At 75.4% G+C, this 50,821-nt stretch carries 44 protein-coding genes; 21 read left to right on the top strand and 23 right to left on the bottom strand.

The features are described from left to right. On the top strand, nt 1-243 hold a 243-nt coding region (locus tag ACFOWE_RS25860; protein WP_377292209.1), incomplete at its 5' end, for a hypothetical protein. Between the two features lie 118 nt (nt 244-361). Beyond that, on the top strand, nt 362-1,792 hold the full coding sequence (gene gndA / locus ACFOWE_RS25855; RefSeq protein ID WP_377292207.1) for an NADP-dependent phosphogluconate dehydrogenase: 1,431 nt from the start codon (nt 362-364) through the stop codon (nt 1,790-1,792). A gap of 127 nt (nt 1,793-1,919) precedes the next feature. On the opposite strand, the gene ACFOWE_RS25850 is transcribed toward gndA, so the two are convergent. Together ACFOWE_RS25850 and ACFOWE_RS25845 are read right to left on the bottom strand one after the other, a co-directional pair. Continuing rightward, complete coding sequence (locus ACFOWE_RS25850) at nt 1,920-2,972, bottom strand: CU044_5270 family protein (RefSeq protein ID WP_377292205.1); 1,053 nt, start codon at nt 2,970-2,972, stop codon at nt 1,920-1,922. Continuing rightward, nucleotides 2,965-3,582, bottom strand: coding sequence for an RNA polymerase sigma factor (locus tag ACFOWE_RS25845; RefSeq protein ID WP_377292225.1), 618 nt, complete (start codon nt 3,580-3,582; stop codon nt 2,965-2,967). Before ACFOWE_RS25845 ends, ACFOWE_RS25850 begins: the two co-directional genes overlap by 8 nt. Before the next feature lie 173 nt (nt 3,583-3,755). Here ACFOWE_RS25845 and ACFOWE_RS25840 point away from each other — a divergent pair, with 173 nt between their 5' ends. Together ACFOWE_RS25840 and ACFOWE_RS25835 are read left to right on the top strand one after the other, a co-directional pair. Then, a complete protein-coding gene (locus tag ACFOWE_RS25840) occupies nt 3,756-4,382 on the top strand; it encodes a uridine kinase (RefSeq protein WP_377292203.1) in 627 nt (208 codons plus the stop codon). Nucleotides 4,383-4,401: 19 nt separating this feature from the next. Further along, nucleotides 4,402-5,361: a D-2-hydroxyacid dehydrogenase family protein gene (locus tag ACFOWE_RS25835; RefSeq protein WP_377292201.1), complete on the top strand. Its 960-nt coding sequence runs from the start codon at nt 4,402-4,404 to the stop codon at nt 5,359-5,361. 156 nt (nt 5,362-5,517) lie between these two features. Here the strand turns inward: ACFOWE_RS25835 and ACFOWE_RS25830 are convergent, their stop codons facing one another. The 6 genes from ACFOWE_RS25830 to ACFOWE_RS25805 all read right to left on the bottom strand — a co-directional run bounded on the left by ACFOWE_RS25830 (nt 5,518) and on the right by ACFOWE_RS25805 (nt 11,174). Next, the gene (locus ACFOWE_RS25830; protein WP_377292199.1) at nt 5,518-6,561 is read right to left on the bottom strand and encodes a TerC family protein; all 1,044 of its coding nucleotides are present in this window, start codon (nt 6,559-6,561) and stop codon (nt 5,518-5,520) included. 121 nt (nt 6,562-6,682) lie between these two features. Next, on the bottom strand, nt 6,683-7,642 hold the full coding sequence (locus tag ACFOWE_RS25825; protein ID WP_377292197.1) for a phosphotransferase family protein: 960 nt from the start codon (nt 7,640-7,642) through the stop codon (nt 6,683-6,685). A 101-nt stretch (nt 7,643-7,743) separates the two neighbouring features. Continuing rightward, nucleotides 7,744-8,130, bottom strand: a complete 387-nt coding sequence (locus ACFOWE_RS25820) for a VOC family protein (protein ID WP_377292195.1) — start codon at nt 8,128-8,130, stop codon at nt 7,744-7,746. A 132-nt stretch (nt 8,131-8,262) separates the two neighbouring features. Next, complete coding sequence (locus ACFOWE_RS25815; protein WP_377292193.1) at nt 8,263-9,066, bottom strand: endonuclease/exonuclease/phosphatase family protein; 804 nt, start codon at nt 9,064-9,066, stop codon at nt 8,263-8,265. Nucleotides 9,067-9,228: 162 nt separating this feature from the next. After that, nucleotides 9,229-10,503 carry an MFS transporter gene (locus ACFOWE_RS25810; RefSeq protein ID WP_377292191.1) on the bottom strand — a complete coding sequence of 425 codons (1,275 nt, stop codon included), beginning with the start codon at nt 10,501-10,503 and terminating at the stop codon, nt 9,229-9,231. Nucleotides 10,504-10,715: 212 nt separating this feature from the next. Beyond that, a complete protein-coding gene (locus ACFOWE_RS25805; protein ID WP_377292189.1) occupies nt 10,716-11,174 on the bottom strand; it encodes an NYN domain-containing protein in 459 nt (152 codons plus the stop codon). A gap of 104 nt (nt 11,175-11,278) precedes the next feature. Here ACFOWE_RS25805 and ACFOWE_RS25800 point away from each other — a divergent pair, with 104 nt between their 5' ends. The 4 genes from ACFOWE_RS25800 (at nt 11,279) to ACFOWE_RS25785 (ending at nt 16,170) form a co-directional block, all read left to right on the top strand. Then, nucleotides 11,279-12,073 carry a hypothetical protein gene (locus tag ACFOWE_RS25800; RefSeq protein ID WP_377292187.1) on the top strand — a complete coding sequence of 265 codons (795 nt, stop codon included), beginning with the start codon at nt 11,279-11,281 and terminating at the stop codon, nt 12,071-12,073. Then, nucleotides 12,073-13,215 (top strand): hypothetical protein, encoded by a 1,143-nt coding sequence (locus ACFOWE_RS25795; RefSeq protein WP_377292185.1) that lies wholly within the window; start codon nt 12,073-12,075, stop codon nt 13,213-13,215. The genes ACFOWE_RS25800 and ACFOWE_RS25795 overlap by 1 nt, the downstream gene beginning before the upstream one ends. 121 nt (nt 13,216-13,336) lie before the next feature. Beyond that, entirely contained in the window at nt 13,337-14,806 is a 1,470-nt protein-coding gene (locus tag ACFOWE_RS25790; RefSeq protein WP_377292183.1) for a hypothetical protein, read from the top strand. Further along, nucleotides 14,803-16,170 (top strand): AAA family ATPase, encoded by a 1,368-nt coding sequence (locus tag ACFOWE_RS25785; RefSeq protein WP_377292181.1) that lies wholly within the window; start codon nt 14,803-14,805, stop codon nt 16,168-16,170. Before ACFOWE_RS25790 ends, ACFOWE_RS25785 begins: the two co-directional genes overlap by 4 nt. Before the next feature lie 149 nt (nt 16,171-16,319). Here ACFOWE_RS25785 and ACFOWE_RS25780 read toward each other — a convergent pair whose 3' ends face one another. Beyond that, nucleotides 16,320-17,225 carry a helix-turn-helix transcriptional regulator gene (locus tag ACFOWE_RS25780; protein ID WP_377292179.1) on the bottom strand — a complete coding sequence of 302 codons (906 nt, stop codon included), beginning with the start codon at nt 17,223-17,225 and terminating at the stop codon, nt 16,320-16,322. A 101-nt stretch (nt 17,226-17,326) separates the two neighbouring features. Between ACFOWE_RS25780 and ACFOWE_RS25775 the strand changes: the two genes are divergently transcribed. After that, nucleotides 17,327-18,724 (top strand): MFS transporter, encoded by a 1,398-nt coding sequence (locus ACFOWE_RS25775; RefSeq protein WP_377292177.1) that lies wholly within the window; start codon nt 17,327-17,329, stop codon nt 18,722-18,724. Nucleotides 18,725-18,868: 144 nt separating this feature from the next. Here ACFOWE_RS25775 and ACFOWE_RS25770 read toward each other — a convergent pair whose 3' ends face one another. Beyond that, nucleotides 18,869-19,933 carry a GNAT family N-acetyltransferase gene (locus ACFOWE_RS25770; RefSeq protein ID WP_377292175.1) on the bottom strand — a complete coding sequence of 355 codons (1,065 nt, stop codon included), beginning with the start codon at nt 19,931-19,933 and terminating at the stop codon, nt 18,869-18,871. A 242-nt stretch (nt 19,934-20,175) separates the two neighbouring features. Between ACFOWE_RS25770 and ACFOWE_RS25765 the strand changes: the two genes are divergently transcribed. The 4 genes from ACFOWE_RS25765 to ACFOWE_RS25750 all read left to right on the top strand — a co-directional run bounded on the left by ACFOWE_RS25765 (nt 20,176) and on the right by ACFOWE_RS25750 (nt 31,837). Beyond that, nucleotides 20,176-25,260 carry an amino acid adenylation domain-containing protein gene (locus ACFOWE_RS25765; protein ID WP_377292173.1) on the top strand — a complete coding sequence of 1,695 codons (5,085 nt, stop codon included), beginning with the start codon at nt 20,176-20,178 and terminating at the stop codon, nt 25,258-25,260. Next, nucleotides 25,257-30,605, top strand: a complete 5,349-nt coding sequence (locus tag ACFOWE_RS25760; RefSeq protein WP_377292171.1) for a non-ribosomal peptide synthetase/MFS transporter — start codon at nt 25,257-25,259, stop codon at nt 30,603-30,605. Before ACFOWE_RS25765 ends, ACFOWE_RS25760 begins: the two co-directional genes overlap by 4 nt. A 166-nt stretch (nt 30,606-30,771) precedes the next feature. Then, nucleotides 30,772-31,317, top strand: coding sequence for a type 1 glutamine amidotransferase domain-containing protein (locus tag ACFOWE_RS25755; RefSeq protein ID WP_377292169.1), 546 nt, complete (start codon nt 30,772-30,774; stop codon nt 31,315-31,317). 70 nt (nt 31,318-31,387) lie between these two features. Continuing rightward, the gene (locus ACFOWE_RS25750) at nt 31,388-31,837 is read left to right on the top strand and encodes an ATP-binding protein (protein ID WP_377292167.1); all 450 of its coding nucleotides are present in this window, start codon (nt 31,388-31,390) and stop codon (nt 31,835-31,837) included. On the opposite strand, the gene ACFOWE_RS25745 is transcribed toward ACFOWE_RS25750, so the two are convergent. The 4 genes from ACFOWE_RS25745 to ACFOWE_RS25730 form a co-directional block, all read right to left on the bottom strand. Continuing rightward, on the bottom strand, nt 31,802-33,238 hold the full coding sequence (locus ACFOWE_RS25745; RefSeq protein WP_377292165.1) for a WS/DGAT/MGAT family O-acyltransferase: 1,437 nt from the start codon (nt 33,236-33,238) through the stop codon (nt 31,802-31,804). The two genes, ACFOWE_RS25750 and ACFOWE_RS25745, sit on opposite strands and share 36 nt — an antisense overlap. Before the next feature lie 3 nt (nt 33,239-33,241). Further along, nucleotides 33,242-33,400, bottom strand: a complete 159-nt coding sequence (locus tag ACFOWE_RS25740) for a hypothetical protein (RefSeq protein WP_377292163.1) — start codon at nt 33,398-33,400, stop codon at nt 33,242-33,244. 99 nt (nt 33,401-33,499) lie between these two features. Further along, a complete protein-coding gene (locus tag ACFOWE_RS25735; protein ID WP_377292161.1) occupies nt 33,500-33,754 on the bottom strand; it encodes a hypothetical protein in 255 nt (84 codons plus the stop codon). A 149-nt stretch (nt 33,755-33,903) separates the two neighbouring features. Beyond that, nucleotides 33,904-34,443 carry a DinB family protein gene (locus ACFOWE_RS25730; RefSeq protein ID WP_377292159.1) on the bottom strand — a complete coding sequence of 180 codons (540 nt, stop codon included), beginning with the start codon at nt 34,441-34,443 and terminating at the stop codon, nt 33,904-33,906. 106 nt (nt 34,444-34,549) lie between these two features. Here ACFOWE_RS25730 and ACFOWE_RS25725 point away from each other — a divergent pair, with 106 nt between their 5' ends. After that, complete coding sequence (locus tag ACFOWE_RS25725; protein WP_377292157.1) at nt 34,550-35,209, top strand: hypothetical protein; 660 nt, start codon at nt 34,550-34,552, stop codon at nt 35,207-35,209. Between the two features lie 203 nt (nt 35,210-35,412). Here the strand turns inward: ACFOWE_RS25725 and ACFOWE_RS25720 are convergent, their stop codons facing one another. After that, nucleotides 35,413-36,318: a helix-turn-helix domain-containing protein gene (locus ACFOWE_RS25720; protein ID WP_377292155.1), complete on the bottom strand. Its 906-nt coding sequence runs from the start codon at nt 36,316-36,318 to the stop codon at nt 35,413-35,415. 116 nt (nt 36,319-36,434) lie between these two features. Next, nucleotides 36,435-36,671 carry a DUF397 domain-containing protein gene (locus tag ACFOWE_RS25715; RefSeq protein WP_377292153.1) on the bottom strand — a complete coding sequence of 79 codons (237 nt, stop codon included), beginning with the start codon at nt 36,669-36,671 and terminating at the stop codon, nt 36,435-36,437. A 156-nt stretch (nt 36,672-36,827) separates the two neighbouring features. Between ACFOWE_RS25715 and ACFOWE_RS25710 the strand changes: the two genes are divergently transcribed. Next, nucleotides 36,828-37,400: an ATP-binding protein gene (locus ACFOWE_RS25710; protein ID WP_377292151.1), complete on the top strand. Its 573-nt coding sequence runs from the start codon at nt 36,828-36,830 to the stop codon at nt 37,398-37,400. A gap of 196 nt (nt 37,401-37,596) precedes the next feature. Here ACFOWE_RS25710 and ACFOWE_RS25705 read toward each other — a convergent pair whose 3' ends face one another. Continuing rightward, nucleotides 37,597-38,232, bottom strand: a complete 636-nt coding sequence (locus ACFOWE_RS25705; RefSeq protein ID WP_377292149.1) for a hypothetical protein — start codon at nt 38,230-38,232, stop codon at nt 37,597-37,599. 17 nt (nt 38,233-38,249) lie between these two features. On the opposite strand from ACFOWE_RS25705, the gene ACFOWE_RS25700 reads away from it, so the two are divergent. Beyond that, on the top strand, nt 38,250-38,474 hold the full coding sequence (locus ACFOWE_RS25700) for a hypothetical protein (RefSeq protein ID WP_377292147.1): 225 nt from the start codon (nt 38,250-38,252) through the stop codon (nt 38,472-38,474). A gap of 6 nt (nt 38,475-38,480) precedes the next feature. Here the strand turns inward: ACFOWE_RS25700 and ACFOWE_RS25695 are convergent, their stop codons facing one another. Together ACFOWE_RS25695 and ACFOWE_RS25690 are read right to left on the bottom strand one after the other, a co-directional pair. Continuing rightward, nucleotides 38,481-39,440: a diacylglycerol/lipid kinase family protein gene (locus ACFOWE_RS25695; RefSeq protein ID WP_377292145.1), complete on the bottom strand. Its 960-nt coding sequence runs from the start codon at nt 39,438-39,440 to the stop codon at nt 38,481-38,483. 247 nt (nt 39,441-39,687) lie between these two features. Further along, the gene (locus ACFOWE_RS25690) at nt 39,688-40,578 is read right to left on the bottom strand and encodes a TIGR03620 family F420-dependent LLM class oxidoreductase (RefSeq protein ID WP_377292143.1); all 891 of its coding nucleotides are present in this window, start codon (nt 40,576-40,578) and stop codon (nt 39,688-39,690) included. A 112-nt stretch (nt 40,579-40,690) separates the two neighbouring features. Here ACFOWE_RS25690 and ACFOWE_RS25685 point away from each other — a divergent pair, with 112 nt between their 5' ends. Both ACFOWE_RS25685 and pgm read left to right on the top strand, forming a co-directional pair. Further along, nucleotides 40,691-41,008, top strand: coding sequence for an ArsR/SmtB family transcription factor (locus ACFOWE_RS25685; RefSeq protein ID WP_377292141.1), 318 nt, complete (start codon nt 40,691-40,693; stop codon nt 41,006-41,008). 157 nt (nt 41,009-41,165) lie between these two features. Next, a complete protein-coding gene (gene pgm, locus ACFOWE_RS25680; protein WP_377292139.1) occupies nt 41,166-42,803 on the top strand; it encodes a phosphoglucomutase (alpha-D-glucose-1,6-bisphosphate-dependent) in 1,638 nt (545 codons plus the stop codon). A 249-nt stretch (nt 42,804-43,052) separates the two neighbouring features. Here the strand turns inward: pgm and ACFOWE_RS25675 are convergent, their stop codons facing one another. Then, entirely contained in the window at nt 43,053-43,775 is a 723-nt protein-coding gene (locus ACFOWE_RS25675; RefSeq protein WP_377292137.1) for an NADPH-dependent FMN reductase, read from the bottom strand. A gap of 279 nt (nt 43,776-44,054) precedes the next feature. Between ACFOWE_RS25675 and pip the strand changes: the two genes are divergently transcribed. Continuing rightward, nucleotides 44,055-45,044 carry a prolyl aminopeptidase gene (pip, locus tag ACFOWE_RS25670; RefSeq protein WP_377292135.1) on the top strand — a complete coding sequence of 330 codons (990 nt, stop codon included), beginning with the start codon at nt 44,055-44,057 and terminating at the stop codon, nt 45,042-45,044. A gap of 53 nt (nt 45,045-45,097) precedes the next feature. Beyond that, nucleotides 45,098-46,039: an N-acetylglucosamine kinase gene (locus tag ACFOWE_RS25665; protein ID WP_377292133.1), complete on the top strand. Its 942-nt coding sequence runs from the start codon at nt 45,098-45,100 to the stop codon at nt 46,037-46,039. A gap of 60 nt (nt 46,040-46,099) precedes the next feature. On the opposite strand, the gene ACFOWE_RS25660 is transcribed toward ACFOWE_RS25665, so the two are convergent. Then, complete coding sequence (locus ACFOWE_RS25660) at nt 46,100-46,822, bottom strand: SDR family NAD(P)-dependent oxidoreductase (RefSeq protein WP_377292131.1); 723 nt, start codon at nt 46,820-46,822, stop codon at nt 46,100-46,102. Between the two features lie 270 nt (nt 46,823-47,092). Further along, nucleotides 47,093-48,196, bottom strand: a complete 1,104-nt coding sequence (locus ACFOWE_RS25655; protein ID WP_377292129.1) for an ArsR/SmtB family transcription factor — start codon at nt 48,194-48,196, stop codon at nt 47,093-47,095. A 66-nt stretch (nt 48,197-48,262) separates the two neighbouring features. On the opposite strand from ACFOWE_RS25655, the gene ACFOWE_RS25650 reads away from it, so the two are divergent. Continuing rightward, nucleotides 48,263-49,483, top strand: coding sequence for an MFS transporter (locus ACFOWE_RS25650; RefSeq protein WP_377292127.1), 1,221 nt, complete (start codon nt 48,263-48,265; stop codon nt 49,481-49,483). Nucleotides 49,484-49,793: 310 nt separating this feature from the next. On the opposite strand, the gene ACFOWE_RS25645 is transcribed toward ACFOWE_RS25650, so the two are convergent. Then, a partial coding sequence (locus ACFOWE_RS25645) for a flavin-containing monooxygenase (RefSeq protein ID WP_377292125.1) occupies nt 49,794-50,821 on the bottom strand: 1,028 nt, incomplete at its 5' end.

Raw genomic sequence — 50,821 nt, 5'->3', positions numbered from 1 at the left:
CCGTACGGGCCGGCTGCGGGCACGGCGGGCGGGAGGCAGGCGCACGGTCACCTGACCTCTCCCGGCCTGAAGGACTTCGCGCACACCCGTCCGCCCTCGGCGCGCCCCGGACCGGGCGGCCCTCCGGCGCCGCTCGCCCCGGACGGCGGTTCCAACGGAAGGGTGTTCGCCGCCGTCGCCGCGGCGTTCGTGATCCTGCTGCTGGCCGGCGCCGGCCTGATGTACCTGGAGAGCTTCTCCTGACGCCGCGGCGGCCGGCACGCGGGCCCCGATGCCCGTCCGGGCGCGACCGGCCGGAGAGTTTTCCGGGCGGGGAGCGGGAACGTATCGGGATCGTGGCTGCGTAAGGAGGTGCCGGACGATGACCCTGGCACGGATCGGTGTGACCGGCCTCGCCGTGATGGGGGCGAACCTCGCCAGGAACCTGGCCCGGCACGGGCACGTGGTGGCCGTGCACAACAGGTCGGGCTCCCGGACCAGGGCGCTGATCGAGGAGCACGGGCACGAGGGGGCGTTCGTCGCGTGCGAGACGCCGGAGGAGTTCGTGGCCGCGCTGGAGCGGCCCCGGCGCGTCCTGGTCATGGTCAAGGCGGGCGCGCCGACCGACGCGGTGATCGAGCGGTTCGCGCCCCTGCTGGAGCCGGGCGACATGCTCGTCGACGGCGGAAACGCGCACTTCCTCGACACCCGCCGCCGCGAGGCGGCGCTGCGAGAGCGCGGCGTCCACTTCGTCGGCTGCGGGGTGTCCGGCGGCGAGGAGGGCGCGCTGCTCGGGCCCAGCATCATGCCGGGCGGGTCCGCCGAGTCCTACGCCGCGCTCGGGCCGCTGCTGGAGGACATCGCCGCGAAGGTCGACGGGGTGCCGTGCTGCACGCACATCGGGCCCGACGGGGCCGGGCACTTCGTGAAGATGGTGCACAACGGCATCGAGTACGCCGACATGCAGCTCATCGCCGAGGCCTACGACCTGCTCCGGCAGGGCCTGGGCATGTCCCCCGCCGAGCTGGCCGGCGTCTTCGCCGAGTGGAACCGGGGCGAGCTCTCGTCCTACCTGATCGAGATCACCGCCGAGGTGCTCCGGCAGGTCGACGCGGCGACCGGGCGGCCGTTCGTGGACGTCGTGGCGGACCGGGCCGAGCAGAAGGGCACCGGCCGCTGGACCGTGCAGATCGCGCTGGACCTGGGGGTGCCGGTGAGCGGCATCGCCGAGGCGGTCTTCGCCCGCTCGGTCTCGGGCGACGCCGGGCTGCGCGAGGCGGCGCGCGGCCTGCCGGGCCCGCCCGCGCCGGTGGCCGGGCCCGCGGGCGAGGGCTTCGTCGAGGACGTGCGGCGGGCGCTGTACGCCTCGAAGATCGTCGCCTACGCGCAGGGCTTCGACCAGATCCGCGCGGGGAGCGCCGAGTACGGCTGGGCGGTGGACCCGGGCGCGCTGGCCACCATCTGGCGGGGCGGCTGCATCATCCGGGCCGTCTTCCTCGACCGCATCCGCGAGGCCTACGCCGCCGCGGAGCAGCCGGCGACCCTGCTGGTCGCGCCGTACTTCGCCGAGGCGCTGGCGCTGGCGCAGCGGTCGTGGCGGCGGGTGGTGGCCGCCGCGGCCGAGCTGGGCGTCCCGGCGCCGGGGTTCTCCAGCGCGCTGGCGTACTACGACGCGCTGCGGGCCGAGCGGCTCCCGGCGGCCCTGATCCAGGGGCAGCGGGACTTCTTCGGCGCGCACACCTACCGCCGGGTCGACCGCGAGGGCGTCTTCCACACGCTCTGGTCCGGCGACCGCACCGAGGTCGAGGGCTGATCCGGAGACCGGGCGCGAGCCGCCGACCGCCCCGGGACCGGAAAGCGATCCGGGCCCGGGGCCGGTACGGCCCACCGGTGCGGCCCACCGGTGCGGGGAGCGTGTCCCGGCTCCCGCCGGGCGCCCGTCAGGACCGCTGCCCGGGCCGGTCCACGATCGCCGAGGCCAGCTCGGCCGTGGCGAAGACGCTGCCCGCGGGGAACGCCACCTCCCCGCCGATCACCTTGTCGCGCAGCCACACCATGCGGTCCCCCAGGTAGCGGAAGGTGTCCGGCTGCAGGATGAGATACCTGCGCATCTCCTGGTGCTGCGAGGGCGTGTGGACGAGGCCCAGCCCCACCCGGCCCGCGGCGTCGCGCACGCCGGTCTCCACCGTGACCCCGGGGATCCTCGCCAGCGCGCGGTAGATCGCCGCCTCCAGCTCCGGCGGCATGACGGCCCCCTGCTTCAGGTAGAGGGAGAGCACCCGGAAGGCCCGGACGTCGGGGTGCTCGGCCCCCCGCGAGCCCTCGCCCGCCGGCAGGTCGATCCAGTGCCGGTCCCCCCGCACGTGCGCCAGCAGTCCGTCGGGGTCCGTCGGCAGCCTGCGGAGCTTCTCGGCGTACCTCTCCGGCGAGAGGTCGTCGTCGCCCGGGTCCGGGGGCACGTCCCTGACCCGGAAGCCGCCCTCCCAGTCGTGTCCGGCGGTCTGGCGGCCGTCGTAGCGGATCCACTCCTCGTGCTCCCGCCGCTCGCCGTCCCCGGGCTGCACGGTGACGTATCTGCGGTACTGCCACTGGTCCGGCCGGGGGGCGGCGCCCACCGGCCGGGACTCGGCGACCAGCGCCGCCTGCTCCAGCACCACGGCCGTGTCCGCGTACCGCTCGGCCGCCGTGGGCGCTGCGGACGCGGTGGACGCGGTGGACGCGGTGGACGCGCCCCCCTCCCCTGCGGGCGAGCCGGTCTGCCCGAGCTGCACGGCCGCCAGCGCGACGACGGCCGCCGCGCAGGCCGACCCGGCCAGCAGGGTCCCCCGGTGGGCGCCGGACCACAGGCGCCCCGGCGACGCGGGCCGCGCCCGCCGGACGGGGCCGGCGCCGCCCGCGGCCGCCAGGAGGCGCTCACGGGCCGGCCGGAGCCGGCCGGCGTCCCCTTCCGGTGCCTCCGCGCGCATCTCACGCAGCACGTTCAGCTCATCCATGGCGCGTCTCCTCCTCGGTGACCGTCGGGTCGGCGCCGCCGAGCGCGGCGCGGGTCTTCTTCCTGGCCCGGTGGAGCCGCGAGCGGACCGTGCCGACGGGGATGCCCATGGCGTCGGCCACCTCGTCGTAGCTGAGGTCCGCCCACGCCACCAGGAGCAGCACCTCCCGGTCGCCCGCCGACAGCCCCGCCAGCGCTCCCGCCAGCTCCCGCTGGACGGCCGAGGCGGTGACCCGGGCGTCCACCCGGTCGGCGTAGCTCTCGGCCACCTCGTCGGCCCCGGTCCTGGCCAGCGCCCGGTAGGCCCGGATCTCCACCCGGCGGTGCTTCCCGATGAGGTTCGCCGCGATGCCGTACAGCCAGGGGCGGGCGTCCGGCCGGGCCTGGTCGTAGCGGTCGCGGCGCCGGAACGCCGCCAGGAACGTGTCGGCGACGACGTCGTCGGCCAGGGAGTCGCCCAGCCGCCGGGTCACGTACCGGTGGAGCGCCGGCGCGTGCCGGTCGAACAGGAGCGCGAAGGCGTCCGGCTCGTGCAGGGAACGCCGGATCACCTCGGCGTCGTCGGCCCCGCCGGCGTCGGGGGCCGCCCCGGTGCGGTCTGCGTGCGCGATCAATCCGGCTCCGATCGTCCGGCCCCGGATCGCCGGGGTCCGCGTTGCGTTCACCCTCTCTCACCCGATGCGCCGCGTAGGGTTCACGCTCCCCCGATCCTCCGGCTCGGGCTCCGGGCGGTACGGGTCCGCCGCCGTGCGGACCGGGGCCCGCCGTTCGGCAGGATGGCAGGGTGCGTGTACGACCCATCTCCCTGCCATCCCTGGTCGAGCGGCTCGCCGACCGGATCGCCGCGGCGCCCCGGGACTCCTGGGTGCGGGTCGCGGTCGACGGCGCGCCCGCCGCCCGGCCCGGCGACCTCGCCGACGCGCTGGCCGGTCCGCTCCGCCTGCGCGGGCGCGAGGTCATGCGCGTGTCCGCGTGGGACTTCCTGCGCCCGGCCTCGCTCCGCTTCGAGCACGGCAAGACCGACCCGGACGCCTTCTACGAGGACTGGCTGGACGCCGGCGGGCTGACCCGCGAGGTGCTGGCGCCGCTGGACCCGGGCGGCTCCGGCCGGGTCCTGCCGTCGCTGTGGAACACCGTGACGGACCGGGCGACGCGCGCGCCGTACGTCACGCTGCCGCCGGGGGCGGTGCTGCTGGTGGACGGGGCGCTGCTGCTGGGGCGGTGGCTCCCGTTCGACCTGACCGTGCACCTGCGGCTCTCCCCCGGCGCGCTGGCCCGCCGCACCGGGCCGGAGACGGCCTGGACCCTGCCCGCCTACGAGCGCTACGAGCTCGAGGCCGAGCCGGCCGAGACCGCCGACGTCGTCGTCCGGATGGACGACCCGAGGCACCCGGCGATCGTGATCGGGTAGGCCGGTAGGGTCTGGTGCCATGCTGCGCTGCGCCGTACTCGACGACTACCAGAACACCGCCCTGGCCATGGCCGACTGGGCACGGCTCGCACCCCGGGTGGAGGTCAGGAGCGTCTCCGGGCGGCTGGAGGGGCACGGCGCGGTGGCCGGGGCGGTCGGCGACTGCGAGATCCTGGTGATCATGCGGGAGCGCACGCCGTTCCCGCGCGCCCTGTTCGAGCGGCTGCCGAAGCTCCGGCTGCTGGTCACCTCCGGCATGCGCAACGCCTCCGTCGACCTGGTGGCCGCCGCCGACCACGGCGTCACCGTCTGCGGCACCGCCAGTTCCTCCACGCCGCCGGCCGAGCTGACCTGGGCGCTCGTCCTCGGCCTGGCCCGGGGGATCGTCCCGGAGAGCGGCGCGCTGCGTGCCGGCGGCCCCTGGCAGAGCACGGTCGGCGCGGACCTGCACGGCGCGACCCTCGGCCTGCTCGGCCTCGGCAAGATCGGCGCGCAGGTGGCCCGGGTCGGCCGGGCGTTCGGCATGGACGTGCTCGCCTGGAGCCGGAACCTCACCGCCGAGCGGGCCGAGTCCCTCGGCGTCCGGCGGGCGGCCTCCCTGGACGGGCTCTGCGCCGCAAGCGACTTCCTCTCCGTGCACGTGGTGCTGAGCGAGCGCACCCGGGGGCTCGTCGGCGCGGCGCAGCTGGCGCTGATGAAGCCCTCGGCCTATCTGGTCAACACCGCCCGGGCCGCGATCGTCGACCAGGACGCGCTGGTGGCGGCGCTCCGGGAGGGGCGGATCGCCGGGGCGGGCCTGGACGTCTTCGACATCGAGCCGCTCCCGGCGGACCACCCCTTCCGGACGCTGCCGAACGTGCTGGCCACCCCGCACCTGGGCTACGTGACGCGGGGCAACTACCTGCGGTACTTCGGTGAGGCCGTGGAGGACATCGAGGCGTTCCTGGCGGGCGCCCCGGTCCGCGTGCTGGCCCCGTAGGCTCCGGCACGCCGGTCCGGGATCCTCCGGCCCGGACCGCGGCCGCGGGGACCCGGGGTCTCCTGACTCCGCGGCCCCACGGTCCCCGGGTCGCATGTGCCTGGGCCTCGTGCGCCTGGGCCTCGTGCGCCCGGCCGGTCCGGTGGGGCGCCGGTGTCACGCCGGGGACGGGCCGCCGGGCGGCGTGCCGTTCCCGGGCTGCCCGCTCTCCCCCTCGCGGTGCTCCGGGTAGACCCGGCCGGCGTGCGCGCGGTCCTGCGGGTGGCGGCGGACCCGGATCATGCTGGCGACGACGGTGACCAGCAGGATGCCGAGGATGACGGCGAGCGAGAGAGGCGTCGGGACCTCGGGGAACTCGGGGGAGACCTCCCGGTGCAGGAAGACCAGGATGAGCTTGACGCCGATGAAGGCGAGGATGACCGAGAGCCCGATCGACAGGTAGACCAGCCGCTCCAGCAGGCCCTCGATGAGGAAGTACAGGGCGCGCAGACCCAGCAGGGCGAAGGCGTTGGCGGAGAAGACGATCAGCGGGTGCTGGGTGATCCCGAAGATCGCCGGGATCGAGTCGAGCGCGAAGAGCAGGTCCGTGCTGCCGATGGCGACGAAGACGAGGAACAGCGGCGTGATCACGCGCCTGCCGTCCTCCACGGCCATCAGCCGCCCGCCGTGGAAGTCGTCGGTGACCGGGAACCTCCGCCGGGTCCAGCGCAGCACCGGGTTGTCCCGGGGGTCGGGGTCCTCGTTGCGGTGCCGGGCCAGCTGCACCGCCGTCCAGAGCAGGAGCAGGCCGAACAGCAGGAACGTCGGAGAGAAGAACGAGATGGCCGCCGCGCCGATGGTGATGAGGACGGCCCGCATCACGAGGGCGGCCGCGATGCCGAACAGCAGTGCCTTCTGCTGGTGCTCGGGGGGCACCGAGAACTGGCTCATGATGACGACGAAGACGAAGAGGTTGTCCACCGAGAGGCTCTTCTCGACGACCCACCCGGCGAAGTACTCGGTCCCCAGGTCGGAGCCCCCGATCCACCAGAGCCCGAGTCCGAAGGCGATCGCCACCCCGATGTAGAAGGCCGACCAGGCCGCCGCCTCCCGCAGTCCCACGGCGTGCGGGCGCCGGGCGGCGACCAGGAAGTCCAGCACCAGCAGGGCGACCACGATCGCCACCACGACGGCCCAGGCCCCCAGCGAGTCAATGCTCATCTCCACACCGCCCTCATCCGCTTCCCCCTCCGCACCACGGCGCAGACGCTCTCACTACCCCTGTTCATGCCCGGTTACCCGGTCGAGGGGTGGCCGAGGGGGTGGCCGGCGGACGGCGCCGTCAGGCCCAGGCCGTGCGGGCGCGCAGCCACTCCAGCGCGGTACGGCCCTGCGCCGCCTGGAAGGCGCGCAGGGTGGGCAGTCCGGGCGGATCGGGCTGGCGGGACTGGCGGACGAGGTAGCCGGTCAGCGCGGCCAGGACCGCGGTCACCGCCTCCGGGTCGGCGTCCCGGCCGACCGGGTGGGCGGCGAAGACCTCCTCGCAGGGCGGGCCGCCCTGCATGCGCACGCTCGGCAGCATGCCCAGCAGGTCGAACCAGGGGGCGCCGGTGAACGCCCACGGCCAGTCGACGACCATCACCTCGTCGTCGGCGGTGAGCAGCAGGTTGTCGGCCCGGATGTCGCCGTGGACCAGGCTGCCGCCCTCGGCCGCCGCCGCCCAGCCCGCCTCCAGGTCCGCCAGGGCGTCCAGGTGCCGGGCCGCCCACGGGTCCAGCCCGCCCAGGTCGTCCCAGCCGGCGTCGCGGGCCGCGGCCAGCCGCCGCCAGCCCTGGAACTGCTCGCCGAACCTCTCCCCGGCCGTCGGGGCGGCCACCGGGGACGGGGTCAGTCCGGCGGCCAGCCGGTCCAGCGCGTCCAGCACCAGGGTGAGCTCGTCGGCCCGCCAGGGGTCGGCGGGCGCGCGGCCGTCCACGTCCTCGAAGACCAGCGCCACCCAGCCGCCGGAGTCGAACGAGGCCAGCAGCCGGGGCGCGGGCACGTCCGCGGGGAGCGCGGCGGCGATACGGGCCTCGGCCCGGTAGATGTCCGGGGAGTGCGGGTTCGGCTCCGGCCCGACGGCCTTGGCGAACGCGCGCCGCCCGTCGGCCAGCGTCAGCCGCGCGGCGGCCCCCGGGGAGAATCCGCCGGGCTGCGTCACGGCCTCGGTCACCGGCGCGCCCAGGTGGCTCTCGACGGCCTTCCGGATCTGCTCGGGTACGTTCTGCCAGGGCAGCCGCACACCGGTCGCAGGAACGTTCATCACCCCATCGTTCCGGTGGATCGTTTCCACCGCGAGTCCTTTTCCGACCCTCTTTCCGGCCTCCCTGCTCCTCCTCCGGCCGCGCGGCCGGGTCCGTGCGGTCAGCGCCGGTCGCGGCGGAGCGGGTGGTCCGGCGGGACCTCGACGAGCACGACGCGCACCCCGTCCGGGTCCTCGATCCACATCTCGACCAGCCCCCACGGCTCCTGCCGCGGAGGGCGGAGCACCGGCACGCCCGCCTCCCGCAGCCGGTCGTGCTCGGCGGCGAGGTCGCGCACCTGGAGCCAGATCGACATCCCCCGTCCGACCGGCTCCTCCGCTCGGCCGGAGACCTCGAGGAGGCCGTTGCCGAGGAAGAAGACCAGGCCGGGATCGTCCGGGGGGCCGAACTCCCGGTGGACGGCCAGCCCCAGGACGTCGCGGTAGAACCGGCGGCTGCGCCCGGGGTCGCGCGGGCGCAGCAGGATCCGGCTGCTCAGTATCTCCATGCCCCCTTCCCTACCCGGCGCGCCCCGGGCGGTGGACCACCACCCGGTCCTCCGGGCACCGGACGGTGGACCATCGGCCGGTGCCCGGAGGCCGGGCGCGGCGCCGGCGGCCCGCTCCCGCGCCGCTCCGGGTCAGGAGCGGCCCCGCCGGTCCAGGCGGGCGACGACCGCGTGGTGGTCGGAGGCCGTACCGGTCTCGACCACGTCGGCCCAGTCCAGGCGGGAGGCCAGCGGGGGCGAGAGCAGGATGTAGTCGGTGCGCGTGTCGACCAGCACGCCGCCGCCTCCGCGGGGCGCGGTGGCCCAGCGCGACGAGCGCGGCCGGGCCCGCAGGGCGTCCACCCAGCCGGCCTCCTCCAGCCGGTCCATCACCGCGAACCGCGGCGGGTCGCCGTACTTGTCGATCCCGGCCGCGGCCAGGCGCTCGGCCAGGTCGTCCGGGTAGGGGTCGTGGCGGGAGAGCCCGTTGAGGTCGCCGACCAGCAGGCAGTCGCGCGTCTCCAGCAGGCGGGGCGGGAGCAGGCGGAGCAGCTCGTCCACCTCGGCCAGCCTCGCCTCCTCGCCGGCGGCGACGAGGTGGGTGCCGAGCAGGAGCAGCGGGTCGCCGCCTCCGGCGGGCTCGAGCTCCGCCTCGACGACGCAGTGCGCCACGGACGGCGGCGCGTGCACCGCGCGGCGCAGGAACGGGGTCCGGGAGGCGACGCAGACGTTGTAGCGGCGGCCGCTCGGCCGGGGGTTGGCCTCGCCGACGATCAGGTGTTCCTCCCCGGCGGGGATGCCGACCGCCTCGGCGAGCTCGCGGAGCCGCTCACCGTCCTCCCAGCCGACGCACTCCTGCAGCACGATCAGGTCGGGCCGTTCGGCGGCCACGATGGCGCGGATCTCGTCGAACCGCTCCTCGCCGCCGACGAGCACGTTGAAAGAGAGAACCTTCATGCCATACGACGATTCCAGACGCCCGGCCGCGGGCTCCAGCCGGGCTCGGCGTACGCGGCCGGGGCGGGCCCCGGCGGCTCCGCGGCCCGGAGAGGCGGGCGGGCGCGGTCGCCGGGGCCGGCGGTCGTGCCGCCCCGCTCGGCGGCGCGGGCGTCCGGAAGGTCACGGGGTGGTGGGATCGGGTACGGCGGGGTCGGGCGCGGCGGTTACGGGCACGGCGGTGACGGGGGTCAGCCGGTCGGTGACCATCCACCAGATGGCGAGCTGGAGGACGGCCAGGGCCAGCGCGTACGGCGGGAGGGTCCACACGCCGAGGCCTTCGCCGATCGCGCCGGCCAGCCAGGGGAACAGGGCGCCGCCGATGACGGAGACGCCGTTCAGCAGGCCGATGGTGGTGGGGACCAGGGCCGGTGAGGCGAGCCGGGGGGCGACGGCCATGGTGGTCGGGAAGAGAGGACCCAGCCAGAACCCGAACAGGGCGAAGCCTGCGAAGGCCGCCGCCGTGCCGGGGACGGTCCAGACGAACACCGCGGCGGCGGTGACGCCGAACAGGCAGGCGAAGGTCATGCCGATCGGGGTCATGCCCGCCCTCGCGGCCAGCGGGCTGATCACGAACCGGCCCGCGGTGAGGCCGAGCCAGTAACCGGAGACGATGTAGCCCGCCAGCCGGTCGGACTGGCCGCGCTCGTCCACCAGGAACGTGAAGGCCCAGTTGCCCACGCTGAGCTCGAGGCCCACGTACACCGCGAGGAACGCGGCGCCGAGCAGGACGGCGGGCTCCCGGGAGACGGCGGCGAGCAGGCTGCCGCCGCCCTTCTCCCCGGGCCCCGGCGTTCTCACGGACTTCGGTGTTCCCGCGGACGGGGGCGCCGCTCCGGCGGCGGAGGCCCCGGCGGGCAGGGTCACCAGGAAGGCGGCGACCAGGGGGACGCACGCCAGGGCCAGGACCAGCCAGACGGCCGTCCAGGGGGCGAAGCCCAGGATCCAGGTGGCCAGCAGGGGGCCGGTCAGCGCGCCGACGCCGAAGAAGGCGTGCAGGCGGTTGAGCAGGGTCGTGGAGTCCGGCAGGCCGGCGAGGAAGGTGTTGAGGGCCGACTCGAGGATGCCCGTGCCGTACCCGGCGAGCACCTGTACGGCCAGCAGCGCCGCGAAGGGCGGCCGCACCGCCGTGTAGAGGCCGGCCAGGACGAACGCGCCGCCGCCGACGGCCAGGGTGGTCCGGATGCCGAAGCGGTGGATCAGTGCGCCGGAGGTGGATCCGGCGAGCATGAATCCGGCGGAGAAGGTGAAGAAGGTGGTGCCGATCGTGGCCATGTCCAGGCCGTAGTCACGGATCTGCACCGGCAGCAGCACGCCGGTCACGCCTCCGCTCACCCCGGCCAGGACGAAGGTGAGGTAGGCGACGGCGACAGGGGCCTGCCGGCGGCGTCGCGGCACGGCTCGTTGGCGTCCAGGCAACACGTGATTCTCCCCTCGGGCCCACGCGGACGCGGAGCGCACGACGTGGGTCACAGGTGGACAACGGGATTACCGGGAGCGCCAAACAGGCTCATGGTACAGCGGCGGGCCCCACATGGTCATCACCGTTCACGGCCCCGGCCCGCGTAGTCACACAGGGTCCGCCCCGGACGGCCCGCCGTGCGCCCCGGTCAGGCCGCCAGGCCCAGGACGGGTTCGAGGGGGATGACGCGGCCGGCCGTACGGCGGAGGCGGCGGCTGAGGGCGCCGGGGCGGGAGACCACGACCACCTGCACGCCCCGGCGGCGGAGCCAGTCGGCGAGGTCGGCGAAGACACCGTCCCCGGAGCCGATGACGACCCGTTCGAAGCGCGCGTGGAGCCGGTCGAGGCGGATCACCTCGCGCAGCGCCTCGTCGGCGCCGTTGCGGCCGGAGCGGACCAGGAGCTGGATGCCGCTCAGGACGAGGCCTACGGAGAGCAGGGCGCCGTGGTTGACGGCGGCGACGTACTGGTCCATGCCGCCGGTGGGGACGCACGCGTGGTAGAGGCTCATCATGGTGGCGACCTCGGCGAGGACGGGGCGCGGGGCTCCCACCAGGTTCTCGACGTCCAGCAGGTGGACCGTCCGTCCCTGCGACAAGTTGCGCATGGAGTGCCCCTTTCGCCCCTATATCACCACATACCTCACACTTTAATGCTGGAAATCGCTGGAATTCAAGGGAGCCGGATGGAACTGCTGTTACGATCCGGGCCGTGAGTGAATCGCTGGACGCGCTGGAGCAGCGGATCGCCGAGCTCCGCGCCGAGGTGCGGCGCGCGGTCAAGGCCCGCGACACCGCCCTGGCCCGCCGCCTGAGGACGGACCTGCGCCGGGCCGAACGGGCCTGGGACGAGGCCGTCGTCACCGACGGGGCCGGTGGGGCCGGTGGGGAGCCCGCCGCCCCCGAGCCTCCGGCGGCGCTGGTGCCGATCCGGGAGCAGGTGCACCAGGCGCTGCTCCTGCTGGGGGTGCCGGCCGCGGCCAAGCTGATCGTGGCGGTGGACGAGGCGTTCTTCACCGGGGCGCTGCGCGGCCCGCAGCTGTCCAGCCTCCGCCGGGACGAGGAGCGCTCCTTCCGCGGCGCCCCCTACGCCCGGCCGTACTACCTGTGCGCGGCGCTGACCGACCGCCTCTCCCCCGCCCGCGGCCTGCTCACCGACAGCACCTGGCCGCTGCGGGCCCGGGTGGTGGGGCCGCTGAGCCCGCGCGTCGACTTCCTCACCGCGGCCGTGCGCGTCGCCGAGCACCTGATGCGGCTGGCCGATCCGCCGCCGGGCGCGGTGCGGCTGCTGACGCGGATGGCGCAGAACGTCCCCGGCGCCGAGAGCGGCTTCGGCCCTGCGGACCCGGCGGCCGTGCGCGCCGCGGCCCGGGAGGAGCTGGGGGTGCACCTTCCCGCCGACACCGCCCAGCGGGCCGAGGTGGCGCGGCGGGCGGGCGAGCAGTTGACCGACGCGGAGCGCCTGTTCGGCGCGGCCGCGCTGACCACGTTGAGGGGAGCCTGCTGATGGGCGGGCCGCAGGACCGGCCGGACGGCAACTGGGTGCGCACCGCGAGCCGGCTGGAGGAGTTGCGCGGGCCGGCGCCGGCGCGCCCGCACGACGCCCGCGCCATCGCCGCGCTGGCGGCCAACCCCGGGTGCGCCCGGCGGGCGCTGCTGGACGCCGCGGGGGTGGACAAGGACGCCACGGCCCGGCACGTCGGCTTCCCCGCGCCCTTCGGCCAGTCGCAGTTCGCGATCACCCGCGGGAACGTGTTCGAGTCGCTGGTGAAGGAGAACGGCTGCGCGGAGCTGCTCCGGCTCCTGCGCGGGCTGCTGGGCCTGCCGGTCGAGCAGGTCGGCTACCAGGACGTGGAGAACGTCGGCGCCCACCTGCGGGCCTCCCACACCCGGGCGCTGATCGACCGGGCGGCGCGGGAGATGGAGACGGCGGTCTTCTACGACCACCCGCTGCTGAGCCTGCGCATCGCCGGGCACACCTCCTACCTGGAGCCGGACGTGGTGGCCTTCCAGGTCGGCGGGCGCTTCCACGTCGTGGAGATCAAGTCGTTCGCCGTGATCGACGGGCAGGCCGAGCCGGACAAGGTGGCGGCGGCGGCCCGGCAGGCGGCGGTCTACGTGCTGGCGCTGCGCACGCTCATGGAGGAGCTGGGACACGACCCGGAGCGGGTCTCCCACGAGGTGGTGCTGGTCTGCCCGGAGAACTTCGCCAACCGGCCGGTGGCGACGCTGGTGGACGTGCGCAGGCAGCTGGCGGTGCTGCGGCGGCAGCTGGCCCGGATGACCCGGGTGGACCGGTTGCTGGAGGACCTGCCGGAGGAGCTGACCTTCTCCCTCGGTCCCGGCGACGACGGCGTGCCCACCCGTTCGGCGGAGGAGGTGGCCCAGGCGCTGCGCCAGGTGCCGGCCCGGTACGCGCCGGACTGCCTGTCGACGTGCGACATGTGCATGTTCTGCCGGGACGAGGCGCGCGGCTGCGGCTCCACCGACCTGCTCGGCCGCCAGGTGCGCGACCAGCTCGGCGGCGTGTCCGGGATGGGCGAGGCGCTCGGCCTGGCCGAGGGCGCGCGCGAGCCCGGCGAGGGCCAGGAGGAGATCGCCCGCCTGCTCCGCCAGGCGGAGCGGCTCCGCAGGGAGTGCCTCGCGTGAGCGGGCGGATCCGGAAGCACGGCGGCACCGTGCCCGTGGAACCGGTGGAGGAGGCGCCCGCGAGCCGGCGGGCCGGCCGGCACGGCGGCACCGTGCCCGTGAGGCCCGCGGAGGAGGCCCCATGAGCACGCTCACCGCGCTGGCGCGGCTGCGGGCCATGCGGGAGGGCGTCGCGCAGCCGATCACCACGGTACGGCACTGCCACCTGTCGGACCGGCCCATGGTGTTCGTCCCGCTGAGGCTGGCCGGTGAGGCGGCGGCCCCGCTCGGCGCGATGGTCGGCACCGATCCGGAGCATCCCCGGCTGCTGGTGGTGCCGCAGCCGCGCAACCGGGACCTGCGGTTCGCCTTCGCCGCCGAGCTGGCCGAGGTGCTGCTGCCGTACATCGAGGGGTTCCAGAAGAAGACGGAGACGGTCGAGCGCAAGGGCGGCGAGCCGTACGAGCGGTGCATGGAGGCGCCGCAGCTGATCGTGCCGAACCGGCCGGCGGCGGAGTTCACCGGGCTGCTGGGCCGCTCCACGCGTTTCCGGCGGGCCGACGGCCCGTACCCGGTGCACCCGTCGGTGCCGCTGCTGGGCCGGTGGCTGACCTACTTCGCCGACCGGTCGCGGCAGCCGGGCTCGTCGCTGACGCTGGCGGTGACCGAGGCGCTGTCGGCGCACTGGGCCACGGGGCAGAGCGCCCTGGAGGACGCCAACCTCGCGGCGCTGGTCGGCTGGATCGACCCGCCCGCCGGGACGACCGGGCGGCAGGCCGCCGAGGAGGCCGAGGACCCGCTGCTCTGGCCGCCGGCGGGACCGGCCACCGATCCGGGGTTCGACAACGAGGTGCTGGCCCCCGCCGTGCAGGCCTACGAGGAGGCGCCGACCGAGCGGGCGGTGGAGCGCGTCGCCGAGGCGCTGCGCACGCAACTGGAGCCGACCTGGCGGCTGATGTGGCGGGCGGTGGAGCTGCTGCGCGCGCTGCCGGAGGGCTCGCGGGTGGCCGGCCGGTGGGAGGCCGACCGCGGCTCGTTCACCCGGTTCGTCGAGCGCGTCGCCGAGGGGGCGCCGCCGCAGGCGCGCCGGGACGGGGCGGTGAGCGCGGCGGCGCGGCTGGCCGGGCTGGAGCGGGCGCGGGCCTCCTACGACGTGCAGCGCGCCTACGACGACCCGCTGCTCATGGCCGAGTACCGGCTGACCGGTGAGGCGTTCGCCGGGGTGGTGACGGCCGCGGACCCGGAGCACTTCGAGGGCGAGGGCCGCTCGCGCAAGCTCCGGCCGCTCGTCACGGTCCGCACCGACGACCCGGTACGGCTGGCACCGGGCGCCGCGGTGGGCAGCCCGGACCGGCGCGGCCACGGCGCCGAGGTGGTCGAGGCGGGCGGCGGCGAGGTCGTCCTCAAGATCACCAAGGGGATGGGGCGTGGGAAGGCGCCCGCGCCGGGCTCGGTGCCCGAGCCGGGTGAGCGGGTCTGCTACACCGCGCTGACGGACGACTTCCAGACGTCGGCGGCGCTGCCCGACCCGGAGGAGACGCCGTGGACCCACGGCGGCCCGCCCGAGGAGTACGTGCCCGGTGACGACGACGCGCAGGAGGCGTGGGAGTGAGGCTCAGGATCGTGCGGACCCCGCCCTCCGAACCGGACCAGGGCCCGGGGGCGGGCCCGTCCGCTCCGCCGCCCACCCCGCAGCAGGAGGCGGCGCAGGTCGTCTCGGACGTGCTGGCGGACCTGCCGCGCCACCGCGGCGTCGTGGTGGACTCCCCGCCGGGGGCGGGCAAGTCGACGCTGGTGGTGCGGGCCACCGGGCACATCGCGGAGACCGGCGAGCCGCTGATGATCGTCGCGCAGACCAACGAGCAGGTCGACGACCTGGTGGACCGGCTCGCGGCCGAGCATCCGGACCTGCGGATCGGCCGCCTGTCGGCGAGCGGGTACGTCACACCGCAGCGGATCCTGGCGCACGGCAACGTGGCGGTGGCGGGCAAGCTGCCGGACCTGGGCGACCCGGCGGTGGTGGTGGCCACCGCCGACAAGTGGGCCTGGGTCGGGGACCGGACCTGGCCGTGGGCGATCGTCGACGAGGCGTACCAGATGCGCTCGGACAAGCTGCTGCGCATCGCCTCGCTGTTCGAGCGGGCGCTGTTCGTGGGCGATCCGGGGCAGCTGGACCCGTTCTCGATCGTGGACGGCGACCGGTGGGCGGGCCTGTCGTGGGACCCGGTGCAGAGCGCGGTCTCGGTGCTGCTGCGGCACAACCCGGACCTGCCGGTGCACCGGCTGCCGGTGTCGTGGCGGCTTCCGGCGTCGGCGGCGCCGGTGGTGTCGGAGGCGTTCTACCCGTTCACCGGGTTCCGGGCCGGCACCGGGCACGCCGACCGGTCGCTGGAGCTGACGGTGGACGGCATGCGGACGGTCTACGACCGGGCGGTGGAGGAGGCGGCGGCCTCGGGGTGGGCGCTGTTCGAGCTGCCGAGCCGGCACACGGTCCGCACCGACGCCGAGGCGGTGCAGGCGGTGGCGGTGCTGGCGCTGCGGCTGCTGCAGCGGGCGCCGGTCGCGCACTCGGAGCGCGGCAGCCATCCGGTGACGGCCGACCGGATCGCGATCGGCGCCGCCCACCGCGACCAGGTGGCGGCGATCCGGGCGGCGGGGGTGCCGGAGGAGATCACGGTGGACACCGCCAACCGACTGCAGGGCCGGGAGTACGACGTGACGATCGTGCTGCACCCGCTCTCGGGGCGACGGGACGCGACGGCCTTCCACCTGGAGTCGGGGCGGCTCTGCGTGCTCACCTCCCGGCACCGGCACGCGTGCATCGTGGTGGCGCGGGCGGGCATCCCCGAGCTGCTGGACGCCCACCCGTCGGCGGAGCCGGTGCAGCTGGGCGTGCCGGTGAAGTTCCCCGACGGCTGGGAGGCCAACCAGGCGGTCCTGGCCCACCTGGACAAGCACCGGGTGCCCGCCCACTGACCTGGCGGCCCCGCACCCGCCCCTGCCCTGTCCCGGCCGGACCGGGGCGGGGCCGGACGGCGGGGTGCCGGGAATGCCGGGCCGTCGTCTCGGCCGGACGGGGACGCCGGCAGGCGGTGGGCCGGGCGAGGACCGGAGGACCGGGCCGGTCAGTGGGTGTGGTCGGCCGCCGGGACCTCCGGATGCGCGAGGAGCCAGGCGACGCGTTCGCGGCCGTCGTCGTCGACGGGCGTGTAGACCACCATCCGGGCCTCGGGCGGCGACGGCAGGGCCATGCTGGTCGAGACGGTGCGGATCAGCCCGACGGCGCAGTGCTGGAATATCTTCATCCGGCTGCCCGGCCGCGCCACGTCGTGGGTGGCCCACATGCGGGCGAACTCGGGGCTGACGGCCGACAGGCGCCGGACGAACCCGGTCCAGGCGGGCTCGCCGAGGTGGCGGCCGAACCCGGCTCGCAGGGTGGCCACCATCTGCGGCAGCTCCTCGTCCTTGTTGACCACGGGGTTGCAGCAGTCATGCGCGGTGAACAGCTGCCAGAGCGCGTTGCGGGTGGCGGGCGGCTGCGTCGCCATGACCGGGAAGAGCCGCTCGTAGGCGGCGTTCCAGGCCAGCAGGTCGTAGCGGCCGTTGTAGACGGCGGCGGGCAGCGGGGTGAGGTGGTCGAGGATGAGCTGCGTCTCGGGCTCCAGCCCCCGGCCGCCGTCGGTGTCGGTCACCGCGGGCACGCCGGCGAGCCGGTAGAGGTGCTCGTGCTCGGCCCGGTCCAGGCGGAGGGTGCGGGAGATCGCGTCGAGCACCTGCACGCTGACGTTGATCGGCCTGCCCTGCTCCAGCCACGTGTACCAGGTCACGCCGACCCCGGCGAGCTGGGCGACCTCCTCCCGGCGCAGCCCGGGGGTGCGCCGGCGCAGGCCGGGCGGCAGGCCGACGTCCGCCGGGGTGATGCGCTCCCGGCGGCTGCGCAGGAAGGCGGCCAGCTCGCTGCGGCGGACGCGCGGCCCCGCCCCGGGGCGGGCGTCGGGGACGGGGCGGGCGTCGGGCTGGGTCACGGTCACCCCTCCATGCTGGCCGAGGGCGGGCCCGCCTGCCAGGTGCTGCCGGTACCAGGATCGGCGGGCTCTCACTCCCCTGACCGGCCCGGCGCCAGGCTCGTGCCATGACCACGATCTCCGCCTCCGCCACTCCCCCGCGGGCTCCGGCCGCGCGGGCGCCCTGGCTGCTGGCCGTCCTGCTGGCCGGGCAGTTCATGGCCATCCTCGACGTCTCCATAGTCAACGTCGCCGCCCCGGTGATCCGCGCGGATCTCGGCGCGTCCGGCTCGGTGCTGCAGATGGTCGTCTCGGGTTACACGGTCGCCTACGCCATGCTGCTGATCAGCGGTGCCCGCCTCGGCGGCCGGTACGGCGGGCGGCGGCTGTTCCTGACGGGCCTGCTGCTGTTCACCGCCGCCTCGCTGGCCTGCGGGCTGGCGCCCTCGGCCGGGTGGCTGGTCGCCTTCCGGCTGCTGCAGGGGGTGGGGGCCGCCCTGATGGTGCCCCAGGTGCTGAGCATGATCCAGACGAACTTCACGGGGGCCGCCCGGGCCCGCGCGCTGAGCCTCTACGCCGCGGTGATCTCGGGGGCCGCGATCGCCGGTCAGGTGCTGGGCGGCGTGCTCGTCTCGGCCGATCTGCTGGGCGGCGGCTGGCGTCCGGTCTTCCTGGTGAACGTGCCGCTCGGGCTCGTCCTGCTCGCCGCCGGCGCGCGGCTGCTGCCCTCCGCCGGCCCGGACGCCCGCGCCGTCCGGCGTTCCCTGGACCTCCCCGGCCTGGTGACACTCTCGGCCGCGGTCGGCCTGCTGGTGGTCCCGCTGGTGCTGGGCCCCGAGCAGGGCTGGCCGCGGTGGGGCTGGGCGGCGATGGCCGGCGGCGCGCTCCTGCTGGTGGTCTTCGCGCTGGTGGAGCGGCGGGCCGCCGCCCCGCTGGTGCCGGCGCGGGTGCTGGGCGCGCCGGGTGTGCTCCCGTCCGCGCTGGCGGTGTTCGGGGTGATGGCGACCTACGGCGGCTTCCTGTTCTCCCTCGCCCTGCACCTGCAGGGCCCTCTCGGCGACGATCCGCTGGAGGCGGGCCTGACGTTCCTGCCCGCCGCGGCGGCGTTCGCCGCGGCCAGTCTCACCTGGCGGCGGGTGCCCGAGCGTCTGCACCGGCGGATGATCGTCGTTTCGTTCGCCGTGGCGGCGCTCGGCTATCTCGGCCTGGCGGGGGCGCTGGGTGGCGGCGGGCACGGGCAGCCGCTGCTGGCGGTGGCGCTGGCGGTGACCGGGCTGGGACTGGCGGGGGCGTTCAGCCCGGTGCTCGCGCTGGCCCTCACCCAGGTCGCGCCCGCCGACGCCGCCGACGCCAGCGGGCTGTTCGTGATGGTGACCCAGCTCGGCCAGGTCATGGGGGTGGCGACGTTCGGCACCTTCTACCTGGCGCAGGGGTCGGCCGCGAGGACCGGGGCGGCCCTGGCCGCCGCCGCCCTGGCGACCGGGGCGTGCGCGCTGCCCCTGCTCCGGGTACGGCCGGCGCGCTGAGGCCGTACCGGAGGCGGCGGGCCCGAGGGCGCCGGCTCCCGGGCGCGTGACCGGCCTGGCGCGCCGACGGGCCGCGCACCGTACGATCCCTGGGCGCGGCCGATCCCTGGGCGCGGCCGGTCCGGCCCCGAGGCCCGGACGGCCTCAGACCGTGCGGCGCCAGACGTCGATGGCCAGGACCTGGCGCATGCCGACCGACAGGTAGAGGTCCAGTGCGGGCGTGCTGTTGTTGGCGTCCACGTGCAGGTAGGTTCCGGCCCGGCCGCGCCGCGCGTCGGCGGCGAATGCCGTGCGGAGCATGAACCGGCCCAGGCCCCGGCCCCGGTAGGCGGGCAGGACGGCGAGCTGGCGGACGTAGCCGCAGTTCTCGTCACCGGCGAACATGTCGGTGCCGAGCAGCATCGCGGCCGGTTCGCCGTCGAGGCGGGCCACCAGCAGCTGCGACCAGTCGGTGCTCGCCGAGGCGTCGAGGTCGGCGAACCACTCGTCGAAGCCCTTCGGGGTGAACCCGAAGTGCTCGGCGAAGCCCGCCTGCTGGACGGCGTGGCCCTGGCGGCGGACCTCTTCCGCGGTGCCGTCGTGCAGGGTCAGCCCGGCGGGCGGCTCGGGCGCGGTGACCGGCCCGGTGTGGTCGGCGAGCATGCGGATGAAGCTGGTGGCGGGGGCGAACCCGCGCGCGGCGGCGACGGCGCGCTTGCCGCTGTCCTCCCGGTAGAGGCCGATGTCCAGCACGGCGTGGTCGTGGCCGAGGCCGGCGGTGATCTGCCGGGCCCGCTCGGTCACGGTGTCCCAGAGCCCGCCGGTGAGGGCCTGGGCGTCGGGGTGGACCACGACGTCGATCTCGACGCCCGCGCTGGCGCCCTTCCGGCAGGCCCAGGCCCAGGCGACGAGGCGGCCGTCGGCGTCGTGCACGAGCCAGCCGTCCCGGTCGCGGTCGAAGGCGGGCTCGTTGAGCTGGTCGGCGACGTCGTCCAGGGTCATGTCCGCCTTGCCGATCACCTGGGTGTCGCACAGGGAGATCAGCTCGTGGATGGCGGGGGCGTCCGCCGTGACGGGCCGCCGGACGCGGTGGCCGGTGGGGAGCGGGACGGGGATGCCGGTGGTGCCGTCGGCGGTGCCGTGCGCAGGGGCACCCGCGGGGATGCCGGTGGGGGTGGCCGTGGGGATATCGGTGGGGGTGTCGGTGGGGGTGTCGGTGGCGCTGTCCATGGCCCCGAGCCTGCCGGGCGCGACTTGGGATCGGCTGGGTCGCGGCTTGCTCCGCGAGCATCGCAGGTCAGGAGAGGTCACATCTCACAGCGTGGCCGAAATACCACGAAAAGCTAATTATTCGTACTAAATATCGGTCACGTAACAGAAGGATCTTTCGGCCTAGCCGGTTAGCGTGCACTTTGCCAGCCTTGCCCGCGTACGACCCGTACACCCTTCCCGTACTTCAAGAGGAGACCAGGGTGGCTGGCAACCTTCCGCTGCTCGAACCGGTCCACAAGGCCGTCGAGCAGCAGGTGCGACGGACCCCTCACCGCACGGCGATCGTCTCTGGAACGCTCCGCACCTCCTACGCCGATCTCGACTCCCAGGCCAACCGGATCGCCCACGAGCTCGTCTCCCGGGGCGTCGGGCGGGGCTCGGCCGTCGGCGTGTGCCTCGGTCGCGACGAGAGGCTGATCGCGGCGCTCCTGGGCGTCTGGAAGACCGGCGCGGCCTACGTGCCGCTGGAGCCGACCTTCCCGGCCGACCGCCTGGAATTCGTCGTCCGGGACGCCGGAGTCTCCTGCACGGTGACCTCCGCGGCCCTGGCCGGGCGGCTCCCGGAGCACGACCTCCTCCTGGTGGACGCGCTCGGCGACGGCCCCTGCGACGACCCGGGCCTGCCGAGCCACCCGGACGACCTGGCCTACGTCATGTACACCTCCGGCTCGACCGGCCTGCCCAAAGGCGTCGCGATCGAGCACCGCAACGTGATGGCGCTGCTGGGCTGGGACGCCGGCCACTTCACCGCCGAGGAGCTGGCCGGATTCCTCGCCTCCACCTCGGTCTGCTTCGACCCGTCCGTCCCCCAGCTCTACCTGCCCCTGCTCACGGGCGGCACGGTGATCATGGCGGAGAACCCCCTGGCGCTGCACGCCCTGCCCGCCCGGGACGAGGTCACGATGATCAGCGCGGCGGCCTCGGCGCTGACCGCGCTGCTGCGCGAGCCGCTGCCCGCGGGCGTGCGCACGGTGCTGTCCAGCGGCGAGCCGGTGAGCCGGGCGCTGGCCGACCGGGTCTTCGCCAACCCCGGCGTGCGGCGCATGGTCAACCTGTACGGGCCGACCGAGTGCACCGTGCACTGCTGCGCCCACGAGATCTCCCGGGACGAGACGGGCGAGCCGCCGATCGGCACGCCGTACGCCTGGTCGGAGCTGTCGGTGCGCGACGCCGACGGCCGGGAGCTCGGCGACGGCGAGCTGGGTGAGCTGTGGGTGGCCGGTCCGCTGGTCGGCCGCGGCTACCTGAACCGGCCCGAGCTGACCGCCGAGCGGTTCGTGACCGGCGACGACGGCGTGCGCCACTACCGCACCGGCGACCTGGTCCGCCGCGAGGGCGGCGTGCACTTCTACGAGGGGCGGATCGACGACCAAGTGAAGGTCGCGGGTTTCCGCGTCGAGCTGGGCGAGGTCCAGGGCAGGCTGGTCCGCCACCCGCTGGTGAACCACGCGGTCGTGCTCGCCCCCGCCGACGAGGAGGGCACCCGGCGGCTGGTCGCCTACGTCGAGCCGGCCGGGCCCGGCCTCGACGACGCGCGCCTGCGGTCCTGGCTGCGCGACTGGCTGCCCGACTACATGGTCCCGTCCAGGATCGTGTTCCTCGACGCCATCCCCGTGGGGCCCACCGGGAAGGCCGACCGTTCCCGCCTGCCCGCGGTGGCGTTCTCCTCCGCCCAGGGCTCCCCCGCCCAGGGCTCCCTCGCCCGGGGCTCCTCCATCCAGAGCGCCCCCGCGCAGGGCGCCCCGGCCGGGGACTCGGAGACGCCGGCCGGAGACACGCCTGGAGGCACGTCCGCAGGCGCGTCCGGGGGCACCGCTCCCCGGGACGAGACGGAGCGCAGACTGGCCGCGATCACCGCCGAGGTGCTCGGCGCCGGGCGGGTCGGCGTCCACGACCACTTCTCCGACCTGGGCGGGCACTCCCTGGCCGCCGCCAGGATCTGCTCCAGGATCGAGCACGACCTCGGGGTCCGCGTCCCCCTGACCGCCTTCCTGGCCCGGCCCACCGTCGCCGAGCTGGCGGAGTACGTGGCGCAGGCCGCCCCCGCCGCCGCCGCGCCGCCGGTCCGCCACGCCGGACGGAGCGAGTATCCGCTGACCGCCACCCAGCGCGGCATGCACCTGATGCGCGAGGTCAGCCAGAACCCCGGCTCCACCGCCATCGCCTTCCGGATAGGGCTGCGCGGTCTGGCCTCGGCGGAGCCGCTGCGGGCCGCGCTGGACGCGCTCGTCCGCCGCCACGAGGCGCTGCGCTCCGTCGTCGTGGACGGCACGGCCTCCCGGGTACGGCCGCCCGCGCCGGTGCCGCTGGCCGAGCACCGGCCGGCCTCCGAGGAGGAGGCCGCCGGGCTGCGGCGCGCCGCGGTCGCCCACGACTTCGACATCTCCCGGGAGACGCCGCTGCTGCGGGCCACCCTGCTCTGGTCCGGGCCGGACAGCGCCGAGCTGGTGCTCCTGACCGACCACACCGCCTTCGACGGCTGGTCGCTGGGGGTCGTCATGCGGGAGCTGCTCGACGGTCTCACCGGCTCCGGCGCGATCTCCGCGCCGGAGCCCGCGCTCCAGATCGGCGACGCGGCGCTGCACGAGCAGGAGGGCGGGGCCGGCGCCGAGGCGCTGCGGGCCTTCTGGGCCGGGGAGCTCGCCGGGGCGGTCCCGCCGTACGAGCTGCTGCCCCGGGCGGAGGCCCGCCCCAGCCGGCAGCACGGCGAGCGCCTGGTGCGCCCGATCGGCGCGGCGACGGCGGCGCGGATCGGCGCTCTCGCGGCCGAGTGCGGCGCCACCCCCTTCGCGGTCTATCTGACCGCGCTCGGCATGCTGGTGGCCGGGCTGACCGACCGGCGCGACGTCCTGCTCGGCGCCGCCGTGGCCGACCGGGCCGGGCCCGGCCTGGAGGACGTGGTCGGCCTGCTCGTCGACGTGCTGCCGGTGCGGCTCCGCCTGGACGACGGGCTGTCGCTGCGCGCCGCCGTACGGCACGCGGGCGAGGCGACCGCCCGGGCGATGGACCACCGCGCGCTGCCCGCGCGGGAGCGGGCCGACGTCTCCGGCGTGGAACGCCCGCCCGGCGCGGTGCTGACGCCCGTCACGCTCTCCCTCCAGCCGGCGGAGGTGCCCGTCTCGCTGGAGCGCGACGGCGTGGGGGTGGACCTGATCGGCGAGCTGGACGCGGGCAGCGCCCAGGCGCCGCTGATCGTCTACGTCAACGACACGGTCACCGGTTCCGAGCTCCAGGTCGAGTACGACCTGGAGTACCTGGACCGGGCCGGGGCCGAGGACCTCACCGACCGGCTGGTCCGTCTGCTGGAGGAGGTGCCGGCCTCCCCCGACCGGCCGCTGGCGGCCTTCGAGGTGGTCGGTCCCGAGGAGCGGGCGGCGCTGCTGGCCGCGGGGACCGGCGTGCCGCTCCCCGGGGACGCGCCGCGGACCGTGGTGGAGGCGGTGCTGGAGCAGGCCGCGCGCCGGCCGGACGCCCCCGCGGTCGCCGACTCCGGCGGCGTGCTCACCTACGGCGAGCTGGCCGATCGGGCGCGGCGGACGGCCGCGGCGCTCGGGCCCGCGGCGGCGGGCGCGTGCGTGGGCGTGTGCCTGCCCCGCGACCGGTATCTGCCGGCGGCGCTACTGGGCGTGCTGCTGGCCGGAGCCGCCTACGTCCCGCTCGACCCCGGCCACCCGCTCCAGCGGCTCCGCCAGCATGTCGACGACTCCGGCGCCAAGCTGGTCGTCGCGGCGGGCGAGGGACTGGAGGTCGCCGACCGGCTGGGCTGCTCCGTCGTCGACCTGTCCGAGGCGGGTGCGGCGCGGACGGCGCGTGACGGGGCGGACGCGGCACGGACCACGCGGGAGACCGGACAGGCCGGTCCCGGCCTGCCGCCGGTGGGCCCCGACGGCCTTGCTTACGTGCTCTACACCTCCGGTTCCACCGGCACGCCCAAGGGCGTCGAGGTCACCCACGCCAACCTCGCCGCGTTCGTCGCCTCGATGCGGATCGCGCCGGGGCTGCGGCCGGACGACGTGATGCTCGGCCTGACGCCGTTCTCGTTCGACGTGTTCGGCTTCGACCTGTGGGTGAGCCTCTGCCACGGCATGCGGCTGGAGCTGCTGGGCCGCGACGACGCGCTCGACGGGCGGGCCGTCGCCCGGCGGGTCGAGGAGGCGGGCGTCACGCTGATGACCGCGACCCCGACCGCGCTGCGCATGCTGGTCGCCTCCGGCTGGCGCGGCGCGCACGTGCGCGTGGTCAGCATCGGCGAGGTGCTCGACGCCGCCCTCGCCGCCGACCTGCTGGAGCGGACCGGCGAGCTGTGGAACGCCTACGGCCCCACCGAGACCACGGTCTACTCCACCATGGCCCGCGTCACCGCCCCGGTCGGCGACCCGATCCCGATCGGCACGCCCCTGGCCGGGGAGCGCGCCTACGTGCTCGACCGGGCGGGCCGCGTGCTGCCCGCCGGGAGGCCCGGGGAGCTGTGGATCGGCGGCGCCGGCGTGGCCCGGGGCTACCGGGGCCGGCCGGAGCTGACCGCCGCGGCCTTCACCGACGACCCGCTGGGCGGCGGGCGCCGCTACCGCACCGGGGACCTGGCCCGCTGGCGGCCGGACGGCACGCTCGACTTCCTCGGCCGCCGGGACCGGCAGGTGAAGGTCCGCGGCCACCGGATCGAGCCCGGCGAGATCGAGGCCGCGCTCCGCGAGCACGTCGCCGACGCGGTCGTGAGCGTGCGCGGCGGCGACCATCTGGTCGGCCACCTCGCCGCGCCGCCGGGGACCGACACCGGCGCGCTGGAGCGGGCCCTGGCCTCCCGGCTCCCCGAGTACATGGTGCCCCGGCGCTGGGTGGTCATGGACGCGCTGCCCCTGACGGCCTCGGGCAAGGTGGACCGCACCGCGCTGCCCGAACCGGCGGGCGACGCCCCGCCGGCGCCGCCGGAGACCGAGGCGGAGCTGCTGGTCGCCGAGGTGTGGGCCGCCGTGCTGGGCCGCTCCGGTCCCGGTCCGGACGGCGGTCCCGGTGATCCCGGCGGCCCCGGCCCGCACCGCGGCTCCGGCGACTCCGGTGGCCCCGGCGGCCCCGGCGCGGACGGCGGCTCCCCCGCCCTCGGCATGCACGACGACTTCTTCGCCCTCGGCGGCCACTCCGCGACGGCCGCCCTCGTCGCGGCCCGGCTGGGCGACGCCCTGGGCCTGCGGGTGCCGGTGCGCCTGCTGTTCGAGGCGCGGACGCTGTCCGACTACGCCGCCCGCATCGAGGAGCTGCTCCTCGCCGACCTGGAGGAGACCCCGTGACGATCAGCGACGAGCGCCGCGGCGCGCTGGCGGCCCGGCTGGCGGCCGCGCGCCGGGCCGCCGCCCAGGCCGTCCCGGCGATCCCCGCCCGCCGGGCGGACGGCGGCCCCGCGCCCCTGTCCCCCGCCCAGGCCCGGCTCTGGTTCCTGTCCCAGCTGGACGACCTGGCCGCCTACAACGTGCCTGCCGCCGTGCGGCTGCGCGGCCCGCTGGACGCCGAGGCGCTGCTGGGCGCCGTGCGCGACCTCGCCGACCGGCACGAGGTGCTGCGCAGCCTGGTCACCGGCGACGGCGCCGTGCCGGTGGAGGCCGGCCGGGTCCCGGTCGCGGTCGAGGACCTCGCCGACCCCGGCCTGCTGGAGGCGCGGCTCCAGGACGAGCTGGCCCGGCCGTTCGCCCTGGAGTCCGAGCCGCCCGCCCGCGCCCTGCTGCTCCGCCTGCCCGGCGGCGACGAGCACGTGCTGGCGCTGACCGTGCACCACATCGCCTTCGACGCCTGGTCGCGGAACCTGGCCCTGGCGGAGCTGGCCGCCCTGTACGCGGCCCGGCTCGGCCTGGCCGAGCCGCCCGCGCCGCCGCAGGTGCAGTACGCCGACTACGCGGCGTGGCTGGCGGGGCGGCCGGAGGGCGACCTCGACTGGTGGACCGAGCGGCTGGCCGGCCTGCCGCCGGTGCTGGACCTGCCGGTGGACCGGGCCCGGCCGTCGGTCGCCGACTGGACGGGGGCGAGCGTCCCGGTCCGGCTGGACCCCGCGCTGACCGCCCGGGTCCGCGCGGCCGCGGCCGAGACCGGCTGCACGCCGTTCATGGTGCTGCTGGCGGTCTGGCAGGAGCTGCTGGGCCGGGTCTCCGGCACCGACGACGTGCCGGTCGGCGTGCCGGAGGCGGGCCGGCTCCACCCCGACACCGCGCGCATGCTCGGCTGCTTCGTCAACACGCTCGTGCTGCGCGGCGACCGGTCCGGCGAGCCGACCGGCCGCGAGCTGCTGGCCCGCACTCGCGGCGCCGTGCTGGACGCGCTCACCCACCGGGACGTGCCGTTCGAGCGGATCGTGGAGCGCCTGCACCCGGAGCGGAACCTCGCCACCACGCCGGTCTTCCAGGTGCTGCTCAACGTCCTGGACGACCCGCCGCAGGCGCTGGACTTCCCCGGCCTGGCCGCGGAGGCCGTGCAGGCCGCGCCGCGCACCGCCAAGTACGACCTGAACCTGGCCTTCGTCAACGACGGCGAGGGCTACGACGGCGAGCTGACCTACCGCACCGACCTGTTCCACGAGGCGACCGCGCGGCGCATGGCCGGCTGGTACCTGAACCTGCTGGAGGGCGTGCTCGCCGATCTGGACGCGCCGGCGGCGGCCGTGCCGCTGGAGCCGGTGACCGGGCCCGTCGCCGCGGGCACGCGGATGCCGATGGACCTGTCGCGGACGCTGCACGAGGTGATCGGCGACCGGATCCGGAGCACGCCGGAGGCGGTGGCCGCGGTGGACGCCGCCGGGTCGCTCACCTACGGCGAGGTGGACCGGCTGGCCGACCGGCTCACCCGCCACCTGGTCGCGGCCGGGGTCCGGCCGGACGAGCCGGTCGGCGTGCTGGCGGGCCGGCACACCGGGCTGGTGCCCGCGCTCCTCGGCGTGCTGCGGGCCGGCGGCGCCTACATGCCGATGGAGCCCGCCTACCCCGACGACCGGCTCGCCTACATGACGGAGACGGCCGGCGCGCGGATCGTGCTGGCCGACCGCGAGCACGCCGGCCGGGTCCCCGGCACGCTGGTCCTGCCCGACCTGCTGGCCGCCGAGCCGGACGGACCGGGCGGGCCGGGCGGGCCGGTGGAGGCCGGCGTCACCCCCGGCCACCTGGTGCACGTGATCTTCACGTCGGGCTCGACCGGTCGGCCCAAGGGCGTCGGGATCGAGCACCGCTCGGCCCTGCACTACCTGCACGGCGTGGCCGAGCTGGTGCCCGACTCCTACGCCTCCTACGGCGTGGTCTCCACGATCGCCTCCGACCTGGTGATGACCTGCCTGTACGGCGCGCTCACCCGGGGCGCCGCGGTGCACTTCGTCGACCAGGAGGCCGCCACCGACCCGGAGGAGTACGCCGCCTACCTCGAGGCCCATCCCGTCGACGTGGTCAAGATGGTGCCGAGCCACCTGGAACTGCTGGCCGCCCACGGCGACCTGGCCCGGATGCTGCCGCGCCGGCTGCTGATCCTGGCCGGCGAGGCGACCTCGTGGGAGCTGGCCGGGCGCATCCGCGCGGCCCGGCCCGACCTGGAGGTGCAGATCCACTGCGGGCCGACGGAGACGATGGTCTCGGTGCTCGGCGGCCGGGTTCCGGACGCCCCGGCGGGGGCGGGCTCGGTCCCGCTGGGCCGGCCGCTGCCCGGCGTCGAGTGCCACGTCGTCGACGCGGCGGGCCGGCCGCTGCCCGCGGGGGTCCCGGGTGACCTGTGGGTGGCGAGCCCCAGCCTGGCCCGCGGCTACCTGGGCCGGCCCGACCTGACCGCCGAGCGGTTCGTGCCCGACCCGGTGACCGGGACGGGCCGCTGCTACCGCACCGGCGACCGGGTCCGGCTGAACTCCGCCGGGCTGGTGGAGTTCCTCGGCCGGGTCGACGACCAGGTCAAGATCCGGGGCTTCCGGGTGGAGCTGGGCGAGGTGAAGGCCGCGCTGCAGGAGCAGCCAGGCGTCCTGGAGGCCGCGGTGCTGCCGGTCGGCGAGGGCCGCTCCCGGCGCCTGGCCGCCTGGGTGGCGCCCGCCTCGGTGGACCTGGCGGCGGTCCGGGCGGGGCTGCGCGAGCGGCTGCCCGACTACATGGTGCCACCCGTGATCGTCGTCCTCGACGAGCTGCCGCTCACCCCGCTGGGCAAGGTCGACCGGGCCCGCCTTCCGGTCCCCGAGGCGGTGCCCGCCGCGGAGCGGGTCGCGCCGGGCACCCCGACCGAGCGGCGGATCGCGGCGGTCTGGGCGGACGTGCTGGGCGTGGAGGACGTCGGCGCCGAGGACGACTTCTTCGCCCTCGGCGGTGACTCCTTCCGCGCCGTGCGGGCGGTCCGGGAGATCGACCCGGCGCTGCGGGTGATCGACCTGTTCACCCGGCCGACGGTCCGCGAGCTGGCCGCCCATCTCGACGGCGGCGCCGCCGCCGGGGCCGCCGCGGGGCTGCTGCACCGGCTGGCCGGTCCGCGCACGGCGAGCCGCACCGTGGTCTGCCTGCCGTACGGCGGGGGCTCTGCCGCCGCCTACCAGCCGCTCGCCGCCGAGCTGTCCCGGCTCTCCCCCGGTACGGCGGTACTGGCCGTGGAGCTGCCCGGGCACGACCCGGCCCGGCCGGACGAGGCGATGCTCACGCTGCCGGAGCTGGCCGGGCGGATCGCGGCCGAGCTGGACGGCGTGTCCGGCCCGGTCGCGCTGTACGGCCACTGCGTCGGCTCGGCCGCCGCGACCGAGGTGGCGCTCCGGCTGGAGGCGGCCGGGAAGCGGGTCGCCGGCGTCTTCGTCGGCGGCAGCTTCCCCGACGCGCGGCTGCCCGGCCGGCTCTCGGCCTGGTGGAACCGGCGCTTCCCCGCCCACCGGTGGGCCTCCGACCGGACGCAGCGCGACTTCCTGCGCATGCTGGGCGCGCTGGACGAGGACTTCGGCGACACCGAGGTCATGCTGCGCGGCCTGCGGCACGACGTGGAGCAGGCGCAGGCGTGGTTCAGCCACCGCCTGGAGGCCGGGTCCGGCGCGGGCAGGCTGAACGCGCCGCTGCTGTGCGTGATCGGCGAGCGGGACCGGGCGACCGAGCTGTACCAGGAGCGCTACCGGGAGTGGGGGGCGTTCGCCGGCCGGGTGGCGCTGGCCACGATCCCGAAGGCGGGCCACTACTTCCTCAAGCACCAGGCCGCCGACCTGGCCCGGCTGATCGACGGCCACCTGGAGCGCTGGTCCGGCGGCGACCTGCCCGAGCCGGCCGGGGAGGCCGAGGTCGCCGGGAGCGGCGCCCGCCGGGACCTGCGCCGCTTCTACACCGTCGCGGCCGGGCAGACGCTCTCGCTGCTGGGCGCGGCGCTGACCTCGTTCGCACTGGGCGTGTGGGCCTACCAGGAGAGCGGCCGGGTACTGGACTACTCCCTGGTCACCATGCTCGCCCTGCTGCCGTCGCTGCTGGCGGCGCCACTGGGCGGCGCGCTCGCCGACCGGGTGGACCGGCGGACGATCATGCTGGTCTGCGACGGGGTGTCCGCCGCGGCCACGGCCGCGCTGGTGCTGCTGCTCTGGCTGGGGCGGCTGGAGGTGTGGCAGGTCGGGATCGTCTCGGGAGTGCTCTCGCTGGTGACGGCCTTCCACCGGCCCGCCTACCTGGCGGCGGTGGCGCAGCTGGTGCCCAAGCCGTACCTCATGCAGGCCAACGCGCTGGCGAACCTCGGCACCGGCCTGGGCATGCTCATCGGCCCGCTGGGCGGGGCGGCGCTCATCACCGCGGTCGGGGTGCACGGCGTGGTCGCGGTGAACGTGGTCACGTTCCTGGCCGGGCTCGGCACGCTGCTGCTGGTCCGCTTCCCCGACCGGCTCTTCCACCGCCTGGAGGAGTCCTTCGTCCAGGCGATGGCCGGCGGCTGGCGCTTCCTCGTCCGGCGCCGCCCGCTGATGCTCATGATCGGGTTCTTCGTCGTGGAGAACTACCTGGGCATGCTCGCCGTGGCCGTCACGGTGCCCGCGGTGCTGTCGTTCAGCGACGCCGCGGGCGTGGGCACGGTGGCCGCGATGGAGGGCGTGGGCGCGGTGCTCGGCTCCCTGGTCATGGTGTTCTGGGGCGGGACCGAGCGGCGCGCGATCGGCATGGTCGGCTTCGTGGTCGGCTTCGGGGCGGGCATCCTGCTGATCGGCCTGTGGCCCTCGCTGCTGACGGCCGCCGTGGGCTCGCTGGTGGCGTGGGCGTTCCTGACCGTGCTGAACGCGCACTGGCTCGCGCTCATCCAGCTCAAGGTCGGGCTGGAGCTGCAGGGCCGGGTGCTGGCCACCAACCAGATGATGGCGGTGTCGATGACGCCGCTGGCGTTCCTGACCGCGCCGGTCCTGGCCGACGACGTCTTCGGGCCGCTGCTGATGCCGGGCGGCGCCCTCGCGGACACGGTCGTCGGCGACGTCGTCGGCGTGGGACCGGGGCGCGGCATCGGGCTGCTGCTGGCGCTCTGCGGCGCGCTGCTGATGCTCTGGGGCGCGCTGGGCCTGTGGTACCGGCCGCTGCGGCGGATGGAGGACGCGCTGCCCGACGCGGTGGCGGGCGCCGTGATCGCGGACGACCTGGACTCGGTCCAGGCCGAGGCCGACGCGGCCCTCGCCGGGGGACCCCGCCCGTGAGCGCGCCCGGCCGGGCCGGCCGGGCACCGCTCCCGCGGAGCGGGGCGGCGGACCGCCGCACGGATCACGCTCCGCGGAGCATGACGTGCCACCGCATAGATCACGCTCCGCGGGGCATGACGTGCCGCTGACACGCGCAGCCGCACATCTCACCAGGGGGAAGAACATGCTCGACGGCAAGACGATCGCGTTCCTCGTCGCTCCCGAGGGCACCGAGCAGGTGGAGCTCACCGAGCCGTGGCAGGCCGTACGGCAGGCGGGCGGCACCCCCCGGCTGGTCTCCACCCGGGGAGGGGAGATCCAGGCGTTCGACCATCTGGACCGGGCCGGCACCTTCCCGGTGGACGCCACGGTCGACGAGGTGTCCGCGGACGGCTTCGACGGGCTGGTCCTGCCCGGGGGCGTCGCCAACCCCGACTTCCTGCGGACCGTGCCCGGCGCCGTGCGGTTCGTCAGGGCGTTCTTCGACGCGGGCAAGCCCGTCGCCGCGATCTGCCACGCGCCCTGGACCCTCATCGAGGCCGACGTGGTGGGCGGCCGGGCGGTCACCTCGTGGCCGAGCCTCCAGACCGACCTGCGCAACGCCGGGGCGACCTGGACGGACCGCGAGGTCGTGGTCTGCTCCGGCGGCCCCAACGTCCTGGTCACCAGCCGCAGGCCCGACGACCTCAAGGCCTTCTGCGAGGCCGCCGTGGACGCCTTCTCCGCGTGAGCACGCGGGCCGATTAGCCCGCGTCCCCAGGGGCAGAGGGTGTGCAGGGTAATCGGGGAAGGAGGGGGCCGTGGAAGCCACCATCGCGTTGCGTCTGCCGCGCGACGCCGCGAGCGTTCCGGTCATCAGGCAGATGCTGGACTCGTCGCTGAACGCCCTGGGTGTGAAGGCGCAGATCCGCGACGACATCCAGCTCATGCTCTCCGAGGCGTGCTCCAACGTGATCAGGCACGCCACGGAGAGCGACGACTACCTGGTCCGCACCGAGCTCTCCCGCGGCCGCTGCCTGATCAAGGTCGTGGACGCCGGGAGCGGTTTCGAGTTCTCCGGCTCGCGCCAGGCCTCCCCGACCGCCGAGTCCGGCCGCGGCCTGCAGATCATGCGGGCGCTGGCCGACGACATCCACTTCGTCCGGCGGCAGGAGAAGGGCACGATCGTCTGCCTGGAGAAGACGCTCCACTTCGACGACGACGCCCCCGGCGCGTCACTGATCCTCGGCGATGAGCACCAGCTCCGATAGGGCGGCGCGGAGATGCTCGGTGATCGTCCACACGTCGGGGACCATCTCCCGGCAGGAGACCACGCCGACGTCCAGTGAGCCGTCGTAGGAGAAGACCGTGATGTTCAGGCCGCCGCTCATGTCGGTGATCACCGAGACGGGGTGGTAGGCCAGCAGCCGGGCCCCGCAGACGTACAGCGGGAACTGCGGGCCCGGGACGTTGGAGACCAGCAGGTTGATCGGCCCGGCGGCTCCGGCGAAGAAGTCGAACGCCGCCCGGGCGGCCAGCCCGGTCAGGGCCGAGGGCATCATGTCGCTGATCTGCTGGAGCCAGGGCGCCGGGGCGAGCGCCGAGCGGCTCTTGATCCTCCCCATCGCGTCCCGTACGGCCATCAGCCGCTCCACCGGGTCGGCGATCTGCGTGGCCAACTGCGTGATCATGAGGGTGACCTGGTTGCCGGTGCTCTGGTTTCCCGCGGCGCGCAGGGAGAACGGCACCCCGGCGACGAGCGGCCGGTCGGGCAGCGCGTCGTGCTTGAGCAGCCACTGGCGCAGCGCTCCCGCGCACAGGGTCATCACCACGTCGTTCACCGTGACGCCGAAGGCGTTCTTGACCCGCTTGACGTCCTCCAGCGGCAGCGAGACGAAGGCGAACCTGCGGTGGGCGCTGATCCGGCCGCTGAACGGGGTGCGGGGAGGCACCATCCGGGGCAGCGCGGGCCCGGGGTCCTGCCTGGTCAGCCTGCTCTCCAGGCCGCGCGTGACCTTGGAGACCAGGCCCGCGCCGGGAAGCTGCGAGACGATGGGGATCTCGTCCAGGTGCGGGACCGCGTCGGCGAGGAACCGGACGGCGTTCGCCGGGTTGGCGACGGTCTTCGCCACCCCCTTGGCGAGCATCTCCGCCGTGCTGATCCGCTCCGGCCGCCGGTCGGGGACGGGCGGCGGCGGGGATGCCTGCTCGGGTGAGATGTCGAGCAGCGCGGCGAGCACGTCGGCGCCGGTGACGCCGTCGACGGCGGCGTGGTGGACCTTGGTGTAGAGGGCCATCCGGTCGCCGGCCAGGCCGTGGATGAGGTACATCTCCCAGAGCGGGCGGCGCCGGTCCAGACGGCGGGCGTGCAGCCGCGCCACCTGCTCGCCCAGCTGCTCGTCACTGCCCGGCGGGGCCAGGGCGAGCTCGCGCACGTGGTAGTCCAGATCGACCCTGGGCTCCTCGACCCAGTACGGATGGTCCAGGCCGAACGGGACGAACGCCAGCCGTTCGCGCAGCGGCGCGGCCAGGTGGATCCGGCCGGACAGCAGGGAGAGCAGGTCGCCCCGGGTCAGCATGCCGTCCAGGATCGCCAGGCCGGCGATGTTCGCGACGGTCGTGTCGGTCTCGAAGTTCAGAAACTGCGTGTCGACCGCGCTGAGCTGCCGCATCGCCTACCTCCCGAAGGTCCGTGTCCCATCCTGCTCCCTGCCGGTTGCCAAGGCCAGCACCCCGAGCACGACAAGGGCGACGACGGAGATGACGAGCACCGCCAGCCCGGCGAGCCCGAGCACGATCACGACCGCCATGATGTCGCTGATCAACTGCCACACGGCGGGAACTGTGCCCGGCTGATCCACCGATATACCGGTTTCCACCGGGGCGAGACGGGGTTCTCACCTCCGGGTGCCATCGGACCGCGTCATGCCCTCTCAGGCGGGTAGGAGCGCGGCGGGCACCGGGACCTGGTGCGACCGGGTGCGCCGCTGCGGAGAAGCCGGCTCGTACCACGCGTCGCCGCCGTCCGGCTGCACCTCCACCCGGAATCGGCCGGCCGCCACGGAGGAGGCCACGGTGAGCGAACCGGTGAGGAGATCGGCCTCCTTCGTCAGGATCCCCTCGGGCTCGGCCACCAGTTTCGTGATCTGCCGGGCCGGGCCGGCCGCGCCGGCGGCGGGATCGGTCATGGCGGCCCCCACGTGACGGTGAGGGCCCGCGGGCATGCCCCGCGGGCCCGGCCGGGAAGCGACCGCCTTGGTCGCCGCGTCCGTGTCACGTCCCCGCCTACCCCGGGACCTGACCGGCACACCGGCGGCCGGTGCGGGTGGAGAGGCCGCTACTCCCCGGTGAGGCCGTCCACCGACTCCCGGAGGAGGTCGGCGTGGCCGTTGTGCCGCGCGTACTCCTCGATCATGTGGACCAGGATCCACCGCAGGCCGGGCGCCCGGCCGTCGGGCCAGGTGTGCCGGGAACGGCGCTCCAGGCCGCCGTCGGCCAGCGCCTCCTCGGTCAGGGCGCGGGAGCGGGCCACGGCGTCCCGCCAGAACCCGCGCAGCCACTCGGGCGGGTCCTCGGCGGCCGTGCGCCACTCCCAGTCGGGGTCGTTCTTCCAGTCCACCGTGTCCCACGGGGCCCGCCAGTCCAGCCCGTGCAGCGACCGGGAGAACCAGTGCTCCTCGACGTAGGCCATGTGCTTGAGCAGCCCGCCCAGCGTCATCGACGACGCCCCCACGGTCGCCCTCATGCCGGCGGCGTCCACCCCCGCGCACTTCCACTCCAGGGTCGCGCGCTGGTAGTCCAGGAAACCCAGGAGGGTGGCGGCCTCACCGGCCGCGAGGGGAGGCTCCGGACGACCCTGCTCGTCCAATTCGATCATGCATGGGAGTCTAGGTCCGGTCCGGCCGCCGGACCAGACCTCAGCGGCCCGGGCGCTGCAAGCCCGGGGTAACCCGCGTGCAAGCCGCAGGTTCTAGCTTTCCGGCATGTCCATACGACGACTTGTCCTCGGTGGCGCGGCGGCCACGGCGAGCGCCGCGCTGATGCTCCCGTCCGCCCCGGCCTCCGCCCAGGCGGGCACTCCGGTCCGTGCTCATGCCTCCGCCGTCCAGGAGGCGCCGGGCAAGGTCGCCAAGAAGCTGTTCGCCGCGTGGGGCGCCAGGGACCGCCGCGCCGCCGCGCGGGTGGCGACGCCGTCCGCGGTGAGGAGCATCTTCTCCTACCCCTACCGCACCCCGGACGAGTTCGCCGGATGCTCCGGCAACGTCTGCCGGTTCGTGCACACCAGCGTGAACGTGCCGGGCGGGCTCGACGGCTTCCTGATGGTCGTGTCCGGATCGAAGGTGACGAAGGTCTACCGCTCGCGTCACCTCACCACCCCGTCCGCCGCCGCCCGGCATCTGTTCACCGCCATGAGGCGGAACGACCGTCACCTCGCCCTGGAGATCGCCGGCACGTCCGTCGTGAACAGGCTGTTCCGGGTGAAGTACGACAAGCGCGTGGTCTACCACGACCAGGGCTGCTCGCCGGAGCCCAAGGGGTACGCCTGCGCCTACTCCTACGAGGGCGGCGCCCTGTTCATGCACGTCCACGGCTCGAAGACCACCGGTTACGAGGTCCGGTCGGTCAGCTACGTCGCGGACTGATCCGCGGCCGGACCGGCGGGGTCCCCGCCCGCCCGGCGGGGCCGCCGGGCGCGGGTGTGACCGGAGAGGCGGGAGCGGTCCGTGCCGGGGGTTTCCCGCCGGTCCCCGGCCAGCGTCTTTACGTTGTAGATCCAAACGGTGCGCCGGGGAACCGGCCGGCCATCCCCGGCCGGTCCTCCCCGGCCGGTCCTCCCCGGCCGGTCCTACAGCTCGTCGCGGATCCGGGCGAGGATCGCCGGGGTCTCCGAGGCGGGTTCGGCCGCCAGGCACAGGCGCTCCATCACCTCCAGGTAGCGCTCGACCTCCTCGCGCTTCTCCAGATAGACGGCGCTGGTGAGCTGCTCCAGGTAGACGATGTCGGGCAGGTCGGGCTGAGCGAAGCGCAGGACGCTGAAGGGCCCGCCGGCCGCGGCGTGGCCGCCGATGCTGAACGGCGCTATCTGCACGGTCACGTTGGGCAGCTCGACCGCCGCCAGGATGCGGTCGAGCTGACCGCGCATCACCTCGGCTCCGCCCAGCGGGCGGCGTAGCACCGCCTCGTCCAGCACCGCCCACAGGCGGACGGGGTCGGGACCGCGCAGCAGCCGCTGGCGCGCCATGCGCAGCCGCACCCGCTTCGCCACCTCCCGTTCGGGGGCGTCCGGGAAGCCGAGGCGGACGACGGCCCGCGCGTAGTCCTCGGTCTGCAGCAGTCCCGGGACGAACTGGACCTCGTAGTTGCGGATGAGGGAGGCGGACTCCTCCAGCCCGACGTAGGTCTCGAACCAGTGCGGCAGGACGTCGCCGTAGTTGTGCCACCAGCCGGGCTGATTGGCCTGCTCGACGAGGCCCAGCAGCGGGGCGCGCTCCTCGGCGTCCGTCACGCCGTACAGCGTGAGCAGGTCGGCCACGTCGTCCCGGCGGAAGCCCACCCTGCCGAGTTCCAGGCGGCTGATCTTCGAGTGGGAGGCGCGGATCGCGCGGCCGGCCTGCTCCATGGTGATGTCGCGGGCCTCGCGCAGGCGGCGCAGCTGCGCGCCGAGCACGATCCTGAGCACCGTCGAGCTCCCTCTGGACCGATCCAGGGGAACGGGGTCGGCGGGCTCCTGGCGGGCGGTGGCTCTGGTCATCGGCAGTCCTTCGTGCCCGGAATGCTGATCCGCGGCCGCCGACGGCGGCCTGCGCGGCCCTCACGGTACTCCCGCACGACCCTCCCGGCCAGAGAGAACTTCATTCTTCAACCATCTCAATCGATCAGGTCGTCGAACTCCCCGTCCTTCACTCCCCGGACGAAGGCCTCGACCTCTCCGCGCGTGTAGACCAGGGCCGGCCCCTCGGGGTCGCGGGAGTTCCGTACGGCCACCGCGCCGCCGGGCAGCCGGGCCAGCTCGACGCAGTTCCCGCTGGGATTACTGAAGCGGCTCTTGCGCCAATCCGCCTCCGCCAGCAGGCCCGCGGCCATGCCGTTACGCAGCTGATCCATCCTCGCCTCTCATCGCCTCAGGCAGGGGAACATTTGGATCAGCATAGACGTGTGCATATGCACATGCATCCGTACTTGCGTTTGCACATCACCAGATGCAAGATGAATCATGAGACACCCTGTTATGCGATCGCCGCCTCTCCCCCAAGGTCGCTGATGACTGGTTATCCACGGCACGACGTCGCTTCCGTCCGGGCAGAGATCGGCGGTTGGGAGCACTGGCTGTCGATGCTCGATCATCTGCTCCCCCCGAGCGGACTACCGCCCTGGTCCGGCGGGCACAGCCATCTCGACGAGCTCCAGATGGCGGTGCGGAGCCTGCGCGACGGCTCCTGCGCCGTGCGGACCGCCCGGGACTTCGCCACCGCCTCCCTGCGCGCCTGGGGTCTCCCCTTTCTGGTCGACGACGTCGCGCTCACGGTCTCCGAGCTGGTGACCAACGCCCTGCGCCACGGGGTCCGGAGCACCGGCCACTCCTCCGGCCGGCACGTGCGGCTCGTGCTGTGCGGCACGGAGCACTCGGTGCTGTGCGCGGTCACCGACCCGTGCGAGCAGGCGCCCTGCCTGCGGGACTTCGACGACGAGGCGGAGAGCGGGCGGGGGCTGCAGATCGTCCGGGGAGTCAGCCACATGTGGGGGTGGTCCCCCCTGGAGAGGGGCGGCAAGGCCGTGTGGGCGGCGTTCGTCCTGCCCGAGACGTACGGCGGGCGGCCTGCCCCCTGCCCCTGAGACGGGTCCGCCCGCGCCCGGCCGGGGCATGCGCCCGGGGGCCGGGCCTTGCGAGCCGCCCCGGGCCGCACCGCACGCCGGCCCCGTCTCCCGGGCCGCACCGCACGCCTGCCCCGTCTCCCGGGCCGCACCCGGAGCGCGCCCCGGTCGCGCCGGGACCGGCGCTCACCCGATCTCGACTCGGCGGACGCGGCGCTCACCCGATCTTGACGGTGATCTCCCCGCCGAGGCGGAAGCCCTCGCACAGCTCCAGGTCGTCGCCGCTCCAGAACCGGCCCGGGTCGTACCAGTTGGGACGCCGCCCGCCGGGCAGCAGTCCCATCTCCTCGTAGGTGACGGCCACGACCTCCGCGCAGTAGGCGCTCTCCAACCGGCTCTCCTCGCCGCCCCGCTTCAGGAGCCTGGGCAGCCGCCCGCGCGCCCACCGGCCGGCGAGCCGGGCCGTCGAGGGGAACGGAGTGCCGTCCAAGCGGGCGACGGTGCGCAGGACGGCGTCCTCCATGGCCGCGGTGACCTCCGGCTGGAGCTGGCGCAGCCAGGCCCGCTGGCCGTACCGGGTGGCCCAGACCTGCACGGCGTCGCGCAGGTCGTGCAGCTGCACGCCGCGCTGGTTGGTGCCCGACCACATGTCCGGCAGCGACCGGCCGAGTTCGGCGTGCCACATGAGCGGGGGCATGTCCTCGATGACCACGGACATGCCGACATGGTTGACCGGGCTGTTGGTCACGGTCTGGATGGCGCGGTCCGGCACCGAACGCCCGCGGAACAACCACACGTCGCCGGTCCGGGTCAGGTCGACCGCCTCGTCGAGGCTGATGCTCGTAACGGACATTCCCCTACCCTAAAGACATGCGCTGGTGGAAGGTACTCGGTCTGGCGGGAATCGCGGGCGTCGCGGCGACCGGAGTGGTGGTCGCCCGGGCGGAACGGCGGCGCCGCTCCTACACTCCCGACGAGATCCGCGAGCGGCTCCGCACCCGCCTGTCGGAGGCGGCGGAGTCGGCGGAGTCGGCGGAGTCGGCGGAGTCGGCGGAGGAACCGCCCGGGGGCCCGGCGGCGGAGCAGGCCCCGTGACACCGCTCAGTCCCGCCCGTGCGGGCGCGTGGCCCCGGCGGATCCGGCCGGCTCGGCAGGCCGCGGCCCGGCCGGCTCGGCGAAGACGTGCCAGGCGGCGGGCAGGACCGTCCAGCGCCTGCGGATGACCGGACCGGTCAGTTCGCCGTCGGCGTTCACCGGGACGGGACCGCCCGAGACGACCACCTCCCGTCCCCGGTCCGCGACCACCTCGCGCAGGTCCAGGTGGGTCCCGCGGCGCAGCCGCAGGGCGTAGACGAGCCTGGCCAGCGGCCCGGTCGCGGTGGCGACCACGACGTCCACCATGCCGTCGTCGGGCCGGGCCCGCGGGGTCAGCGGCGTGCCGCCGCCGATCGTGACGCCGTTGCCGACCGCCGCCATCAGGACGCGGCGGCGGCGGGCGAGCGGCCGGCCGTCCACCGTCACCCGCAGCCGCCAGCCCCGGCTCCGCACCCCCGCGAGCAGGCCGCCGAGCGGGTAGGCCAGTTTCCCGAGCACCGGTTTGAAGGGCGCGGCCCGCTCCGAGGCCTCCGCGCCCGCGCCGAGGTGGACCGCGTTGACCACGATCCCGCCGTCGTCGTCCACCAGCAGGTCCATCGGACGGCGGTGCCCGGCGAGCACCACGCGGGCCGCCCGCTCGGGGTCGAGCGGGAGGCCGAGCGCGCGGGCGAAGTCGTTGCCGGTGCCCAGGGGGACGAGGCCCAGCGTGCGCTCGCCGAGCTCGCCGCGGCGGTGGAGGGCGGCGACGGCCACGTGGAGCGAGCCGTCCCCGCCGAGGACGACCACGTCGCGGCCGGGGCAGGCGTCCAGCGCCCGGTCCAGCCCCCCGCCCCCGTCGCCCCCGTCGCCCCCAGTGCTCACCTCGGCCACCTCGGCGCCCGCGCACAGCGTGCCGAGCGCCGCCTCCACGGCGGCCTCCCGCGCGCTCCCCGCGCCCCGGTTGCAGATCACCAGCAGCCCGGCCATGCCGTCCTCCCCGCGCTCGTCCCGTCCGCCCGGTCGCGCCTTCCACCCGACCGTCCAGCGGCCTCTGCCCCCGGAGGCGCCGGACAAGCTCGACGTCCCCGGCGGGCTCCCCGGTCGCGCGCCGTCCGCACCCCGCCCGGGTATCGTCCGCACCCCCGTCCGCGTGCCGTCCCGTACTCCGGCCGCGTGCCCCTCCACGGCTCCGGAGCCCCATGACTCCGGGGCTCTGGGGACTCCGGCCGGGTGTCTACCGCCGCGGGCCCACGCCCAGGGCCGGGGCCAGCTCCGCCAGCTGGGCCACGCCGGCGCCCAGGTCCGGCGGGAGCGGCTGGAGGGCGACATGGTCGGCCCCGGCGTCCAGGTGCTCGCGCACCCGCGCCGCGACGGCGCCCACGTCGCCCCAGGCGACGATCGCGTCCACCAGCCGGTCGCTCCCGCCTCCGGCCAGGTCGTCGTCACCGAACCCGAGGTGGCGCAGGTTGCCCGCGTAGTTCGGCAGGCGCAGGTACGGCTCCATGTGCGCGCGGGCGATCCGCCGGGCCCGGTCCGGGTCGCGCTCCAGCACGAAGGCCTGCTCCGGCGCGAGGATCCGGCCGGTCCCGAGGATCTCCCGGGCGGTGGCGGTGTGCTCCGGCGGCACGAAGTAGGGGTGGGCGCCGTCGGCCTTGTCGCGGGCGAGCTCCAGCATCCGGGGACGGAGGGCGGCGAGCAGGCGGGGCGGGGCCGGGTCGGCGGCGATCAGGTCGGCGGCGGCCCGGTCCATCGCGTCGAGGTAGGCGCTCATCGCCGCGACGGGACGGGTGTAGTCGTGGCCGCGCCGCTCGACCAGCGGGGCGTGGCTGACGCCGACGCCCAGGGCGAACCGTCCCGGGTAGGCCTCGCCGAGCGCCGCCGAGGCGGCCGCCATCGCGGTCGCGTCCCGCGCCCAGATGCTGGCGATCCCGGTGCCGACGGTGATCCGTTCCGTGGCCGCCAGCAGAATGGCCCCGGCGGTGAAGGCCTCCCTCGTGCCGGGGGCCTCGCCGTACCAGAGCGCGTCATAGCCGAGCGCCTCGAGCTCCGCCGCGGCCCGCCGTACGGCCTGCGCCGGGGCCCGCCCGAGCAGGGGGTGCCACACGCCGATCCGTCCGATGCCCATGTCCGTCTCCGATCCGGTCCGGGTAAACTGTTCGATCGAGATGGAACAGTACACGAGAGTTCGACGAACATCGAACACCTTCCGCCCTCCGGCCCACGTCTCCCCCGCGGAGGTGGCGCTGCAGACGGCCCTGGACGCTCTGGCCGACCCGGTCCGCCGGCTGATCGTGCGCGAGCTGGCCGGCTCCCCCGACTGGAGCCGGGCCTGCGGCACCTTCGGCCACGTGCCCGTGGCCAAGTCCACCCTCAGCCACCACTTCGCCGTGCTGCGCAACGCCGGCCTGCTCGAGCAGCGGGATGAGGGAGCCCGCCGGCTCAACCGCCTGCGCCGCGACGAGTTCGAGGCCCGCTTCCCGGGCCTCCTCCCCCTCGTCCTGGCCGAGGCGGACCCGTCCGGACCGCCGGAGGACACCGGGGACGCCCCGGCGTGACCGCGTGGCCTCCCGGCGTGACCGCGTGGCCTCCCGGCGCGACCGCGTGGCGTCCCGGCGCCGCGCCCCGGCTCCGGAATGATCGCTCCGAGTTCGACGGAAACGCCTTTCGGCGGGTATGTGAGCTTCTGTCGCTGACGATTTCGAGGAGACGCCGATGACGCACGAGCGTGCCGGGCAGCCCGCCCGGCCGTCCGACCTGGTGGACGTGGCCCGGCTGGTGACCGCCTACTACAGCCTGCACCCCGACCCGGCGGAGCCGGGGCAGCGGGTGGCGTTCGGCACGTCCGGGCACCGCGGCTCGGCGCTGAACGCCGCCTTCAACGAGGACCACATCCTCGCCACCAGCCAGGCCATCGTGGAGTACCGCGCGATGCACGGGGTCGACGGGCCGCTCTTCCTCGGGGCCGACACGCACGCCCTGTCCGAGCCCGCCCGGGTCTCGGCGCTGGAGGTGTTCGCGGCCAACGGGGTGACGGTCATGGTCGACGACCGCGACGGCTACACCCCGACGCCCGCGGTCTCGCACGCGATCCTCACCTGCAACCGGGGGCGGACGAGCGGGCTCGCCGACGGCGTGGTCGTGACGCCCTCGCACAACCCTCCGGGCGACGGCGGCTTCAAGTACAACCCGCCGCACGGCGGTCCCGCCGACACCGACGCCACCTCCTGGATCCAGGACCGGGCCAACGCCCTGATCGCCGGCGGGCTGAAGGAGGTCCGGCGGCTGCCGTACGCCAGGGCGCTGGCCGCCGAGACGACCCTCCGGTACGACTTCCTCGGCTCCTACGTGGACGACCTGCCCGCGGTGGTGGACCTGGAGGCGATCCGCGCGGCGGGGGTGCGCGTCGGCGCCGATCCGCTGGGCGGGGCGAGCGTGGCCTACTGGGGCGAGATCGCCGAGCGGCACCGGCTGGACCTGACGGTGGTCAACCCGCTGACCGACCCGACGTGGCGTTTCATGACGCTCGACTGGGACGGGAAGATCCGCATGGACTGCTCCTCGCCGTACGCCATGGCCTCGCTGATCGCGAACCGGGACGCCTTCGACGTCTCCACCGGCAACGACGCCGACTCCGACCGGCACGGGATCGTCACCCCCGACGGCGGGCTGATGAACCCCAACCACTACCTCGCCGTGGCCATCTCCTATCTCTACGCCCACCGGCCCGGCTGGCCCGCCGGCGCCGGGGTCGGCAAGACGCTGGTGAGCAGCGGCATGATCGACAGGGTCGCCGCGGACCTGGGCAGGCCGCTGGTGGAGGTACCCGTCGGGTTCAAGTGGTTCGTGCCGGGGCTGCTGGACGGCTCGCTGGGCTTCGGCGGGGAGGAGAGCGCGGGCGCCTCCTTCCTGCGCCGCGACGGCGAGGCGTGGACCACCGACAAGGACGGGCTGATCCTGGCCCTGCTGGCCGCGGAGATCATCGCGGTCACGGGCCGCTCCCCCAGCGAGCACTACGCCGGCCTGGCCGAGCGGTTCGGCGCTCCGGCCTACGCCCGGGTCGACGCCCCGGCGACCCGGGAGGAGAAGGCCGTGCTGGCCAGGCTCTCCCCCGCTCAGGTCCCCGTCGGCGCCCTGGCCGGCGAGCCGATCACCGAGGTGCTCACCGCCGCGCCCGGCAACGGCGCCGCCATCGGCGGGGTCAAGGTCTGCACCGCCAGCGCCTGGTTCGCCGCCCGGCCCTCCGGCACGGAGGACGTCTACAAGATCTACGCCGAGTCCTTCAAGGGACCGGAGCACCTGGCCGAGGTGCAGCGGGAGGCCAGGGAGCTGGTCGCGGCCTCGCTGGGCTGAGCGACTGGGCTGAGCGCCGCCTCGCCGGGCCGAGCGACTGGGCTGAGCGCCGCCTCGCCGGGCCGAGCGACTGGGCTGAGCGCCGCCTCGCCGGGCCGAGCGGCCGCCCCCGCCCGGCCCCACCGGGCTCCGGGCGGGGGCGGGCCGCCCGGAGCCCGCAGGTGAGGCGTGTCCCGCCCGGAGCCCACCGGTCGAACCGGATGCCCGCACCGGCCTCCTCCGATCAGACCGGGATGCCCGCTCCTCCGATCAGACCGGGATGCCCGCGGTGACCTTCCCCGCGTCTCCCCCCACCGGGACCTCCCCCGCGAGGACGGCGGGGAGCACCAGCGGCGCCTTCCCCGCCACCGCGTCCGCGGCCCCGCCCGAGATCCGCCCGGCGACCTGATCGGCCGTCCTCCCGGGGATCTTCTCCGGGATCCTGCCCGCCACGACGTCGAGGACCGGTTCCGGCGACCGCGCCGCGCACAGCGCCGTCACCGCCCGGCGGAGCCGGTCGCGCATCTCCGGGTCGGCGAGGCGGCCGGTGTCGTCGAACCACGGGGCGGCCGGGGAGGCGGGCAGGTCGGCGCCGCGCACGACGGCCCCGGTGACGTCGAGCAGCCGCCGCAGCTCGGTCTGCGTCCACATCGCCTCGTGCGGGCGGACGCAGGCGGTGACCACGGCGACGGGCTTGCCCAGCAGGACGGCGTCCGCCGCCGGAGAGGACGCCCATGCCAGCGCGTGGAGCAGCTGGACCGGCAGGACGCTGTGCTCCGGGGCGGTGACCAGCAGGCCGTCCGCCCCGGCGAGGAGGGCGCAGAGCCCGGCCGCGGGAGGCGGGAGCGGGCCACCGGTGCAGGCGGGGATCTCTCCGAGCCCTGTCCACGCCGTGAACTCCGCCGAGGCGGGCAGCTCCCGCGCCGCCGCCTCCAGCAGCCGCCCGACGTGCGCCGCCGGTCGCAGGCTCCCCGCGATCCCCACGATCTTCATCCCCGACTCCCCTCCCTCGTACGACGTCAGGGCGCTTGTGCCCTGGGAAGGGGGTTACGAACGTGATCGCGAGTACCGATACTGCATGAAGGGGCTATTTCGCAGCAAAGGGGCATATGTTGCATATGCACCCCCTGTGACCTGCGCTCGGAGGGCCGGGCCTGCGGGCCCGGCAACGCCGCCTCCGGACCGCGCCGGGACTCCCGCAGGGGGTCGGCAGGGGGTCGGCAGGGCTCCAGCGGGGGTCCGGCAGGGAGCCGGCGTGACAGGATCCCTGGCATGACTGAGTCCTATCCTCCGATCGAGCCGTACGACCACGGGATGCTCGACACCGGCGACGGCGACCTCGTCTACTGGGAGGTCTGCGGCAACCCCGACGGCAAGCCCGCTCTCGTCGTGCACGGCGGGCCGGGAGCCGGGTGCTCGACGAACGTCCGGCGCACCTTCGACCCGGAGCGCTACCGGATCGTCCTGTTCGACCAGCGCGGCTGCGGACGCAGTCTGCCGCACGCGAGCGACCCCGCCACGGACCTGAGCCGCAACACCACCCACCACCTGATCGACGACATGGAACGGCTCCGCGAGCACCTCGGCATCGACCGCTGGCTGCTCTACGGCGGCTCGTGGGGGTCCACGCTGATCCTCGCCTACGCCGAACGGCACCCGCAGCGGGTCTCGGAGATCGTCATCCCCGCCGTCACCATGACCCGGCGCTCGGAGATCGACTGGCTCTACCGGGGCGTCGGCCGGTTCTTCCCCGCCGAGTGGGAGCGTTTCCGCGACGGCGTGCCCGAGAAGGACCGCGACGGCGACACCTTCGCCCTCCTCGCCGCCTACGGTCGTCTCCTCGCGGATCCGGACCCGGCCGTGCGGGCGAAGGCGGCGGCCGACTGGCTGGCCTGGGAGGACGCGGTGATCTCCCAGGAGAGGAACGGCAAGCCCGGCGCCTACGGCGACCGCCCGGACCGCGACGCGCTGGCGTTCGTCCGGATCTGCGCGCACTACTTCTCCAACGGCGCCTGGCTGGAGGAGGACGAGCTGCTGCGCGGCGCGGAGCGCCTGGCGGGCATCCCCGGCGTGCTGATCCACGGCCGGCTCGACATGGGCGGCCCGCTGGTCACCGCCTGGGAGCTCGCCCGCGCCTGGCCCGGCGCCGAGCTGATCGTCGTCGAGGACTCCGGGCACACCGGGAGCGACACGATGCGCACGCGCATCCTCGACTCGATCGACCGGTTCGCCGGACAGGGCCGGGAGAACAGTCCCATGTAGAGATGTTTCGCGGCAGGATACGCTCCTCGAGGAAACCTGCATCAGGAGGTCCGGTGACGGCGCTGGTCGTCGGGATCGACGGGGGCGGTACGGGCACCCGCTGCGTGGTGGCGACGCACGGCGGCGAGGTGGCCGGGCGGGGGCACGCCGGCGGATCCAACGCCCTGTCGTCCGCCGCCCCGGAGGCCGCCCTGCGCACCGCGCTCCGGGCCGCGCTCGGCGGCCTGCCCGCGGACCGGGTCACGGCCGGCGTCTTCGCCCTGGCGGGGTCGGGCCCGGCGGGCGAGCGGGCCGGAGCCATGGTGGCCGAGGTCTGGCGCGCCTGCGGGCTGGCGGGACCGCCCGTGGTGGTGCCCGACACGCTCGCCGCCTTCGCCGGGGCCACCGCCGAACCGTCCGGGACGGTCCTGGTCGCGGGCACCGGAGCGGTGGCCACCAGGGTGACGGAGTGGCGCCTGACCGCCCGGGCCGACGGCTACGGCTGGATCGTCGGCGACGAGGGGTCGGGTGTGTGGATCGGGCGCCGGGCCGTACGGGCCGTGCTGGCCGCCCTCGACGGCCGGGCCGGGCCCACCGCGCTCCGCGACGCGGTGCCGGGCGGCGGCGTGGCCGAGCGGATCGTGGACGCCGTCCACACCGGCGTGGCCGAGGCGGGACCCGCGTGGCTGGCGCGGCTCGCCCCCGCGGTGGAGGAGGCCGCCCGGGCCGGTGACGCGGCGGCTCTGGACATCGTCCGGGAGGCGGCCGGGCGGCTGCTCGCCGCCGTCCGCGCCCTCGGGCCCTCCCCCGGGCCGCTGGTGCTGGCCGGATCCCTGCTGAGCGAGCCCACCCTCCTGGCCGAGCTCGTGCGCGGCGGGCTCGGCGGCCCGGGGCTCACCGTGCTCACCGCCCGCTCCGGCGACGCCGGGGCCCGCGGGGCCGCCGCCCTCGCCCTGCGCCGTTCCCGTCCCGGCGCCCCCGCCCCGGTCTCCGCCCACCGGCGGCTGATCTCCTGATCCGTCCGCGGCCCCTCCCGGGGGCGGGAACCGCTGCCGGGAGGGGCGCGGTGCGTGCGTTCAGTCGACGACGGCGCCGCCGGTGAGGTTGACCTCGGTGGCGGTCATCGTCGCGGCGCGGTCGGAGGCGACGAAGGCGGCGACGTTGGCGACGTCTTCGAGCCGCGGCCGGCGGTGGAGCAGGGTCACGTCCGCCTCCGGGTCGTCGCCGGACGGATCGGGTGAGCCGGGAGAGAGGAGCCAGCAGACCCGGATTCCGTACGGGCCGAGTTCGCAGGCGAGCTGACGGCACAGGCCCGCGAGGGCGGACCAGGCCACGTGGGAGCCGCCGAGGCTGGGGATGGCCTCCCGGCCGCCGCCCATGGCCAGGATCACGCCGGCACGGCGTCCGATCATGTGGCGGGCGACGGCGGTGGCCAGGATCAGATGGGTGGTGACCGCCTTGGTGACGGGGCGCAGCACGTCGTCGTCGGCCATGTCGATCAGCGGTGTGCCGTGCAGGTCGTCGTTGGACGTGGCGTTGAAGGCGATGTCGATGCCCGCGGAGCGCTGGGCGACGGCATCGGCGTGCTGCTCGACCGCCGCCCGGTCGGTCGCGTCGAGTGGGGCGACCTCGACGCGCCCCCCGGCCTGGGAGATGGCGTCGGCCAGGTCCTCCAGGGGGCCGCGGGTGCGTCCGGCCAGGTGGACCGTGGCGCCTTCGCCGGCGAATACGCGGGCGACCGCGGAGCCGATCGCTCCGGCGCCGCCGTAGACGATGGCGGTCTTGTTCTCCAGCAGCATGACGGCCCCTTCGGCACGTATGGGCTGTGATCGATGCGGGAAGGCGGCTGATGGTCGCGCGGGTACCGGTCGCGTGGTTCCGGCCGGGCCCGGTGCCTTCCCGGGTACCCGGTGCGGCCGCGAGCGAACCCGGCGCCGTGGGCGGATCCGGCCGTTCGCACGCGCCGACTCCGGCCTCCCACGGCTCCGGGCGCTCCGCCGCCGGTCCGCGCGTCACGCTCTGCCACACCCGTCATCGGGAGCAGGCCGGACCCGGCAGTCGTCGGCGGCTCACGCGGAATCGGTGCCGGCGGTTCCCGCCCCTCGGCCGCCGGTCCGCTTCACCGGGTCCGGGCCCGGATCGTCCCGCGGGTCCCTCCCGGTCGACCGTCCGGCCGGGGGGAGGCTCGGGAGGTCCCCGATCAGGGAGGCGCCGAGCGCGGTCGTCGTGTACACGACGGTGCGCCCGGCCCGCTCGCGTGCGACCAGCCCGCTCTCGCGCAGCACGCCGAGGTGCTGCGACACCGCGCTGGGCGTGACCCCCAGCGCGCGGGCCAGCTCCGTCGTCGTGGCGGGAGAGCGCAGCGCCTCCAGCAGTTCGGCCCGCGCCCGGCCGAGCAGCCGGACCGCGCCGCCCGCCGGCGACCGGGTTCCCGCGGTCCACAACGCGCCGACGCCCCGTGCCGGGTAGCGCACGGTGGTCTGCGTGGACGTGCTCTTCTTGATCATCACGTGGGGCGGGCCGAGCACGACGGGCATGAGGACCAGTCCGCCCGGGCCGCGGTCGACCACGTGCTCGGCCCGCCAGTGCGTCCCGTGCAGCAGCAGCCGGCCGTCGCGCCACCGCAGGTCCGGGTGCAGGCCGGCGAAGAGCCTTTCGGCACCGCCCGCCGCCGGCTGTCTGGCGCGGTGGACGACGTCCGCGTCCAGGACGGCCCGGATCCGCGGCCAGTGCGGCGCGATGAGCAGGTCGTGCGCCGCGCGCAGTTCCGCGGCGACCGCCCGCAGGCCCGCCGCCGGGTGCGCGGCGAGCGCGGCGGCGGCGCCGGGAAGCCGTCCGCCGAACACGCGCCGGAGACTGGCCCGAACCTGAGCAGGCGTCGTCGCCTGCAGCGCGGCCAGGTCGTCGTCGATCGACGCCGCCGTGCCGCGCGGGGCGGGGACGAGGAACTCCGGCCAGCTCGGCCGGTCGTTCACCAGCAGCGGCCAGGTGCGCGGCAGCTCGAGGGGATGGCGGGCGAGCTCGTCGCACGCCCACCGCAGCCACCGCAGGTTGAGCGGATTGCGATGACGGCCGCTCAGCTGCTGCAGGCCGGCCACCGTCTCCGACAGCGGCGAGATCGCCAGCCGCGTCGCCGCCAGTTCGGCCACGCCCAGATCGACCCGCAGAGCCATGCACCGACTATGTAGCAGCAGGCTGAAAGCTGTCACGGCCATGGCCGGGACCGGAGGATGCCGGGCATGGAACCGGACGCGACGCGGGCCGCCGCGGAGCCCCGCCTGCCTGCCGCCTACTGGCGGTTGTGGTGGGCGACGGGTGTCAACGCCGTCGGTGACGGCGCGTTCGCCGCCGCGGTCCCGCTGCTGGCCGCCGCGGCCACCCGCGACCCGCGGCTCGTGTCGCTCGTCTCCGCCGCGGCGTACCTGCCGTGGCTGCTGCTGTCGCTGCCCGCCGGCGCGCTCGTCGACCGCTACGACCGCGCCGGCCTCCTGTGGCGCTTCCAGGCGGTGCAGGCCGTACTCTCCGCCGTCCTCGCGGTCCTCGCCGCCTCCGGCCGCCTCGGCGTCCCGGTGCTGGCGGCCGCGGCCTTCGGGCTGGGGGCCTGCGCGGTCGTCTCCGCCAACGCGGCGCAGGCGATCGTGCCGGACCTCGTCGCCACGCCCCTGCTGCACCGGGCCAACGGCCACCAGCAGACGATCACCACGCTCGGCTCCCAGTTCCTGGGACCGCCGATCGGCGGCCTGCTGTTCGCGGTCGCCGCGGCGGCGCCGCTCGGGATGGACGCCGCCTCGTTCGCCCTGTCCGCCGCGCTGCTGGCGACCCTGCCCCGGCGCAGGCGCCACCCGGCCGAGCACCCGCCGATGCGCACGGCGATCGCCGACGGTCTTCGCTGGCTGGCCCGCCACCGGCTGCTGCGCGCCCTCGCCGTCCTGCTCGGCGTCAACACCTTCTGCGCCCAGCTGGGCAACGCCACCCTCGTCCTGCTGGCCACTCGGGAGCTGGGCCTGGACGCGCGCGGCTACGGCCTGCTGCTGGCCGGCGCCGCGCTCGGCAGCGTGCTCGGCGGCCTGACCGGCGCGCGCGTCATCGGCAGGGCCGGGGTGCTTGCGGCGCTGCTGGCCGGGCTCGCGGTGAACGCCGTCGTCTTCGTCGGGATCGGGCTGAGCCCGGACGCGACCGTGCTCGGCGCCCTGCTGGCCGTCAACGGCTTCGCCGTCACGCTCTGGAACATCGTGACCGTCGGTCTCCGCCAGCGGCTCGTGCCGCCGCCGCTGCTCGGCCGGGTGGGGAGCGTCTACAAGATGATCGGCTGGGGCCTGATCCCGCTCGGCGCGCTGGCCGGCGGGCTGGTGGCGCACGCGTTCGGGCTGCGCGCGCCGTACCCCGTCGCGGGTGCGCTGCGGGGGATCGCCCTGATGATCGCGACGCCCGTGCTGATCCGCGCCCTCCGCGACCGGTGACCCGCCACGTCCGGTGACCCGCCACGCCGTCCCGTCGCGGCCAGCACTCGCCAGAATGAAGGAAGTCCGGCCTGTGCGACGGCTGGTTCTCGATACGCGCCGCGTGCTTGCGGGTCGAACCGAGTACGGCCTGCACCGTACGGACCTTCCTCTTTTCGAGAGGTCACTTGATAGGGATGAGGCGACGGTCGACGGCCGGGAAGGCCAGAAGTGCGCAGTCACAGGCGACATGGGCGAAGACCGGTGCCGACGGCCGATATGGTCGCTGCCCGCGGCACCACCAGCGCGGCCGTGACCACCGCCGCGCCGCTCACCGGCTCCGCGCTCCGGCCCGGACGCGCGTGCCGCGGCGGGCTTTCAGGTGACGGGCCAGTTGCCGGGCCAGATGAGCGGCGTCGCGGCCGACGCCGCGCAGGGTGTTGGAGGCGGGGGTGCGCTGCCATTCCAGGCCGAGGAAGCCGAGCCCGGGATGGGTGAGCGACACTCCGCCTCGCTGGCGGGGACGGCCGGCGGCGTCCAGGATGCCGAGGGCGCGCAGGTAGGGCAGGTGGGGCCGGTAGCCGGTGGCGAAGATGACCGCGTCGGCGTGCTCGCGGGTGCCGTCCGCCCAGATGATCTGGTCCGCGCCGAAGCCGGTGAACATCTGCCTGCGGCCGATGCGGCCGGAGGCCAGGGCGCACCGGTAGCGGCCGTCGTCGAGTACCGGCGCTCCGGGCGGGGAGCCGGCTCGGCGAGCGGGCAGGCGGTCGAAGCCGGTGACGGCGAACCAGAAGTGCAGATCCTTACCCAGAGGTCGCTGGCCGACGAAGCGGATCGGGGCGCGGGTGGCCAGGGTGACCTCGGCGACATCCGCGAGGTCGTGGGCGATCTGGACCGCGGAGTTGCCGGCCCCGACGACCGCGACGCGCTTGCCCGCATACGGGGACGGCTCCCGGTAGGCGGCGGCGTGCAGGATCTCCCCGGGGAAATCGTCCTGCCCGGGCAGGACGGGCAGGCGCGGGTTTCCGAAGGAGCCGCTGGCCGCGATCACCGCCGGGGCGGGCAGCACCGTGCCGTCGGCTAGCTCGACGGTGAAGGCGCCGCCTTCGGCCCGTACGGTGGTGACGCGGGTGCCGGTGCGGATCTCGGCGTCCAGGCGGGAGGCATAGCGCCGCAGGTAGGCGGCGACTTCGTCGCGGTGCGGGTAGCGGTCGGGGTCGCCGTCGAAGCCCATGCCGGGCAGGGCGCTGTAGCGGGCCGGGGAGAACAGCGCGAGGCTGTCGTAGTAGGCGGGCCAGGAGCCGGCCGCGTGTGCTCCGGCCTCCAGCACCAGCGGGCGCAGACCGGTTCGGAGCAGGG

This window comes from Planomonospora corallina (genome assembly GCF_042650625.1).
Classification (GTDB): domain Bacteria; phylum Actinomycetota; class Actinomycetes; order Streptosporangiales; family Streptosporangiaceae; genus Planomonospora_B; species Planomonospora_B corallina.
The sequence above is the reverse complement of the archived record's forward strand: the minus strand, read 5'-3'. Positions and strand labels throughout refer to the sequence as shown.

Excerpts from the sequence above, each read along its gene's own strand:
- gndA (WP_377292207.1), top strand. The coding sequence starts at position 362 with ATGACCCTGGCACGGATCGGTGTGACCGGCCTCGCCGTGATGGGGGCG.
- ACFOWE_RS25850 (WP_377292205.1), bottom strand. The coding sequence starts at position 2,972 with ATGGATGAGCTGAACGTGCTGCGTGAGATGCGCGCGGAGGCACCGGAA.
- ACFOWE_RS25835 (WP_377292201.1), top strand. The coding sequence starts at position 4,402 with ATGCTGCGCTGCGCCGTACTCGACGACTACCAGAACACCGCCCTGGCC.
- ACFOWE_RS25830 (WP_377292199.1), bottom strand. The coding sequence starts at position 6,561 with ATGAGCATTGACTCGCTGGGGGCCTGGGCCGTCGTGGTGGCGATCGTG.
- ACFOWE_RS25825 (WP_377292197.1), bottom strand. The coding sequence starts at position 7,642 with ATGAACGTTCCTGCGACCGGTGTGCGGCTGCCCTGGCAGAACGTACCC.
- ACFOWE_RS25820 (WP_377292195.1), bottom strand. The coding sequence starts at position 8,130 with ATGGAGATACTGAGCAGCCGGATCCTGCTGCGCCCGCGCGACCCCGGG.
- ACFOWE_RS25815 (WP_377292193.1), bottom strand. The coding sequence starts at position 9,066 with ATGAAGGTTCTCTCTTTCAACGTGCTCGTCGGCGGCGAGGAGCGGTTC.
- ACFOWE_RS25805 (WP_377292189.1), bottom strand. The coding sequence starts at position 11,174 with ATGCGCAACTTGTCGCAGGGACGGACGGTCCACCTGCTGGACGTCGAG.
- ACFOWE_RS25795 (WP_377292185.1), top strand. The coding sequence starts at position 12,073 with ATGGGCGGGCCGCAGGACCGGCCGGACGGCAACTGGGTGCGCACCGCG.
- ACFOWE_RS25790 (WP_377292183.1), top strand. The coding sequence starts at position 13,337 with ATGAGCACGCTCACCGCGCTGGCGCGGCTGCGGGCCATGCGGGAGGGC.
- ACFOWE_RS25775 (WP_377292177.1), top strand. The coding sequence starts at position 17,327 with ATGACCACGATCTCCGCCTCCGCCACTCCCCCGCGGGCTCCGGCCGCG.
- ACFOWE_RS25770 (WP_377292175.1), bottom strand. The coding sequence starts at position 19,933 with ATGGACAGCGCCACCGACACCCCCACCGACACCCCCACCGATATCCCC.
- ACFOWE_RS25755 (WP_377292169.1), top strand. The coding sequence starts at position 30,772 with ATGCTCGACGGCAAGACGATCGCGTTCCTCGTCGCTCCCGAGGGCACC.
- ACFOWE_RS25745 (WP_377292165.1), bottom strand. The coding sequence starts at position 33,238 with ATGCGGCAGCTCAGCGCGGTCGACACGCAGTTTCTGAACTTCGAGACC.
- ACFOWE_RS25735 (WP_377292161.1), bottom strand. The coding sequence starts at position 33,754 with ATGACCGATCCCGCCGCCGGCGCGGCCGGCCCGGCCCGGCAGATCACG.
- ACFOWE_RS25730 (WP_377292159.1), bottom strand. The coding sequence starts at position 34,443 with ATGATCGAATTGGACGAGCAGGGTCGTCCGGAGCCTCCCCTCGCGGCC.
- ACFOWE_RS25725 (WP_377292157.1), top strand. The coding sequence starts at position 34,550 with ATGTCCATACGACGACTTGTCCTCGGTGGCGCGGCGGCCACGGCGAGC.
- ACFOWE_RS25720 (WP_377292155.1), bottom strand. The coding sequence starts at position 36,318 with ATGACCAGAGCCACCGCCCGCCAGGAGCCCGCCGACCCCGTTCCCCTG.
- ACFOWE_RS25715 (WP_377292153.1), bottom strand. The coding sequence starts at position 36,671 with ATGGATCAGCTGCGTAACGGCATGGCCGCGGGCCTGCTGGCGGAGGCG.
- ACFOWE_RS25710 (WP_377292151.1), top strand. The coding sequence starts at position 36,828 with ATGACTGGTTATCCACGGCACGACGTCGCTTCCGTCCGGGCAGAGATC.
- ACFOWE_RS25705 (WP_377292149.1), bottom strand. The coding sequence starts at position 38,232 with ATGTCCGTTACGAGCATCAGCCTCGACGAGGCGGTCGACCTGACCCGG.
- ACFOWE_RS25700 (WP_377292147.1), top strand. The coding sequence starts at position 38,250 with ATGCGCTGGTGGAAGGTACTCGGTCTGGCGGGAATCGCGGGCGTCGCG.
- ACFOWE_RS25695 (WP_377292145.1), bottom strand. The coding sequence starts at position 39,440 with ATGGCCGGGCTGCTGGTGATCTGCAACCGGGGCGCGGGGAGCGCGCGG.
- ACFOWE_RS25690 (WP_377292143.1), bottom strand. The coding sequence starts at position 40,578 with ATGGGCATCGGACGGATCGGCGTGTGGCACCCCCTGCTCGGGCGGGCC.
- pgm (WP_377292139.1), top strand. The coding sequence starts at position 41,166 with ATGACGCACGAGCGTGCCGGGCAGCCCGCCCGGCCGTCCGACCTGGTG.
- ACFOWE_RS25675 (WP_377292137.1), bottom strand. The coding sequence starts at position 43,775 with ATGAAGATCGTGGGGATCGCGGGGAGCCTGCGACCGGCGGCGCACGTC.
- pip (WP_377292135.1), top strand. The coding sequence starts at position 44,055 with ATGACTGAGTCCTATCCTCCGATCGAGCCGTACGACCACGGGATGCTC.
- ACFOWE_RS25660 (WP_377292131.1), bottom strand. The coding sequence starts at position 46,822 with ATGCTGCTGGAGAACAAGACCGCCATCGTCTACGGCGGCGCCGGAGCG.
- ACFOWE_RS25655 (WP_377292129.1), bottom strand. The coding sequence starts at position 48,196 with ATGGCTCTGCGGGTCGATCTGGGCGTGGCCGAACTGGCGGCGACGCGG.
- ACFOWE_RS25650 (WP_377292127.1), top strand. The coding sequence starts at position 48,263 with ATGGAACCGGACGCGACGCGGGCCGCCGCGGAGCCCCGCCTGCCTGCC.